The organism is Nocardia sp. NPDC004654, assembly GCF_040609595.1.
GTDB lineage: Bacteria > Actinomycetota > Actinomycetes > Mycobacteriales > Mycobacteriaceae > Nocardia.
In genome coordinates, this window is record NZ_JBEXKI010000012.1 from 56132 (window position 1) to 113802 (window position 57671).

Here is a 57671-nt window from a genome sequence, read left to right on the forward strand (position 1 = left end):
CGCCGCCGCGCCCTCGGTCCAGGTCATCCGCACGTCCCCACCCGGCCGCAGGTCGATTTCGGCGGTGTTGCCGAACCAGCTCGCCAGGCCCTCGGCGGTGGTGAGGGCCGCCCACACCTTCGCGGGCGGGTGGGTGAGCTCGATGGTCCGGACGATCTGATCAGGGAATCCCATAGCGCCTCCTATATAGCAACCAACTGGTTGCATCAGACTATAGCAACCAGATGGTTGCATCAAGGGGCGAAATTCCTACTGCGGTTCGCAGCATCTATCCAGCATTGGCAGGCGCCCGCCGAGCCGACCTGCCCGATCGAGAAGCCGCGGCGGAGACCGCGCCGACATCGAGGTGAAGTCGTCCCCCTCGGGCCGATCCAACAGGGAGTCGAGGACGAATCGCAGAACTCGGGATCAGCAGGCGTCGCTGGGTGCCGGACTACCGCACTGCCCTATCACGCCGAGCAAACCGCGGCGCGCGGGGCAGTGCGGCGGGGCACTGCACTTCGGCTCGGCGGTGCTAGATTTCTGCGAATGTGCTTCAGGGCAAGGCTGATCGGGGGTATCGGCCTTGCGGTCGTCGTCGGGATTTCCGTCGGCGGCTGCGCTTCCCCGAGGCAAACGAACTCCCTCGAGACCCTCTCGACCACTATCTCGACCCCGACCACGACCGATCCGGCCACCAACGGGTACGCGGAGGTCGGTCCCGGCCCCTACCGAGTTCTGGCTTCGCTGCAGGCCGTACCGGACCCTCAGACCGTCGCCATCGACTCCGGGGTGCGGCGAGCATATGTCCTCAGCAATGATGACGAGTCGCTGTACGTCATCGACACCGACACTCGGATGATCAGCGATACCATTCCGGTCGGCGTGAAATCGCCCGCTACCAATCGATGGCGATCGATCCTTGGACGCATCTGATCTATCTGGCCTCGCCCCGCACGTTGTCCGTCATCGACCCGACTACCCGGTCTGTCCGCGACAAGATCGAGGCGGGAGGCGACCACTTCGCGGTCACGATCGACCCCGAACGCCACGTCGTCTACGTCGCCAACCACTACCACCGGACCGTGACGGCCATCGATACCGGAACGAGCGCCATCGTCGCCACGATTCCGGTCGGCGACAACCCCCTGGCGTTGGCGGTCGACCCGAACACCCACCACCTCTGGGTCGTCAACGGGAACGACGTCACCGTCGTCGATACCGGCACCTACACCGTGACCGACACGATCACGGTCACCGACGACCCGCAGGGCATCGCCATCGTCCCTGGGACTCGCACGGCCTACGTGACCGATCTCGCGGCGCACTCCGTCACGCTCATCGACACCGAAAAGCGTTCCCTGTCAGGGACTGTCTCGCTGGGGCGTGACGTATCCGCGGCGATTGCGGTCGATCCGGCAGAGCACACCGTCTACGTCACCAATATGACGGACAGCGTCACCATGATCGACACCGAGAGCCGCCAGGTCACCGCGTCGCGCCGCGTGCGCCGGTCCGGTAGTTCCTCCATGGGTGGTATCGCCGTCGACCCGACGACCCATCACGTGTACATCCCGTTCGCCGAGCCCGGCCCGACTATCGAAGTCCTCGCGCCCGAGTAAGCGAAAACCGCAGCCACTCAGGCGAGTTGTTCGATGCGGGTGGCGAGTTCGGCGCCGGTCAACGGTTCGCGGGCGATGACGGCGATGGTGTCGTCGCCCGCGATGGTGCCGACGATGTACGGGAGGGCGGCGCGGTCCAAGGCGCTGGCGAGGTAGTGGGCGGCGCCGGGGGGTGTGCGTAGGACGGCGATGTTGCCGCTGGCGTCGGTGGAGACGAGCAGGTCGCCGAGGAGTTTGGAGAGGCGGTCGGTGCCGCCGGTGACGCCGCGGACGGGGCTGCCGTCCTCGGGGACGACGTAGACGCCCGCGCCGCCGTCGGCCGCGCGGAGTTTCACCGCACCCAGTTCGTCGAGGTCGCGTGAGAGGGTCGCCTGGGTGGCATCGATGCCTTCGGCGGCCAGCAGCGCGGCCAGTTCGGTCTGGCTGCGCACCGCGTGCGCGGAGAGCAGTTCGATGATGCGCGACTGTCTGCCCGCGCGGGTGCGGGCGATCGCGGGGCCCTTGCCGGGCACCGTCGCATCGATGCTCATGCCTGCGCCTCGCTGCCGCTCGGCTCCGGCATGCGCGATGCGCGCTGGCACATGATTCGCTCACTCCATTCGCTCATGCCGCCACTTCGCCGACGCTCGGTTCGGGCGTGCGAGGCGCGCTGACAGGTCGTTCGTTCGCTCATCGTCGCCTCCCCCGCACCCCGGCGGTGCGTCGCCCGGTCACGCCGCACCGCCGCGTCTGCCCAGCAACCACACCAGCAGCGCCTTCTGCGCGTGCAGCCGGTTCTCTGCCTCGTCCCAGACCACGCTGTGCGGTCCGTCGAGCACCTCGTCGGTGATCTCCTCACCGCGATGCGCCGGAAGGCAGTGCAGCACAACGGCATCGGGTTCGGCGTTGGCCAGCAGGGCGGCGTCGAGCCGGAACGGGCGGAACGGGCCGACCCGATCGAGCCCGTCGTTCTCCTGACCCATGGAGGTCCAGGTGTCGGTGACCAGCGCGTCGGCGCCCGCGGCGGCGGCCACCGGGTCGTCGGTCACGGTGATCGTCGCGCCGGTCTCGGCGGCCCGCTTGCGCGCGGCCTCGAGGATCCACGGCAGCGGCTCGAAACCCGTTGGGGCGGCGATGGTCACGTTCAACCCCGCGGTGACGCCGCCGAGCAGCAGCGAGTGCGACATGTTGTTCGCGCCGTCACCGAAGTAGGTGAGGTTGCGCCCGGTCAGGTCGCCCTTGCGCTCGCGGAGCGTGAGCAGGTCGGCGAGCACCTGGCAGGGATGGAACTCGTTGGACAGCGCGTTCACCACCGGGACCGTTGCCGCCGAAGCCATTTCGTCCAGGCGGACCTGCTCGAAGGTGCGCCAGACGATGGCGTCGACATAGCGGGAGAGCACCCGCCCGGTGTCGGCGAGGGTTTCCTCCCGCCCCAGCTGGGTGTCGCGGCCGTCGACCACCACCGCGTGCCCGCCGAGCTGGGCGATGCCCATCTCGAAGGAGAACCTGGTGCGGGTGGAGTTCTTCTCGAAGATCACGCCGACCCCGCGCGGCCCCTCCAGCGGGCGCTGCGCGAAGGGGTTCTTCTTGAGCGCCGCTGCCAGCGTGAGGATTTCGGCTTGTTCGGCGGGCGAGACGTCGTCGTCGCGCAGGAAATGCCGCAGATCGCTCATGCCTGCGCCTCGCTGGCGCTCGGCTCCGGCATGCGCGGGGCGCGCTGGCACATGATTCGCTCACTTCGTTCGCTCATTACCGGATCTCCTTCGCGTCCGCCGCCGCGCCGTCCAGGATCAGCGGCAGGTCGGCGACGAAATTGTCGGACTGGGTCTCGGTGAGCACCAAGGGCGGCGCCAGCCGGATGACATTGGGCTTCGGCGCGTTCACCAAGTAGCCCGCCTCCCTGGCCCGCGCCTCGACCTGCGCCGAAACATCTTGGGTCAGTACGATTCCCAGCAGCAGACCCGCACCGCGCACGTGATCGACCAGCGGGTGCTGGAGCAGTTCGATGCCGTCGCTGAGCCGCTTGCCGACCGATTCGACGTGGGCGAGCAGATCGGTCTCGTCGATGGTGCGCAGCACCGCGAGCGCGGCCGCGGCGCACACCGGGTTGCCGCCGAAGGTGGTGCCGTGCAGGCCTGGCGTGAGCAGCTCGGCCGCCCGGCCGTTGGCCAGCACCGCGCCGATCGGCATACCGCCGCCGAGGCCCTTGGCCAGCGTGATCACGTCGGGCACGATGCCGACGGCCTGGTGCGCGTAGAACTTTCCGGTGCGGCCGATGCCGGTCTGCACCTCGTCGAGCACCAGCAGCGCGCCGTGTCGCGCGGTGATCTCGCGCGCCTTGACCAGGTAGTCGATCGGCGGGACCACCACGCCGCTCTCCCCCATCATGGGTTCGAGGAACACCGCGGCGGTCTCGTCGTCGACCGCCGCCTCCAGCGCGGCCGCGTCGCCGTAGGGCACGTGCACCACGCCGGGCGGCATCGGCTCGAACGGCGCCCGCTTGGACGGCTGGCCGGTGAGCGCCAGCGCGCCCATGGTGCGGCCGTGGAACGCCTCCTCGCAGGCGACGATCTTGGTCCGCCCGGTCAGCCGCGCGATCTTGAACGCGGCCTCGTTGGCCTCGGTGCCGGAGTTGCAGAAGAACGCCTTGCCCTCACCGTCGCCGAAATGCGCGAGCAGCCGCTCGGCCAGTTCGATGACCGGTTCGCTGGCATACAGATTCGAGACGTGACCGAGGGTGCCCAGCTGCTGGGTGACCGCGGCGAGGATCGCCGGGTGGGCGTGGCCGAGGCTGTTGACCGCGATACCGCCGAGGAAATCGACGTAGCGCTTGCCGTCCGCGTCGTAGACCACCGCGCCCGCGCCGCGCACCAGCGCGACCTTCGGCGTGCCGTAGTTGTTCATCAACGCGGCGGACCACCGCTGCTGCAATTCGTCGACAGTACTCATGATTTCGTTCCGTTCGGTGCGCCGGTCCCGGCCGGGGCGGGCGTCACCATCGTTCCGATTCCTTCTCCGGTGAACAGCTCGAGCAGGACCGAGTGCGGGACCCGTCCGTCGATGACGTGCGCGGTCGGCACCCCGCCGAGCACGGCGCGCAGGCAGGCTTCCATCTTGGGCACCATGCCCGCGTCGAGGCTCGGCAGCAAGGCGGCCAGCTCGACGGCGTCGATGCGGCTGGTCAGCGAGGAGCGATCGGGCCAGTCGGTGTAGAGGCCCTCCACGTCGGTCAGCACGACCAGTTTCTCGGCGCCGATGCCCTCGGCGAGCGCGGCGGCGGCGGTGTCGGCGTTGATGTTGTGCACCACGCCGTCCGCGTCCGGCGCGATGGTGGAGACCACCGGGATGCGCCCGGCGCCGATCAGGTCGAGCACCGCGTCCGGGTTGACCTCGGTGACGTCGCCGACCAGGCCGATGTCGGTCGCCTCGCCGTCCACGTCGACGGTGCGCCGGGTCGCGGTGAACAGTTTGGCGTCCTCACCGGAGATGCCGACCGCGTAAGGCCCGTGCGCGTTGATCAGCCCGACCAGCTCGCGACCGACCTGACCGAACAGCACCATCCGCACCACGTCCATCACCTCGGGCGTGGTGACGCGGAAGCCGCCGCGGAATTCCCCTTGCAGGCCGAGCTTTTTCAGCATGGCGCTGATCTGCGGGCCACCACCGTGCACCACCACCGGGTGCACGCCGACGGTGCGCAGGAACGCCATATCGGCGGCGAAGGCCCGCTTGAGCTCGTCATCGATCATGGCGTTGCCGCCGTACTTCACCACGACGATCTTGTCGCGGAACTTCTGCATCCAGGGCAGTGCGTCGGCGAGGACGTGCGCCTTGTCCAGTGCCGAGAGTTCGTGGATCGCGGAACCGGTCATGAGCTGTAGGCCGAATTCTCTTCGACGTAACCGTGCGAGAGGTCGGTGGTGCGGACCATGGCCGTGCCGTCGCCGACGTTGAGCTCGATCAGCACCGCGATGTCCGCGCCGGACAGGTCGACCTGGCGGGCGCCGGGCGCTCCGACGCTGTCGACGCAGACCGGATTGCCGTTGAACGACACCGAGATTCGGTTCGGGTCGAGGGTGATCGGCGCGATGCCGACGGCGGCGAGCACCCGGCCCCAGTTCGGGTCGGAGCCGAACAGCGCGGTCTTGACCAGGCTGTCGCGGGCCACCGCGCGCGCCGCGATCAGCGCCTGTTCCTCGTCGACCGCGCCGGTGACGGTGATCGTCACCCGCTTGGTGACGCCCTCGGCGTCGGCCATCAGCTGGGCGGCCAGGTCGTCACAGACCGCGAGCACCGCGGCGTCGAGTTCGTCCTGCGACGGGCTGACCTCGCTGGCGCCGTTGGCGAGCAGCAGCACGGTGTCGTTGGTGGAGCAGGAACCGTCCACGTCGAGCCGGTCGAAGGTGAGCCGGGTGGCGTTGCGCAGCGCCTTGTCGAGCTGTTCGGCGCTCACCGCGGCGTCGGTGGTCAGCACGACGAGCATGGTGGCCAGCGAGGGGGCGAGCATGCCCGCGCCCTTGGCCATGCCGCCCACGTTCCACTTGTCGCGGTGGTGGAAGGCGGCTTCCTTGGGCACGGTGTCGGTGGTCATGATGGCGTAGGCCGCGTCCGCGCCGCCGGACATGCCGCCGCCCATCTCGTGCACGATCTCGGTGATCCCGGGAAGCACCTTGTCCATCGGGAGCCGGTCGCCGATCAAACCCGTTGAGCAGACGGCGATCTCACCGGCGCCGGTCTCGGTGCCCCAGTTGCTCAGCGCCTCGGCGAGCTTCTCGGCGGTCTGGTGGGTGTCCTGGAAGCCGCCGGGACCGGTGCAGGCGTTGGCGCCACCGGAATTGAGGATCACGGCGCGCAACCGGCCGGACTTCAGCACCTGCTGCGACCACAGCACCGGAGCGGCCTTGACCTGATTGCGGGTGAACACACCCGCGGCGGCGTATTCCGGGCCCTCGTTGAACACCAGCGCCAGGTCCGGTTTACCGCTGGCCTTGATGCCCGCCGCGATGCCCGCGGCGCGGTAGCCGAGCGGCGCTGTCACGCCCTGGGTGCGGACCAGCTTGCCGTTCGCGCTCTCAGCGGTTGTCGTCACGGTGCCACTCCTACGGTGGAAAGTCCTTCGGTCTCATCGAATCCGACGGCCAGGTTCATGGATTGGACCGCGGCGCCCGCGGTGCCCTTGGTCAGGTTGTCGATCGCGCCGATCACCACGAGCAGTCCGGCGTCGGCGTCCACCGCGACCTGCAGCGTGACGGCGTTGGAGCCGAGCACCGAACCGGTCTGCGGCAGCACGCCTTCCGGCAGCAGGTGCACGAAAGGCTCGTCGGCGTAGGCCTTTTCGTAGACGGCGCGGGCCTGCGCGGCGTCCACCGCGGTCGGCGCGGTGCAGGTGGCCAGGATGCCGCGCGGCATCGGCGCGAGCACGGGCGTGAACGACACCGCGACGTCGACGCCGCCCGCGGCCTTCAGGTTCTGCGCGATCTCCGGGGTGTGCCGGTGCGCGCCCGCGATGTTGTAGGCGCGGGCCGAGCCCATCACCTCCGAACCGAGCAGGCCGACGTCGGGCTTGCGGCCCGCGCCCGAGGTGCCGCTCACCGCGACCACTGTCACCTGCGGTTCGATGATTCCCGCGGCGACGGCGGGCGCCAGGGCCAGGCTGGCGACCGTCGGGTAGCAGCCGGGCACCGCGATCCGGGTCGCGCCGCGCAGCGCGTCCCGCCCGCCGGGCAGCTCGGGCAGACCGTAGGGCCAGCTGCCCGCGTGCGGGCTGCGGTAGTACTTCTCCCAGGCGTCGGCGTCGCGCAGCCGGTAATCCGCGCCGCAGTCGATGATCACGGTGGACTCGGGCAACGCCCGCGCGATTGCGGCGGACTGACCGTGCGGCAGGCCGAGGAAGACCACGTCGTGGCCTGCCAGCTCCTCGGCGGTGGTCGGAGCGAGCACTCGGTCGGCCAGCGGCAGCAGATGCGGCTGGTGTTCGCCGAGGGTGGTTCCAGCGTTCGAACCCGCGGTCAGCGCCCCGACCTCGAGGCGCCCGGCTCGGTAGCGTGGATGGCCGAGCAGCAGGCGCAGCACCTCGCCGCCCGCGTACCCGCTCGCACCGGCAACAGCAACCCGCAACGGGGGCGCATCCGAATCAGCCATGAAATGATTATGCACGATTATGCAATCCCATTCATGGACGGGGTGCGACGAGCGTTCGAACTCGCGATGCCGAGTTCCCCGCGGACGGGTTCGGCGGCGGGCAGACCGACACCCTCGCCACCGCGATGGACAGCACGAACGTCACCCACGGCACGTGGTTACCCACCGCGGGCGGAAATATCGATCCGATTCCGGAAACCCAGAAGATCGCCGAGCACGCCGGAGCCGATGGCCTTCCGCTCGGACTCGACCCATCGATGGCCGCTGGTGCGGTTGCGAGACGCCACCCGGTTGCTCGACCCGGGCGCGGTCGAGACCACGATACCGGCGGCCATCGGGTGGCAGCCCGATCAGCGGCTGGCCGCGGGCCGGATTCGCGGCCCTCCCTCGGGTATGAGGTGCGCCCGACGAGGCGTCGACACCGGCTACGCGAGGCGTCGACGACCTGTCGGCCATTTCCGGCGTGTCAGTTACTTGTGCGGCTGCGCATGGCGTCGATGGCCGCGGCGATTCCCTTCTTGTCGTAGCTGTTCGTGGGCAGGGTGGCTCCGTGGGCGTGACGGATGATGCCGTCGGGGTCGATGAGGACGGTGCCGGACTGCTGCATCGAACCGAGGACTTTGCGGGTCAGGCCGACCGAGTCGTGCGGAGTTCCCGCCGAGCCGTAGAGGACCTGGAACGGGATGCCGTGGTCGGCCTTCCACGTCGCGCCCGCGTCGCGACCCTCGGGCACCACGATGAGGACGCGGACGTCGGCGGCGGCGAATTCGTCCCGGCGCGCGGCGAGATCTCGCACATGCCGGTTGCAGATCGGGCAGGACGTCGACCGCATGAAATACAGCAGTGCGCTGTGTGCGCCACGGAGGTCGGACAGACGCCAAGCCTGCCCGGCGGTGTCTTCGAGCGCCAGTTCCGGCGCGGGGGATCCGGAGGTGAGCATGGTGGGATTCCCTTCAGAGGTCATGGATGGTGGCTGAGGCTGTGCCGGATCGCGGCGCGGGCGCGGTGCAGCTGCGACTTCATCGCCGCGACGCTCAGGCCGAGCGAGTCCGCCGTCGTCCGTCCGGGGTAACCGAGCACATCGCGCATGATCAGAACCCTGCGCTGGAGGTCCGGCAACCCGGCGATCGCCTGGGCGAGTTCGTCGGCGTCGAGCCTGCGCAGGACTTCGTCCTCGGCGGAGACGACGACGTCGGTGGCGGCGACCGCGTTCCGCGGTCCGAGGTCGACCAGGTATCGCGCGCGGCGCAGGCATTCGTTGCGAACGATGCGGAACATCCACGAGGCGAGGGCCGTCGTGGCGCGCAGCGTCCCGATCTTGCGATACAGGGTGATCAGTGCCTCTTGCGCGGCCTCTTCGGCGTCGTCGGAGGACGCGCACAAGTGGTGCGCGAAGCGCCGCACGTGCGGATGGGCCCCGTACACGATCGCGGAGATCGCTTCCCGATCGCCGCGCTTGGCCGCTGCCACCAGCTGTTCACCGGCCCACCCGCGTTCCACTCCGGCCACCTCCCCGGCCGTCCGACGCGGTGGCCGGGCATTGCGCTGTTCTTCGTCTCGGTTCGATCGTCACAACCATAAGAGCGTCCCCACCCAAGAAAGGATTCGAACGCCGGGTCGGCGTGCGAGGGATACCGTCGGCGCTATGGACAAGGTGACGACATTCCACGATCTGCACCACCGCGAGGTGCCGCTGGTGCTGCCGAACGCCTGGGACTTCGGTTCGGCCGCCGTCCTGGCCGCCGAAGGGTTCCCGGCGATCGGCACGACCAGCCTCGGCGTCGCGGCCGCCGCGGGAGTACCCGACGGGACGGGCGTCACCAGAGACGAGACCCTGGCACTGGCGCGGCGGCTCGCGCGGCTCGCCGTGCCGGTGACGGTGGACATCGAGGGCGGCTTCAGCGACGAACCGGGCGAGGTCGCGGAGTTCGTCGGCGAACTCGACGCGCTCGGCATCGCGGGCGTCAACATCGAGGACGGGCGGGCGGACACCGAGCTGGCCGACCCCGAGCATCAGGCCGCGCTGATCGCGGCGATCAAGGAGCGCACGCCCACGATGTTCGTCAACGCGCGGGTCGACACGCACTGGCTCGGCATCGATCCCGAATCCACCCTGGCGCGCGCCGACCGCTACGCGCGGGCGGGCGCCGACGGGCTCTTCGTCCCCGGGCTCACCGAGCCGGATGCCATCCGGCGGGTGGTCGAGTCCGTGCCGCTTCCCGTCAACGTCCTCTACTCCGTCGGCGGCCCCACGGTCGCCGAGCTGGCGGAGCTCGGCGTGCGGCGGATCAGCACCGGCTCCCTGCTCTACCGGGCCGCGCTGGCGGCGGCCGTGGATGTGGCGTCCGCGGTGCGCGCCGGGCGACCGGTCGCGGCGGGCATTCCCAGCTATCGCGATATTCAGGCGAATTCGCTGCCGTGAGGTATCGATCGAGATATACCGACCGGCCGAGGAACCTCGCGCCGCACCACCGACAACCCATCGTGACGCCGACGACCGATCGCGCCCAAATCGTCAGTAACGCAACGACATTCGGGACGCGGAAGCACTGCCCGCTCGCGAAATACCCTTCGCCTCACGCGATTCGGGTGGATCCGATTCACCGAATACGTGGGATCGCGGACATTGGTCGCCTATCACACGGCGATCACGCCGACCGGTAACGACGGCAAGCGCGATTTTCTTATGCGCGGGTATACAAAATTGTGACCCATGCCCCCTTCGGAAATCGCGACGCCGGAGAAGCGATGCGTTCGGGGTCACACAGGGATCTACCTGGCATTTTGTTGCGACCGAGCCGCGCGATCGCGACCCCGATACGAGCCCGAAACCTCGCAAATCGTTGCACAGAACGAGACCGTTACCACATTTATTCAGTGATCCGAGCCACATTTTCGTTTAGAAATCACACCGTCGCGATTCCGCATTTCGCGGGTCTCAACTGCGCGGATGCCGAGATGTACGACCGAGCGTTCTGGTAACTCTCGCGTTATTGCCACGTGATCCGCCGAGATTTGTTCGTTATCGTCGGTGACGGCCCGATCGAACGCGACGGGCTCGAGCTCGAACCGCCGAACACCGGCAACCCTGTCCCGCGGTTCGAGAACCCCCGACATCCACTGGGGACAGGGACTCGACCGATCTTTGGTCGAGCCGGCGGGCGCAGCAAGGAATACCACATGTCTCAGACCCGTAACTTCAGCACCCGTGCCGCCGCCACCGTTGCCACCCTCGGCGCCCTCGTTGCCGTCCCGTTCGGTCTGGCCACGGCCACCGCTTCCGCCTCCGGCCACAACTGGGACGCTGTCGCCCAGTGCGAGAGCGGCGGCAACTGGTCCACCGACACCGGTAACGGCTTCTCCGGTGGCCTGCAGTTCACGGACAGCACCTGGGCCGCCAACGGTGGCACCGGCGATCCGTCGAACGCGAGCCGCGAGGAGCAGATCCGCGTCGCCGAGAACGTGCTCGACACCCAGGGTGCGGGCGCCTGGCCGGTCTGCGGCGCCTACCTCTGAGCGTAGCGCCGCTCGCTGAGCGACCTTCCGACGACCCTGTCACCCGCGGGTGACAGGGTCGTCGCGTTATTTGCGCACCACGCGCTCGCCCTCGCCCGGCTTCCAGATCGTGATGGCGAGCTGATCGTCGGCGACCTCCACACACGAGGCCCCCGTCAGGTCGGCGACATAGAAGTGGTCGAACTCCTGGCCGCGGATATCGAAGCCGCTTTCGTCGAACAGATCCTGCGCGAACCGCGCGTGCAGTTCGCGGTCCGGCAGGTCGGTGACGGCGCCGAACAGTTTCGCGTCGCCGTCGCCGACCATAGTGTCGACGGTCGCGGTGTGCAGGCAGAACCTCGGGTCGCGGCCGAGATCCTTGAACTTCGTCGTGCCCGGCATGCCGACGATGACCAGCATGCCCTCGAAGATCCTCGGCTCTACCGGGCTGATCCGCGGCGAACCGTCGGCGCGGAGCGTGGCCAGCATGCACAGGTTGCCGGTCGCCTTGTGGCGGCGGCGGAAGACGGTCGAGATCTTCGGCGCTTCTTCGGTGAACTCCGTCCAGAAAGTCATGGCGGGGACGCTACGCCCAAAACCTGACAGAGCGCGTCAAGGTTTCTCGCTAATCTTCGGGACATGCGAGCGAGTCGACTGGTGCAGCTGCTGTTGCTGCTGCAGACCAGGGGGCGGATCTCCGCGCCCGAGCTGGCGGCCGAACTGGAGGTGTCCGTCCGCACGGTGTACCGCGACGTCGAGGCGCTCTCCGCGGCGGGCGTCCCCGTGTACAGCGAGCCGGGTCGCGGCGGCGGCGTCCGGCTGGTCGACGGCTACCGGACCAGGCTGACCGGCCTCACCTCGGAGGAAGCCGACGCGGTGCTGCTGGCCGGTCTGCCCGACGCCGCGGCCGACCTCGGGCTCGGCACCGTGCTGGCCACCGCGCAGCTGAAGGTCCTCGCGGCGCTGCCGCCGGAACTACGCGGCCGGGCGACCCGGATCGCCGACCGGGTGCACATCGACGCGCCCGGCTGGTTCCACCGCCCCGAGGAGACGCCGACCCTGGCCGTCATCGCCGACGCACTCTGGCACGACCGCAGACTGGACGTCCGCTACGGACGCAAGGACCACGAGGTGCGGCGGCTGCTCGACCCGCTCGGGCTGGTGTCGAAGGCGGGCACCTGGTATCTCGTGGCACGCCACGGCAGCGACATCCGCTCCTATCGGGTGAGCCGGATCCTCGATGCCGCACCGACCGGCGAGTTCTTCGACCGGCCGGACGACTTCGAGCTCGCCGCGCACTGGGCGGCGGCGCAGCACGACTTCGCGCGGTCGATGCTCCGGGTCCGGGCGCGCTGCCGGATCGACGCGAAACACGTGCGCCTGCTCCGGCTCGGCTTCGAACCCGCCGCAGTCGCCGAGGCGCTGGCCTCGATGGGCGAACCGGACGCGGCTGGCTGGGTGGTCGTCACCCTGGCGGCGGAATCGTATCCGGTACTCGCGCACGGGATTCTGCCGCTCGGCGAGTACGCCGAGATCCTCGATCCGCCGGAACTGCGGGCGCAGCTCGCGCGGACCGCGGCGGCGATGGCGCGGAGATATGGGGCCGCCCCACTCAGCCCAGAGCCGACCGACCCGGCGCCACCCAAGGCAGCGCGGTCCGACGCGAGACCAGGTGAGCCGGCGCCGTTCGACGCCAGCCCGACCTGACGCCAGTGTGCCCGCAACTCTCGAAGAGAGCTGCGGACACGTCTCGCACGCACGGCCACGGAGATAGCACGCGGTCCTCCGCAAGGGCATCGACACGGTGCCGGATCGAGCCAGCGCCGACAGACCCGGCACCACCCGACCAAGCGCCGCCCCGACCAAGCGCCGCCCGACCCGGCACCATCCGCCGCGGCACCACATGACGCAGCGGCATCCGACGAAGCGACGACCGACGCGGCGCCAAGTCACCCAGCGGCACCACCAAGCGCCGACCGACGCGGCGTCGTCCGACTCGAGCCGAGCTGACACGAGCGTGCCCGCAGGCTTCGGACGCCTGCGGGCACGCGGGTTCGGGTCAGCGCAGGGTGCGGAAGAAGGCGCGGACGTCCTCGGTCAGCAGGTCCGGGGCTTCCATGGCGGCGAAGTGGCCGCCGCGGTCGAATTCGGTCCAGCGGACGAGGTTGTGCTCCTCCTCGGCGATCTTGCGGATGGACAGGTCGCCAGGGAAGATCGCCGCGGCCGTCGGGACGCCGGAGTTCTTCGCCCCGCCGCCCCACGCCTCACCCTCGCCGTAGAGCCGGATCGAGGAGGCGAAGGTGCCGGTGAACCAGTACAGGCTGACGTTGGTGAGCAAGGCGTCGCGGTCGACCGCGTCCTCGGGCAGCTCGATGGCCGGGTTGGTCCAGCGCTGGAACATGTCCACGATCCAGGACAGCATGCCCGCGGGCGAATCGTGCATACCGATGGCGAGGGTCTGCGGGCGTCCCGCCTGGACCATGGCGTAGCCGAAGCGGGTGAAGCTCTCCTCGCCGGTCAGCTTCTCGAGCTTCGCCTGGTCCTCGGGGCTGTACCCGGAGGACCCGCCACCCCACGAGTTGCCGCCCGGCGACTGGCCGCCGCCCTCGCCCGTCTCCCAGGACTGCGCGCCGCTCTCCGCCCCCGAGGACTCATCGCCGCCCGCGCTCGTCGCACCGGCCCACGACTGGTCGCCGTCCGCGCCCCAGGACTCACCGTCTTCACCGCCCCACGAATCCGCGCCCCACGAGGGGATCGTGATCGGCCCGTTGACGTGGATGCCGACGACGTGGTCGGTCGCGATGCGTCCCAGTTCGGTCGAGACGAAGTACCCGGCGTCACCGCCCTGCGCGCCGTAGCGGTCGTAGCCGAGGCGCGCCATCAGCTTCGCGACCACCTGTGCGTAGTGCTCGGTGGATCCTTCGCCCACCTTCGGCCCGACGCTGGAGAAGGCGAAACCGGGCAGCGACGGGACGACCAGGTGGAACGCGTCGGCCGGGTCGCCGCCGTGCGCGCGCGGATCGCTGAGCGGACCGAGGACATCGAGGAATTCGACGAATGTGGCGGGCCAGCCGTGACTGAGCACCAGCGGAAGCGCGTCCGGCTCGGGCGAGCGCACATGCAGGAAGTGCACCTGCTCACCGTCGATCTCGGTGACGAACTGCGGCAGCTCGTTGAGCCTCGCCTCCGCGGCGCGCCAGTCGTAACCGGTGCGCCAGTACTCGGCCAGCGACTTCAGGTAGGACACCGGCATGCCCTTGTCCCAGCCGACTCCGGGCAGCTCGTCGGGCCAGAGGGTGTCGGCGAGGCGTGCGTGCAGTCGGTCGATCTGCGCCTGCGGGATCTCGATGCGGAAGGGGCGAATGTCTTGTTCGGTCGTCATGCGAACGACGGTAGAAGCGGCTTAGGACAGTTCCGTTCCTAAGGATCTGGCATTCTCGACACCATGTTGGAGACCTCGGCGCGCCTGCTGAAACTGCTCGCGCTGCTCCAGACGCACCGCGACTGGACCGGCGCGGAACTCGCCGAGCGGCTCGCCGTCACCGGCCGGACGATCCGCCGCGACGTGGACCGGCTGCGCGAACTCGGCTATCCGGTGCACGCCACCCGGGGCACGGCGGGCTATCGGCTGGGCGCGGGCGCCGCGCTGCCGCCGCTGCTGCTCGACGACGAGGAGGCCATCGCCGTCGCGGTCGGGTTGCGCGGCGCGTCCGACGGCACGGTCGCGGGCATCGAGGAGGCCGCGCTGCGGGCGCTGACCAAGCTGGAGCAGGTGCTGCCGCCGCGGCTGCGCCACCGCGTGCGCACCTTGCGCGCGGCCACGGTCCGGGTCGGCGCGCCCGCGGCGACGGTGGAGCCGGACACCCTGATGGCGATCGCCGACGCCTGTCAGCGCCGGGAGCGCCTGCGCTTAGACTACCGGGCGCACGACGGGGCGACGGCGACGCGGGACGTGGAGCCCCACAGTCTCGTGCACTTCAGTCGCCACTGGTATCTGGTCGCCTGGGACGTGGCGCGCGCCGACTGGCGCACCTTCCGGGTGGATCGGCTGACCCCGCGGGTCCCCACCGGCCCGCGCTTCACACCGCGTGAGATACCGGAAGGCGATGCGGCGGCCTATCTTTCGATGCGATTGTCGTCGCGCGCCTGGCCCTTCCGCGCGACCGTGCTGCTGCACGCTTCGGCCGAGGTCGCCGGTCCGCAAGTCTGGCCGGGCATGGGCGTCGTCGAGGCCGTGGACGAGCAGAACTGCCGCATGCACATCGGCGCGGACACCCCGGAAGCGCTGACCTGGATGATCACCTCCGTCGACCTCGACTTCACGTTGCTCGATGGCCCGCCCGAGTTGGTCGCCGCCCTGCGCGCCCAGGCGGCGCGATGCACGGCAGCGCTGCGTGACTTTCCCGACTGATAACGAGCGCTGCGCTGCCTACTGCGGACGTCTCGACGCGGGGCAGTCAGAAGAAGGTGTGGACCAGGTCGATCACGCGAGGGTGTTCGGCGTCCGCGTCGTCGACGACCGGGATCAACCGCCATTTGTCGAATGCCGTGCACGGGTGGGAAAGACCGAGCCGGACCACCGAGCCGACGGGCAGATCCTCGGCCGCGGCGCCGGGCAGGCGAACGAAGGCGTGCTGATCGTTGAGTGCGTCCACCGTCGCGCCGGGCGGCAGCGGAGACCCCGAAACGAGTTGCGGGACAGGAAGTCCCAGGTCGTAGGGCAGGTCGCGCTTGCCCGCGTCGAGCAACGCGAGCTCCGGCTCCGGCCGGGAGAGGGTGCGGGCCCAGCCGTGCATCGCCGCGCGCAGCGGCCGATCCGTCCGATCGGCCGTGAGCGGGGAGATGCCCGCGTAGAAGCCGTCGTCGTGGATCAGGTAGGCGCCCGAACGCAACACCACCGTAGTCGGAACCCCTTGCGCGCCCTGCTCGTCCGCGAGACCGGCCAAATGCTCGACGACCAGGTCTTGATAGGCGCTGCCGCCCGCGGTGACGATCGCGCGGTCGGGATAGCGGCCGCCGTTTACGAATTCGCGGTGCAACCGGGCGAGCTCGTCGAGATAGCCGTCGACCGCGGCGAGGCCGTCCGCGCCACGGTCGTGGGCAAGCGCGGCCTCGTAGCCGCCGACACCGGCCAGCGTCAGGCGGCGCGAACGCCGGACCGCGTCGGCGATCGCGTGCGCGTCCTCGACTCGGCGGACTCCCGTGCGTCCGTGTGGGCCACCGAGCTCGACGACGACCGCGATGCGGACATCGGGCGCGTCCGCCAGGGCCTCGTCCATCAGCGCGACGGCGGCGACGTCGTCCACCCAGCAATAGAACTCGAACTCGGCGTCGCGGGCCAATTCCGTTGCCACCCAGCGCAACCCGACCGGATCGAGCAGGGCATTGGCCAGCACGATCCGCGACACGCCGAACGCGCGGGCCAGCTGCACCTGCCAGACGGTGGCCAGCGTGATGCCCCAGCAACCGCCGGCCAGCTGCTCGGACCACAGCTGCGGCGCCATGGTCGTCTTGCCGTGCGGAGCCAGGCGCACGCCCGCCGCGCGAGCCCAGTCACCCATGATCGCCAGGTTGGCCGTCATCGCGGCACGGTCCAGGGTCAGCATCGGCGTCTCGAACTCGTCCAGGGACGGCTCGGTCGCCAGGAACTCGTGGACGGTGCGCCCCCACGCCTGCGGCGGCAGCCCCTTGTGCTCGGGACCCAGCACCCGATCGTGGAGTGCGGCAACGGCTTTCCCATCGATCGCCACGGTGCTCCTTTCCGCGGACCCGCACCTCGAGCGTACCGCCGTAGGCGGCAAGCGGTCCCGGGACCGGCACCGCACCCCAGCCGTGACGCAGTAGGCAGGCCCAGCCGATCAAAACACCGCTCAGCGCGTCGTAGCGACCAACACAACATGCCGGGTCAAAAATGATCGGCATGTTGCCGACAATCCGGGAGTGGCTCGACGATCCTGACCCCAGCGGAGGTGAGGCTGGAACGATGGATCCGTGCCGCCTCGCGCGGCAGGACCCTGACCCCGCAGGAACGAGAGACCCTCGAGCGAATCCGCCCGCCGCAGGAGTATCCGGTCACGTTGGCGATCGCCCCCTATGAGGGTTCCATAGCGATGCTGCCGGTCGCGCAGCTCTACGCGCGCGATGTGCCCGATCTGCACACGCCTGAAGGCGCAGACCTGCTCCAGGTCTTGTGGTGCCCCTTCGACCACTCGACGGGCATGCCCAAGACCGCGCTGTTCTGGCGGCCGGCCGCCACAGTCACCGACATCCTCACCACGCCCCCCGAACCGCCCGCGGTGCAGTTCGACGGCTACCTGCTCGAGCCGTGCCTGCTCAACCCTGAGCAGGTCACCGAATACCCCGACCACAGGGAGCTGAGCAAGGAACTCCGGGAGCAGATCGGAGACTGGAGCGTGTGGCAGGCAGCCGAGACGGGCGTGGACAGCGCCTACGCGTCGTACCCGCTGGAGTTCTACGCCAACGAGTTGTCCGTCGCACCCGGCTGGAGAGTCGGCGGCTGGCCTGGCTGGGGAGCCGCCGACCCCAGCCCCCTACTCTGCCCTACCTGCAACAGCGATATGCATGCCCTGCTGACCATCGCCACGTCCGAAGCCGGCAGCAGAGACAGCAGCTGGCTCCCACGCGAGGAATCGGCGTATGAACCCTCCATCGGCTTCAAGCCCACTGCAGTCGAAATAGGTAGCGGCTACGACCAGCATCTCTACGTCTGCCAGACGGCGCCGGAGCACGCCCACACCGAGCTGATGGCCTAGCCGTTGGGTCGGGTCGGGTCCGAGGAGCGAACAACGGACACATGCGTGTTCATGAATGCAGGTTGAGGCGAGCGTTGGCATGCGACACCCTCGTAGTGCCGTCGCTGGACCGGCTCGGCCGTTCCCTCCAAGACCTGATCTCGATCGTGGCCGGACTGCGCAAGCGCGGTATCGGATTCCGGTCCCTGCAAGCGGCCCTCATCCGCGAGAAAAGTCACGCGAGCAGTTACCGCAGACCGGTTTCTCGTTCTGTCTGGGTTTCAGGTGTCCAGCATTCCTACAGGACTATTCATAGGGCTTACGCATAACTGCTGTGTGGCGTGGTCTAGGCTGCGGTCTGCTCGACGGATCTGTCTCACCGCCTGCCGACACCGAAAGGCACACATAGTGGTTCGTGGAAGACTTTTCGCTTCGATACTCGCGTCGACCGTCGCTGTACTGGTCAATGTGGCCGGACCGGCCAGCGCAACGACCAGCATATGGATCGGGAGAGCGTTCACAGACGCACACGGCGACGACAGCTGGTGGGTCGTCGCCGAGATCACCTACGTCTGCGAACCCGGCCAGGCCAACGCCCTGTGGGTCAAGGTCGAGTCCGAACGGTTCGAAAGCCCGGAAGGCCAACCCGTCCGTATGAAAGACGAGGCTCTGGGTCAGGTGACCTGTGACGGCGAATCTCGGCAGACGAAGGTCAGGGTGCCATTGGGCTACGACTACGGCGAGGGCCCGAATCTCGCAGATGCTCACGACGGCGACGGCAATGAACTCATGACGTATTACTACGATGACCGTGCGGTCGAGATCACCGCCGCGTTCGCCTACCTGCCGCCTGACGCCGAGGACATGAGCCAGGTCGAGATCCATAAGGACACCACCGAGCACCGGACCCTGACTCTGACTGGGGAGTAGTCCTCGGCCCGCCCCGGTCCGCACCGGACCGGACCGCAGCGTGCGATCCTGGAACGTGAGAACCGGCCAGCTACCGCTGGCCGGTTCTCGTTGTGTTCGAGAGCCTCAGGCGTTGAGCTTCCAGAACCAGGGTGCGTCTTCGTGCCAGAGTGCGTCGAGCGGTCGCCCGCTGTCCACCAGGATGTCGTCGCCCCGGCGGCTCACGTCACCCGACCCCTGGCTGCACACCCGCAACCACATCGCCATGTCCGCCCTCGCCGTGCGCCAGCGTGACCGCCGCAAAGCCCTCGGACAGATCGTGCGCATCATCGTCGCCGCACCCGGCACCCTGGCCGGGATCGCCCCCGAAGGCAACATCGGCCGCGCCGCCGTCGGCCTGCGCCAAACCATGCCCACCCCACCCGACCTCGGGGCGCTGCCGCACCCGGCAGCGGCATAACCCCACCGATCCACGCTTGCCCCGGATAACGGGCTGTTATCCAGGGCAAAGAGATTGCCCGGGTAAAGTCTGCCGAACGCGCAGTATGCGGAGCATGATCGCGCGCTCCGCCGACTGTGCTGACTGATTCGGACAGCACGACCAGCGGCGTTGCAGGGCGTTCGGCGTGACCCGATGTGCTGCTTCGTCGGTGGTGCGAGATCGCAATGGCTCAGTCTGTCTGCAGGACGAAAAACAGGAAGCCCAAAAAACTTTCGCCGATGACTTCACGGAACACCTCCGGAAACACATCGCGGGCCGCAGGCACAGGCGGCGGCTCACTGATGACACTGATGCGAAAACCCGACGCGGTGAAAGCATCGGTCATCGCGTGCAGCGGCCGGTCCCAGAAATGCAACCGGGCGGACTGCCCGCCCAAGGTCCACTCTTCGGTCCGCTCGCGGGTCTGGAAATAGTCGGTCTTCTTCCCAGCCGAGCGTTCGGTGACCCAGATGGCGAAAGGATGCTCGACCGAGACGATGAGCCGACCGCCGGGCTTCAGGACGCGTCGCAACTCGGTCAGTGTCGGTCCCCAGTCCTGCAGGTAGTGCAGCACCAGGGATGCAACGACGTCGTCGAACGCGTCGTCGGGAAACGGGAGTGGATTCGCGAGGTCGGCGATTCGCAGGTCCGCGTCGGTGCCCAGTCGGCGTCGAGCCACCTCCAGCATTCCGGCACTCGCGTCGATGCCGGTTACCATGGCACCCCGATCGCGCAGTTCAGCGAATAGAGCACCTGATCCGCACCCGGCGTCGAGGATCCGCCGACCGCTCACGTCCCCGGCGAGCTCCAGCACCGCGGGCCGCTCGTAGTAAGCGTTCAGCAGGCTGGTCTCGTTCTCTGCGGTATACCCCTCGGCAATGCTGTCGTAGTTGTACGCCTGGGCGGGATCGGCAGGAAGCGCGGTGCCTTCCGGAACGGGAGTCATGCGGCCCATCCTGGCACGCCCGCACGCGCAGGCGCTGTAATGCCTTGTCAGGCAACCATTCTGACTACTCGACCATCGTCCACTATCGGGGATGTCGATCCGTACCGGGCTGAGGGCCCGAGTGACGACCCGCAGGTCATCATCGACTGACATTCTCATGCGGTTTGCTGCTGACACGTAGCGCCGTTTCCCCAGCTCGCGCCACTGACATTCTCATGTGGCCTCGCAACCCCGCTGGTTCGGTCGGCCCGGGAGCACCCACATGGCGATTCCGGACTATTGCGTCGGACGAAAATCGGTAGGCTGCCGATGACGAGAACGGCTACGAGTCGGCAGAGAGCACTCCCGGCGAGACAGGCCCTGCCCTCGTTCGAGGTGAGCGCCGACCGTACCGACGAACCCGGCGGCGCCCTGCCTGATGGCGGTGGTCCAGCGGTTTCCGTCGTGGCGGGACAACAGCACTGCGCCGGCCGCGGCCAGCAAGCGCGAGCGCACCTTTCACCCCGCCGTCGCGCGCGGTCGGCGACCGGCACCCGCGCGAGTGATCGACGTTCCCGCGCGCGCTCGACCGATCGCGATCGGTGGCACGGAATCCGGACCTGGGCCGCACCTTCGGCGGGCGCACGAGGAGGCGCCGGTCGAGGTCGGCGCTCCTGCTACGCCGCGAAACAGGCTTTCGCCGTAGTCCTTTCGCGGGCCGTCTACCCCGAATTGCGCAGTGCGGTGGCCAGGCCGTTCATCGTCAGCAGGATTCCGCGTTTGACCAACTCCGAGTCGTCGCCCGCGCGCAGTCTGCGCAACAGCTCCACCTGCATCTGGTTGAGCGGCTCCAGGTACGGGAAGCGGTTGTGGATGGACTCCGCCAGCGACGGGTTGTCCGCCAGCAGTTGCTCGTGGCCGGTGATGGCGGCGTGCATGCGCAGGGTCCTGGCGTGCTCCTCGCGGATCATCCCGAAGATGTGCTCGCGCAACGCCGCGTCGTCGACCAATTCCGCGTAGCGCGCGGCGATGTCGAGATCGCTCTTGGCCATCACCTGCGCCAGGTTGGACAGCACCGTGCGGAAGAACGGCCAGCGTCGGTACAGATCCGACAGTGTCGCAAGCCGTTCCGGATCGCCGCCGACCCACTCCTCCAGCGCGGCCCCGGTGCCGTACCAGCCGGGCAGCATCACCCTGGCCTGGCTCCAGGACATCACCCAGGGGATGGCGCGCAGGTCGGCCACCGAGCTGGTGGGTTTGCGGGAGGCGGGCCTGCTGCCGATGTTCAGGTCGCCGACCTCCGAGACCGGCGTCGACTGCCGGAAGTATTCGACGAATCCGGGCGTCTCGTGCACCAGCCGCGCGTACGCGGCACGCGCCCGCGCCGCGAGATCGTCCATCAGCTCGTAGGACGGCTCGGCGTCGGCTCCGAGTCCCTCGACGTCCAGCAGCGTCGACTCCAGGGTGCCCGCGATGAGCGACTCCAGATTGCGATGGGCCGCACCGGGTTCGGCGTACTTGGCGGCGATCACCTCGCCCTGCTCGGTGAGCCGCAGCGATCCGTGCACCGCGCCCGCGGGCTGGGCGAGAATGGCGTCGTAGCTGCGGCCGCCGCCGCGGCCGACCGTGCCGCCGCGACCGTGGAAGAGCCGCAACCGAATTCCCGCCTTGCGGGCGACGTCCACCAGGTCCAGCTCCGCGCGGTACAGCGCCCAGTTCGCGGCCAGATACCCGCCGTCCTTGTTGGAATCGGAGTAGCCGAGCATGACCTCCTGTCGCATTCCCTTGGCGGCCACCAGCTCTCGGTACACCGGCACCTCGAGGGCCGCGGCGAGCGTGTCCGCGCCCGCCCGCAGGTCCTCGATGGTCTCGAACAGCGGGACGATGTTCACCGAGCAGTGCGGCGGGCCGTCCGGCTCGCCGGGATCGAGCAGGCCGCCCTCCTTCAGCAGCAGCGCCGCCTCCAGCATGTCGCTGACCGAGGTGCACATGCTGATGATGTAGTTCGGCACGGCCTCCGCGCCGAAGGTGTCGACCACGTCCTTGGCGGCCCGCACGATGGCGACCTCGCCCGCGGCCAGGTCGCTCAGTCGGGCGTGCGGGCCGAGCAGCGGCCGCCGGGTGCGCAGTTCGGCGGCGAGCAGGTCGACCCGTTCGTGCTCCGGCAAGCTCGGGTAGTCGGCGTGCACGCCCGCCCAGGCGAGCAGTTCGGCGACGACCTGTTCGTGCACCTCCGAGTTCTGCCGCATGTCCAGGCCTTGGAGGTGGAAGCCGAAGGTCTCGACGGCGTGGCGCAGGGCCGCGAGCCGGTCGTCGGCGAGCAGCCCGTCGCCGGTGGCCCGCATCGAGACATCGATGGCGTCCAGGTCGTCCAGCAGAGCGCGCGGTGTGGGGTACGGCGCGGCGTCGGCGTCCGTGATCCCGTCGGCGGGCGGCGCACCGAGCGCGGCGGTCGCCGTGACCGTCAGGCGGGCCCGAATGGCGTGCAGCGCACGGCGATACGGTTCGTCGGCGTGCGGGGCCGGATCCGGATAACCCGCCTCGGCGAGCGCGGCCACCTCCGGTGTCACCTGGACCAGGCGCGCGGACTGCGCCAGCGTCTTCTCCAGTTCGACCAGGTCGCGCAGGTAGCGGCCGAACGCCACCGCCGAGGCCTGCGCGGCCGCGTGCCGGACGACGTCCGCGGTGACGTAGGGATTGCCGTCCCGGTCGCCGCCGATCCAGGAGCCGGGCCGCAGGATCGGGCGGGTCAGCAGGTCGGCGCCGGGCCAGCGGGAGCGCAGCGCGGCGCGCACCTCGGCGTTGATCGCGGGGATCACGTCGAGCAGGGTCAGCTCGTAGTAGCGCAGACCGACGGCGATCTCGTCCTGAATTCGCAAGCGCGCCAACCGGATCAGGGCCGTGCGCCACAGCGAGAGCACCTGACGGCGGATGCGCAGCTCCAGGTCGGCGCGCTCCGGTTCGGTCTCGGCGTAGCGCTGGCGGCGGCGCATCAGCTCGGTGATCTTGGTCTGGCTGTCGAAGACGGTGCGGCGGCGGGTCTCGGTGGGGTGCGCGGTGATCACCGGCGAGACCAGCGCGTCGGTGAGCAGGTCGGCGACCTCCGCGCCGTTCAGCGCGGCGGCGTCCAGCTTGCGGTAGGTGGCGGCCAGCGAGGAGTCCTGCGGCGGCTCCCCCGCGCCGGTGTGCACGGCGCGGCGGCGATCGCGCTGGATGTCCTCGGCCAGGTTGGCCAGCAGCACGAAATAGGTGAAGGCGCGGATCAGCGGTAGCGCCACGGCGATGTCGACGCCGTGCAGCATCTCCGCGACGGCGCTGCGCCCGACCTCCTCGCGCCGCACCCGGAACGCCTCGATACGGACCCGCTCGATCAGGTCGAAGACCTCGGGGCCCTCGTGATCACGGATGGTGTCGCCGAGCACGCCACCCAGAAACCGGATGTCGTCGCGCAGCGGCCGGGTCGCGTCCTGTTCGGTCTCGATCCGCGGTTCGGTCATGAAATCGACCCTACTGCCGGGAACGGCAGGACCGCCGTACGAGCACGCGCGAATCACACTCACCCGCACGGCCCCCCATGGCGTCCGAAGAGGCGCGACACAGCGAGATCGCGCCGGTAGCGTAGACGGCACGACGGTGCCGAACCGAGGGATTCACATGGCCGACCAGCCCCAGAGCGACACTCCCGCCCGGCTCAGCTTCACCGGCCGGTTCACCCACTTCGGCTCCACCAGGATGAACGCGATCAGCAGGCTTCAAGGCCGCCTGCACAGCAGGCTCTACGCCAGATTCGGCGGCACCCGGTTCGGCAAGTGGCTGGGGCGGCCGGTCTTCCAGCTGACCGTGCCGGGACGCAAAACCGGCCAACCGCGGTCCGTCGTGCTGATGTACGTCCCGGATTGCGACGATCTGCTGGTCAGCGGCTCGTTCGGCGGCCATCCGAAGCCGCCGAGCTGGTGGCGCAATCTGGTCGCGGCGGGAGGCGGCGAGGCGCGGGTCGGTCACGAGTCCTGGCCGGTGACCGCGCGGGTGGTCACCGACGAGGACGAGTACGCGGCGCGCTGGCGGGTGCTGGTGGCCCACGTTCCGGATTTCGCCACCTACCAGGCGCTGAGTTCACGACGGATGCCGATCGCGGTGCTCAGTCGCACCGAGTGACCGGGCGCTACCGCTCGCGCTGTGCCCGAGCAGTGGCGGTGACCGGATGGGGTGTCCCGGCCTTTGTGGGCGCGGCGCTGGAAGGCACTGGCCGCGTCCGTCCGCCCAGGCGATCGGCAATCCGATTCACCGACCGCCGGGTCCGTGGACCGGCTATAAAGCGCGGATCACTCGTGCAGGGTTGCCCGCGGCGAAGACCGCGTCCGGGAGGTCGCGGGTCACCACGCTGCCCGCACCGACCACCGTGTTCGCGCCGACCGTGACGCCGGGGCAGACGATGACGCCGCCGCCGAACCACACGTTGTCGCCGATCGCGATCGGGGCCGCCGACTCCCAGCGCTGCCGCCGCGCCTCGTGGTCGGTCATCGGATGCAGGGCGGTGAGCAGCTGACAGCGCGGGCCGATGGAGACGTCGTCGCCGATGGTGATGGGCGCGCAGTCGAGCAGGATGGCGTCGTAGTTGAGGAAGCTGTTGGCGCCGATCTCGATGAGATAGCCGTAGTCGCACTGGAACCGGGGCATGATCCAGGACCCCTCCCCCAGCTTGCCGAGCAACTCGCGCAGCACCTGCTCGCGCCGCGCGGTCTCGTCCGGGGCGGTCCTGTTGAACTCGTCGCACAGCGACTGCGCGCGCCGCCGCTCCGCGACCAGCTCCGGATCGCTGTCCTTGTACAACTCCCCGCGCAGCATCCGCTGCTTGTGCTCGCCCACGCGGACCACGCTAGCCGAGCAGCGCGCGCGGCCGTCTCAGCCGACCTCGCGCGCCGTAAGACTCGGCGTCGAGAGGCGGTGCACCAATACCTGCTCCAGCAGTCCGACAAGCACCTCCTTGACCGAATCGCGCTGGCGCGCATCGCATTCCAGGATCGGAATCCAGTCGTCGAGCCCCAGTGCCTCGCGCACCTCGTCGAGCTCGAAGCGCGGGCCGCGCTCGAATCGGTTCACCACCACGACGAACGGGGTGTGGTGCTCCTCGAAGTAGTCCAGCACCGGATAGCAGTCCTCGACGCGGTCGGTGTCCACCACGATCACCGCGCCGAGGGCGCCGTCCACCAGGTCGTCCCAGAGGAAGACGAAGCGGTCCTGGCCCGGCGTGCCGAACAGGTACAGGATGAGCGAGCTGTCCAGCGTGATGCGTCCGAAGTCGAGTGCGACGGTGGTCTGTGTCTTGTCCGCGTGGCCGGGATCATCGATGCCTACTGCCACCTCGGTCATGGCGGCCTCGGTGACCAACGGCTCGATCTCGGAGATAGCCCCGATGAAGGTGGTCTTCCCGACGCCGAAACCGCCGCTGACGACGATCTTCACCGACGAAGGCATCGCCGGGTCGGCGGGAGGAACCCGCAAGTCAGAGTGCCCGTACAAGATCCCTGATCCTCTCGATGGCTGCGGTGGAGAGTTCCGGGGCATCGCGGACGGCGACCTGGCCTGCGGTCACGAGATCGCTGACGATCACCTTCGCGACGCCCACCGGCACCCGCAGCGCGGTGCCGATCTCGGCGATGGAATGCGGATGCTGACACAGCACCACCACGGTGCGCTGTTCGAAGCGCAGCGGGGCCGAGAGCGCGGCGGGCGGCGCCTGCACCAGGGTTTCGATGCGCAAACCGTCCAGCAGCGGGGTGGTGCGCCCCGCGGTGACGACGAACGGACGCACGAAAGCGTCCGCGTCGGAGGTCGGTTCGGCCGGACGGGTGGGTGCGGGACGGTTCGGATCGAACCACCCGAAGGACTGGGTCACCGGGATCATCCGCGGGTCCGGCAGCCGCGGCCGGTCTGGATCTCTCATCTGCGCAACGTCTCTCGCAGCTGGGAGATCAGGGCCGGATCGAGCAGGGCGCCCGCGCGTTCGGCGAGCACCGCCATCTCGTAGCCGACCAGTCCGACGTCGCAGCCGCCCTCGGCGATCACGCCGAGGCAGCTGCCGTCGCCGAGCGCGGAGACCAGCAGAAAACCGCGCTTCATCTCGATCATGATCAATTTCAGGCCGTCGAATTCGTAACTGCGCGAGGCGCTCTTGGCCAGGCTGGCCAGACCTGACACCATGGCGGCCAGCCGGTCTGCCCCGGTGCGGTCCAAGCCCTCCGACATCGCGATGAGCAGGCCATCGGAGGAGACCGCGACGGTGTCGCGGACACCGTCGGTGTTGCGGACGAAATTGCCGAGCAGCCAGTTGAAAGTGTGCGGGTCGGCGGTCTGTTGCAGGTGTGTGGTCACGGGCTCCCCTTCACGGTGGTCATTGCTCTACGGTGGTCTGGGCCAGATTTGCTGTGCGCGTGGCGTTGTCGGCCGGGTTCGCGGCGGGAACGCCGCGCTGATGTCCGGTGCGGAACGCCGACAACATGCCGCGCACCTCGTCCGGCGATCGCTCGACGGCCGGTGCGGCGGGCGGGCGGGGCGCGGACGGGCGCTGCGCCGCGATCGTTTCGGCGGAGCGAGTGCGCTTGGTGCGCTTGACGAGTCCGTTGCGGGTGCGCTGCACCGCGGGTGGCGCATCGCCGGGGGCGGCGCGGAACCACGGGGATTCGCCGACGTCGGCGGCGTGCGTGGACCTGGCAGCAGTACCGGATTCTCGGCCGTTCCTAGCGGACGTGCCGCGGGCATGGTGATCGCCCCTTGACCCCGACTCACGTCCCGCGGCTGCGGCGTGACGTGCGTGCGACCCGAGGGACGGACCCGAACGGAACTCGCCTGCCGCGTCGATGGTTTCGATCGACGCCAGCGGTGTGTGCGATGCGGGTGTCGCAGCTCGGCGTCCGTCGTCGGTCCCGCCGACGCCGTGCACGCGGAATTCCAGTGTCGTACGGGACGACTCGGTGGGTGCGCCGGACGCGGCCTGTCGCGGGCCGGAAGCCGGATGAACACCCGATGCCGCGTGCGCGTCGGCCGAACCGGATTTGCCTGTGGCGCTGTCGGATTCGACAGTAAGCCCGATCGCATCCCGTTCCGGTCGAGAAGCACTGTCCCGTGCGAACGCCGCGCCGTCGCGGCTGCCGCTGTCCGGCGTCGCGTGCTTGTTCCGCTGTCCGCCGAGAAGTTCCGTGGGCAACAGCAGCCGGGCCACGATGCCACTGACGGGCGCGACCGTCAGTTCGACGTCGATGCCGAGCCTTCGGGCCAGCCTGCCCACCACGTAGTGGCCGAGGTAGCGCGTCGGGGCGACCAGGAAGTCGCGGTCGCCGCGCAGGCGGGCATTGGCCTCGGCCAGCTGGTCGGGGGGCAGGCCGACGCCGTGGTCGACGACCGCGAGCAGGTAGCCGCCGGGCAGTTTCCTGCCGTAGATCTCGACCTCCAGATCCGGTGGGGAGAAGGCGAGTCCGTTCTCGATCAGCTCGGCGAGCATGTGTGCCAGCTCGCTGACGATCGCGCCCGTGATGGAGACGTCGTCGATGCGGCGCAGCACGACCCGGCGGTAGTCGTCGACCTCGGACAGGCCCGCGCGGATCACATCGGTGAGCGCGATCGGTTCGGCCCAGCGCCGCGGGCTGCCCTCGCCGACCAGCACCAGCAGGCTCTCGGCGTTGCGGCGCATGCGGGTGGCGAGATGATCGAGTTCGAACAGATTCGACAGCGCCTTCGGATCGAGCTCCTCGCGCTCGAATTCGCTGATCAACCCGAGCTGACGGCGCACCAGATTCTGGTTGCGGCGGGCCAGGTTCGCCATCGACTCCGTGCTGTTGCGGCGCAGCAGCGCCTGTTCCGAGGAGAGGTCGTAGGCGGTGGCCTGCACCCGGTCCAAAGCAGCGGCGACGGCGGCGATCTCGGCCGCGGCGCCGGGCGGCGTCCGCACCGGCTGCGGACGCGGCGGCTGGGTGTCCCCACCGGCGTGCCAGGCGGCGATCACCTCGGGCAGCCGCCGCCCCGCCACGTCGTCGGCCTCGGCGGCGAGCGCGGCCAGCGGACGGACGATGGCGCGCACGCCCGCCACCACCAGGGCGATCTCGATCGCGATCGCGAGCAGCGCGGCGATCAGGAACCCGGCCAAGGTCAGCGCCGCTCCCTGACGCAGGTCGTTCGCGCGCTGCCGCACCCCGTCGCCGACCGCTTGCTGCACGGCGCGCTGCTCATCGATGACGGCCGTCATCTGCGCCCACCAGCCGCTCGGATCCACCGGCCGGACCAACGGGCCCGCACTGGAATCAATGGCGACGCGCTCGGATTCGGCCGCCCGCGTCGCGTCCTCGCCGCGCATCGCGGTGTCGAGCAGATCCCGCTGCGCGACGGTGGCGTCGCGCGCGAATGCCGCGAGCCCTGCCGATTTGGCGGCCCGGATGTCGAGGAACTGGACGTATTCGCCGGGCTCGAAACCGTCTGCGGCGAACACCCCGTTGAGGAAGCCGCGCTCGCGCGCCGTCTGCTCCTTCGCCTCGCCGAGCGAGTACAGCGCGAGCAGACCGTGCCGCACCTCGGCGTCGCGGGCCTGGTCGAGGCCGAGTCGCGGACGGTTCAGCGCGTCGATGGCGTCGGTGTAGAACTGGAACGCGGCCGCCCGGCCGATCCGGCCCGCGTCGACCTGGGCGCGGACCGCGGGCAACCCGGCGAGCTGGCCGACCGCAGCCCGGACCTCGCCGGAACCCGCTGCCGCGCCGGATAATTCGGCTTCGAGCGCGCGCAGCGCGCGGTCGGTCGCGGCGCGCTGGTCCGTTACGGACTGCCGCAGCCGGACGTCACCGCCGAGCAGGCCATTGCTCAGACCGCGCTCACGCTGCGCCTCGTGCAGCAGGTCCTGCACCACCAAGGTGAGCGAGACCGCGGCCACCGTGTCGCCGCTGCGCTGGTACGACTGGATCTCCCTGGCGAGGGTGATGCCGAGCAGCGCGAGCACCAGGGTCAGTGAGACGGCCAGAATTCTCGCCAATCGGCCCCGAATGGTGCGTGGCCGAACTATTCTTCCGACACCGGCCGGTTCCGGAGTGGCGGCCGAAGCCGTCACCGCGCCGCTTGCCTGCGGCCTCGAACGCACACGCACCACCCCGCTCCTCGCGAACTGCGACCGCGACGGTTCGAGATCGAACCCGCGGAATCAGGAGCAAGCTGTCACAGGCCGCAGGCGGTGTCAACGCGAAAATCAGGCAAATCGGACATGAGCAGTCATTCTAAACACGCTGGTAATCCAGTATTTTCGCGGTTTCGATCCGCTCACACCGCGCCGAACGCGACGGTGACCGAGGCGCGGGTGAAGCGCACCACATCAGCGGCTTCGAATGTCATACCGACAGCGTCGAATACCGAGCCATCGCCTTCGAGTACCCGCGACGGCACCTTCGAAACCGCGCGGGCGTCATCGAAAACCGCACCGACGCTGTCGAACACCGCTTCAGCGGCTCAGAAGCCGAGTCCTCAGCCGCGCGCGTCGGCCAGAATCCCCAACACCGCGTCCGAGGTGTAGAACGGTGCGAGCCGCTCGCGAATCAACTTGGCCAGCACGCCGTTTCGCTTCGCGCCCTCGATCACCGCCGGACCGTAGCGCAGGATCTCGGTGGCGATGTCGTCGCCGGAAAGGCCCAGCTCCGGCAGCATGGCGGCGAGCGTGTAGTCGCCGTACTTGGCGTAGAACACCTCGACGCACTCCGCGACGAGCAGGCCGAAGTACTCCTTCTCGCGGGTGGTCACGGCGACCTCGTAGCAGAGCAGCACGAGCTCGTTGAGATCCTTCTGGGTCAGGTACTCGCGCAAGCCGCTGACCGGCTCGTCAGCGTGGAGATCCCAGAACTCCATGGCGGCCGAGTGCACGGGTGCGTCGCGCAGCATCTCGCGGATCGCGTTGTTGGTGCGCTTCAGCGCGAACATCGCGCCCTTGCCGGCGAGATCACCGACGAACGTGCCGTCGGCGGCCTTCTTGGCGCGGTTGGCGGCCGACTGCCCCAGCGACATCAGCGAGGAGACGCCCGGGATCTTCTCGGCGCGCTCCCGGTTGGCCTGCATGAAGTCGTTGATCAGCTTGTCGACGAACTTCGAGGCCACGGTGGCGACCAGCGGGCTCTCGGTGAGCCGGTCCAGGATGCGCTCCTGGGCTTGGTGCATGCCGAGGATCTTCTCCAGCAACGCCTCGACCGGTTCCCGCTCGACCACCTCGCCGAGGGTGTAGTCGTGGTTGGCGGCGATGTTGTCGTAGATCGAGTCCGCGAACACCCCGACCATGTCGGCCAGCACGGGACTGCCGCCGATCAGGTCGACGACCGTCGCGACCGTCTGCTTCGCCTGGTCGAGCTCCACGACTTCACGGAACAGGAGCGTGTCGGCGACACCGAGCACCGCCTCGACATCGCGGGCGACGACCTCGGCGAAACGGTCGCCGGTCACCTCGGCAAGCAGGAAATCCACCTGGGCATCCAGCAGCCGTTCGGCGATCTCACGCGGCTCGCTCATCGAAAATTCCACCCATTCGTTCTCGGTCCGGCACGGTCGGACCAGCGCGGGTCAGCCCGCGTCGTTGTCGCGCAGCGATTTCCGTATCTGGTCCAGACGTTCCCGCGCGGCCTTCTCGCGCGCGGCGAATCGTTCGTCGGCGCTGCGGCCCGCAGGGGTCTGCCGGTCGAGCTCACCCATCCCCTGCGCAGTGCCGAAGCGCTGCTCGACCTTATCGCGAACCGACTCGAAAGTAGGCACCCCGGACGGCGAATATCCGCCGGTCTCGGATGGTGCGGTGATACCGGTCGGTTGAACCGGTACCGCCGGTACCGGGAAACCGCCTCCGACCTGCCCGGATGCCGAGGCGTCCGCGACGCCGCCATGCACGGAAGCGTCGGACGTGGCAGGACTCACATCGGATCCGGAGCCCGCATGAGTCGCTCCGATCAGCTCGTCCAGCGCCGCGCGCACGGCCCAGAACGTCGAGCGCCCCTCCACCGCGGCGCGCAAGGTCGCCGCCAGTTCCGCGTCCGGCAGGGCGGTGAGCCGCGCGAGGATTTCTCTCGTATCACTCATAACGCCAGGCTACGCACCGGAACAGACCACCCGCCCCGTTCTAATCGGCGAGGATCTCCGTCGCCCAGGCACGCAAGGTGGCGGGCCATTCGGCGCCGAGCAGCGCGATGAGATCGTTGTGCCCGCCGCCCGGCACCACCACGAGCCGCTTCGGTTCGGGCGCGGCGGCGTACAACCGCTCGGCATTGCGCAGCGGTAGCAGTTCGTCTTGGTCGCCGTGCATGATCAGCACCGGCGCGGTGAGCCCGGCGATCCGCCGCAGGTTCGGATAGGCGTCGGGGATCAACGGGCGGGGCAGGAACGGGTAGATCGACCCGGCCGCGTCGCGGATGCCGGTGAAGGTCGACATCAGCACCAACCCGGCGGGCGGGTGCGCCTCGGACAGCTCGAGCAGCACACCACCGCCCAGCGACTTGCCCAGGTAGAGCACCCGGTTCGGGTCCACCTCCGGCCGGGCGAGCAGCGCGGTGCGCGCCGCACGCGCGTCGAGGTAGGTGCCGTGCTCGCTGGGTCGTCCGGTGCTGCGGCCGTAGCCGCGGTAGTCGAAGGCGAGCACGTCGAAGCCCGCGGCGACCAGCAGCGCGAAGATCGCGACCCGGTCGCCGAGATTGCCCGCGTTGCCGTGCGCGAAGAGGACGTGCCCGATCGGCCGCGGCGCGGGCAGCCACCAGGCGTGCAGGGTCTCGCCGTCGTCGGTGCGCAGCGACAGGTCGGTGTAGTCGAGGCCGACCGCGGCGGGCGTCTGCAGGACCTGCCGCTCCGGCAGGTAGGTCAGCGCGTTGAGGATCCGAGCCGCGGGGTGTCGCATGCAGACGTTCTTACCCCGCCGAGCCTTGGTGAGTCGTCCCGACCCGCCCGACGGCGACACGACCGTCCTGTGTCCGTATCGGTCTTCGGATGTGCGGGACTACGGCGGCGACAGCCCGCGCCCCGGCTGGCCGACGGTGTCGCTGATACCTCGCGCCGACTCGGCCGCCGGGGTCAGTCGACGACCACGTCGACGCCGCGCCAGAACGCCACCCGGTCGCGCACCATCTCGGCGTCCGGCTTGGGTGCCGGATAGAACCAGGCGGCGTCGGGGTTGCGCTCGCCGTCGACGGTCACCGTGTAGTAGGACGCGGTGCCCTTCCACGGGCAGATCGTGTGATGCTCGCTGGGCTCGAAGTATTCGCGGCGCACGGCGTCCGCGGGGAAATAGTGATTGCCCTCCACCACCACGGTGTCGTCGCTCTCGGCGAGCACCGTCTCGCGCCATACCGCTCGTACGGTCATCGGAACTCCCGATCGTCGGAGGAAAGTTGCCACTCGCCACGCTACTACCGGATGGCAGACCCCCGCCGCTCGGAAACGACGAGACCCGTACGGCTTTGTGGCCGTACGGGTCTCGCTACGGACCATGCCTACCCGCGCAGGACCGCGCCCACCGCCTCGGCGGCCGACGCGACCGCGGCGTCGCGGGCGGCGCTCGCCTCGTCCTCGGTCAGCGTGCGATCCGCGGCGCGGAAGCGCAGGGCGTAGGTGAGGGACTTGCGACCCTCGCCCGCTTGCGCGCCCTCGTACACGTCGAACAGGGCGATGTCCTCCAGCAGCTCGCCGCCGCCGGTGCGCAGCGCGGCCTCGACCGAGCCCGCGGGCACCGACTTCTCGACGCTCACCGACACGTCCTGCAGCACCGCCGGGAACGGCGACACCACCGGAACCGGACGGGACTCGCGCAGCGGCAGCGCGTCCAGGTTCAGCTCGAGCGCGCAGGTCCGCGGCGGCAGGCCGGAGCGTTCCAGCACGGCCGGGTGCAGCTCACCGGCGTGGCCGACGACCTCGCCGTCCACCACCAGCTCAGCGCAGCGGCCGGGATGCCAGGGCAGGTGCGCGCCCGCGCGACGCTCGATGGTCACGCCCGCCGCGTCCGCGATGGCGTCGGCCAGAGCGAACGCGTCGGCGGCCTCGGCTTGCCGTCCCGGACCCCACGGTCCGCGCGGCTCGCGGCGGCCGGTCAGCACGGCGCCGACGTGCACCGGCTGGGCGGGCAGCGAGTCGATCAGCTCGGCGATCTGCTCGTCGGTCGGACGACGATCCACCGCGAGCGCCTCGACGGCCCTGGTGTTCGGACCCGGCAGCACCACCTGCGCGATGCCGTAGATCGTCAGGTCGCGGGCGCCGCGGGAGATATTGCGCGCGGCGACCTCGAACAGACCGGGCAGCAGCGTGGTGGCCAGTTCGGCGCGCTCCACGTCGAGCGGGTTGAGCACCCGGGTGGTGGTGCGGCGCGGGTCGTCGGCGTCCAGGCCCCAGGTGTCGAACACGCCCGAGGGCAGGAACATCGGCGGCGGCACCTCGACGCCACCGGCGAAGGCCAGCGCCCGGCTGACCGCGCGGCGACGGCGCTGCGCGGCGGTGAGTCCGCGCCCGGCCGGGGCGGTCGGCAGCACCGACGGGATCTGCTCCAGACCCTCGAGCCGGAGCACCTCTTCCACCAGGTCGGCGGGCTGGGCCAGGTCGGGCCGCCAGCTCGGCGGGGTGACCACGAGCTGACCGTGCCCGGTCTCCTCGTTCACCGACACCTCGACGGTGCAGCCGATCTGGGCGAGGCGGCGCGCGGACGTGCCGGTCGGGTAGGTGACGCCCGCGACGCGGTCGGCCAGGTCGATGTCGATGCGGATCGGCTCCGCGGGCGGCGTCGGGACTCGCACGTCGGTGAGCGCCGACTCGATGGTGCCGCCCGCGATCTCGGCGAGCAGCGTGGCGGCCCGGTCCAGCGCGACGACGTTGATCTCCGGGTCGACCACGCGCTCGTAGCGCTTGCCCGCCTCGGACACCAGCTTGTGCCTGCGCGCGGTGCGGTAGACGAGCAGCGGGTTCCAGGTGGCCGCTTCGAGCACCACGTCGGTGGTCTGCGGACCGACCTCGGTGCTCGCGCCGCCCATGACGCCGGCCAGCGAGACCACACCGGAATCGTCGGCGATCACCACGTCCTCGGCGTCGAGCACGCGCTCGACTTCATCGAGGGTGCGCAGCGACTCGCCCTTGTGCGCGGTGCGGACCACCAGGCCGCCGGTGAGCTCGGCGGCGTCGAACGCGTGCAGCGGCTGACCCAGCTCGAGCATGACGTAGTTGGTCACGTCGACCGCGGGGGAGATCGGGCGCACGCCCGACAGCAGCAGCCGTCGCTGCAGCCACCACGGACTGACCGCGTTCGGGTCGATGCCGGTGACCCGGCGCACCGCGAACCGGGTGCACTTCGAGGACGGCTCCAGCTTCACCGGCCAGGCGTCGGCCTCGTCGTCGGGCAGCGTGCGCACCGCCGGGTCGGCGAACTCGAGATCGAAGCCGCAGGCCAGCTCGCGAGCCAGGCCGCGCGCCGAGAAGCAGTAGCCGCGGTCGGGGGTGATGTTCAGCTCGATGACGGTGTCGTTCAGGCCGAGCAGCTCGTTGGCGTCCGTGCCCGGCTCGGCGGTGCCCGGCTCGAGCACCAGGATGCCGGAGTGGTCCTTGCCGATGCCCAGCTCGGCGACCGAGCAGATCATGCCGTGGGAGACGTGGCCGTAGGTCTTGCGCGAGGCGATCTTGAAGCCACCGGGCAGCTCGCCGCCGGGCAGGACCACCACGACGAGATCACCGACGGCGAAATTCCGTGCGCCGCAGACGATCTCTTGCAGCTCGGGGTTACCGACGTCGACCTTGCAGAAGCGGATCGGCTTCTTGAACTCGGTCAGCTCGGTGATCTCGGCGACACGGCCGACGACCAGCGGCTTGTCGATGTCACCGGTCACCCGCTGGAGCTTGTCGACCTCTTCGACTTCCAGACCCACGCGGACGAACCCGGCATCCAGTTCCTCCGGCGTCACCGACCACTCGGGCGTGGTGCGCTGGATGATCTCGGTCAGCCAGGACTGCGCTACTCGCACTTGAGGTTTCGCTCTCTCGATCGAAGGGAGTTCGGGAATCGGGCCGGTTCTACGACCGGATGCCGAAGGGCAGGGTGAACCGCACGTCGCCCTCGACGATGTCGCGCATGTCCGGGATGCCGTTGCGGAACTGCAGGGTGCGCTCCAGGCCCATGCCGAACGCGAACCCGCTGTACACCTCGGGATCGATCCCGCTGGCGATCAGCACCTTCGGGTTCACCATGCCGCAGCCGCCCCACTCGACCCAGCCCGCGCCGCCCTTCTTGTCCGGGAACCAGACGTCCACCTCGGCGGACGGCTCGGTGAACGGGAAGTAGTTCGGGCGCATCCTCGTGCGCGTCTCCGGGCCGAACAGGGCGCGGGCGAACGCGTCCAGGGTGCCGCGCAGATGCGCCATGGTCAGGCCCTTGTCCACCGCGAGGCCTTCGACCTGGGAGAACACCGGCGTGTGGGTGGCGTCCAGCTCGTCGGTGCGGAAGGTACGGCCCGGGCACACCACGTAGATCGGCAGGTCGCGCTCGAGCATCGAACGCACCTGCACCGGGGAGGTGTGGGTGCGCAGCACCTGGCGCGAACCCTCCGGCGCGATATGGAAGGTGTCCTGCATGGTGCGAGCAGGGTGGTCGGGCAGGAAGTTGAGCGCGTCGAAGTTGAAGTGCTCGGTCTCCACCTCGGGACCCTCGGCGACCTCCCAGCCCATCGCGACGAACACGTCGGCGATCTGCTCGGAGATGACCGTGATCGGATGGCGGGCACCGTCCGGGAGACGGCGGGCGGGCAGGGTGACGTCGATGGTCTCGGCCACCAGCACGGCCGCGTCGCGCTCGGCGAGCAGCACCGCGCGGCGCGACTCGAACGCCTCGGAAACCCGCGCCCGCGCCACGTTCACCCGCTTGCCCGCGTCGGCCTTCTCCGACTTGGGCAGACCGCCGAGCGCGCGCTGCGCGAGGGCGAGCGGCGCCTTGCCGCCGAGATGCTCGGTCTTGGCCACCGCGAGAGCGTCCAGGTCGGCGGCCGCCGCGAACGCCTTCTCGGCCTCGGCCGCCGCCGCGGCCAGCGCCTCCTCGGTCAGCGCGGTGACTTGCCCCTCGGCGTTCTGCTCGACTCCCGTGTTGTCGTCGGCCACGATCGTTCGTCTCTCCCCTGGGGATCGGTTCGCGGGTCCGGCTTATTGCCTACCCACATTGCTGCTGGTGGAATCCTATTGGATCGGCTGTGCCCGAATCACGCGGATTACCCGCTACCGGCCCGGCGACTGTGCTAGAGCCGCCGATCGGATCCGTGGCAGCGGGCATCCGCGCAGGTATCCGCCTCGCTCGGCGTGAGCGATGGCAGTGGAGACGTGATCGCCCGTCTCCTCGCCACGGCCTGCTATCCGACCGGTCACCAGAGCGGTTCGTACACCGCCTCGCCGTCCAGATCGGGGGCGACCGGCAGGAAATCCGGAACCGTCCGCGCGGCGCTGGCCCGCATCTTGGCGACCGCCTCTTCGACGCCGGGCGCGGCGATGCCGAGCCGGTCGAGCAGTTCCGCGCGCACCTCGAGGAACTCCGGCCGGTCGACGGCGAACTCCTCCTCCAGCTCGGCCACCGGACGGCCCGCGCCGAGATCGCGCCAGTACGGGTAGGTCGCGATCAGGGTGACCGCCTCGACCAGATCGGCGGCGAGCAGGACCGCGCCGCCCTCGGAGTCGGCGTACAGCACCGGGCGCTCCGTGCCCGGCGCGCCACACAGGAAGAACGTGCCGCCCGCACCGTCACCGGCGATCGGCGTGAGCGGCGTTCCGTTCGGCAGCCGCAGGTCCTCGACAGGCTGGCGGCGCCTGATATCGAAATCGCTCGGCCAGGCCAGCAGCCCGGCCAGTTCGGGATCGCCCTCGATCCGGCGCAGCAGTTCGTCCCCGGCGCTCATGATCGAACCCTAGAACGCCTCGGCGTGTCGCACACGAGAACCGCCGAAGGCGCGCCTACCGGTAGCGGACTCGGGAATTCGCGTACAGGCAGATGGCGGCGGCGGTCGCGAGGTTGAGGCTCTCGGCGCGGCCGCGGATGGGGATGCGGATCCGGTGGTCGGCGCGGGCGGCGACGGCGGGCGCGAGGCCGTGCGCCTCGTTGCCGAACAGCCAGGCGACGCGGCCGGTGAACAGTTCGTCGGCGTCGTCGAGGTCGACCTCGCCGTCGGCGGCGGTGGCCAGGATCGTGATTCCGGCGGCGGTCAGGGCGTCCAGCGTTTCGGCGACGTCACGGTGCCGGGCGATCGGGACGTGGAACAGACTGCCCGCGCTGGCGCGCACGCACTTGCCGTTGTGCGGGTCGACGGCGTCACCGGCCAGCACGACCGCGTCGGCGCCGACCGAATCCACCACCCGGATGAGCGTGCCCGCGTTGCCCGGCTCGGCGATCTCGACCGGCACCGCCAGCATGCGCGGCTCGGCGGCGAGCACCTCGTCGAGCCGGACGTCGACCAGATCGCACACGGCGACCAGGCCGGGCGCAGTCACGGTCTCCCCCAGATGTTCGGCCGCGCGCTCGCTCACCAACGTGGCCCGGACCCCGTCGGCGACCGCGCCCGCGATCAGCGCGTGGTCGCGTTCGGCCGCCGTCGGCGAATAGAACAGCTCACGCACCCGGCCGGTCTGCAGTGCCGCGGTGACCGAGTTCGCGCCCTCGGCGAGGAACAGCCCGGTCTTGCGGCGCTGTGGCGCGCGGTGCAGCTTGACAGCGGAAACGACCCGCGGATTGCGCTCGGAGAGCGCGTCCGCGGGTCGTTCCGAAAGGTGTCCCTTGGTCAACAGGGTCGGCCGGATCAGGCGGCCGGGGCGTTGACGTCCTGCGGGAGGGCGGCCTTGGCGACAGCGACCAGACCGGCGAAGGCCTCGGCGTCGGAGACGGCGAGCTCGGCCAGGATCTTGCGGTCCACCTCGACACCGGCGGCCTTCAGGCCCTGGATGAACCGGTTGTAGGTGATGTCGTTGATGCGCGCCGCGGCGTTGATGCGGGCGATCCACAGCTTGCGGAAGTCACCCTTGCGCGCCCGGCGGTCCCGGTAGGCGTAGGTGAGCGAGTGCAGCTGCTGTTCCTTGGCCTTGCGGTAAAGCCGCGAGCGCTGGCCCCGGTAGCCCTTGGAGGCCTCGAGGATGGAACGGCGCTTCTTCTGAGCGTTGACGGCCCTCTTGACGCGTGCCACTGGTCAGTCCTTGATCGAATAGGGGGCGCGTGCGGCGCCCGGGAGGTTGGTCAGGGGTGGCGTCCGGAATCTCCGGTCGCGGTGCTGCCCGAAGGGGATCAGATACCCAGCAGCTTCTTCACGCGACGGACGTCGGCAGCCGCGACGACCTCCGTGCCGTCCAGACGACGAGTCCGGCGGGTGGGCTTGTGCTCGAACAGGTGGCGACGGTTCGCCTGCTGGCGCAGCAGCTTGCCTTTACCGGACACCTTGAATCGCTTCGAGGCGCCGCTGTGGCTCTTCATCTTCGGCATGGATTCCTCTATCTGGTCGTCCCGGCGGTCGTCACCCGACCGCCGGTGTCTGTTCGTATAACTGCGGGCGTGGCCTACTCGGCCTGCTCCGCGGCCGGGGTCTCACCGGCGGGCGCGGCGCTCGCGGCAGGCCGTCCGGCCGATTCCTGCTGCGCCTTCACGCGGGTCTTCGCTCCCTTGTGGGGTGCGAGGACCATGGTCATGTTCCGGCCGTCCTGCTTGGCCGAGGTCTCCACGAAACCCAGGTCCGCGACGTCGGAGGCCAGCCGTTGCAGCAACCGGAACCCGAGTTCGGGCCGGGACTGCTCGCGACCCCGGAACATGATCGTCACCTTGACCTTGGACCCGGCTTCGAGGAAGCGAACGACATTGCGCTTCTTGGTCTCGTAGTCGTGGTCGTCGATCTTGGGCCGGAGCTTCTGCTCCTTGATCACGGTCTGCTGCTGGTTCTTCCGAGACTCCCGCGCCTTCTGCGCCGTCTCGTACTTGAACTTGCCGTAGTCCATGATCTTGCAAACCGGCGGACGGGCATCCGGAGCCACCTCGACCAGGTCGAGATCGGCCTCGAGGGCGACGCGTAGCGCATCTTCAACACGCACGATCCCAACCTGCTCGCCGCCAGGTCCGATGAGTCGAACCTCGGGAACGCGGATGCGATCGTTGATGCGGGTCTCAGTGCTGATGGGGCCTCCTAGGTCAAGCGGTGTCGTCAGACGACCGCAGGCAATAACTGCAACCCCTTGTTCAACACAAAAGCCCCGGTGCGGTATTTCACCGCAACGGGGCCCGAGTCGACCGATCACCGATGCCAGGCATCGACTCTTGCGCGCGAGAAGGCTCTCCGCGCAAGAAACCCACCACTTCGGGCGGGTGACCGGACCGTTTGACCTATACGATTGCTCGTCGGCAACGGTGGGAGTCGGGCTCCACTTATCAGCCCCGGGTCGTGCGGCGCCTGGCAACACGGTTCGGGGCGGTCGTCAGCGGAAAGTCTAGCATTGCCGTCCGCTATCGCCGAATCGGCTCGAAAACGCGTTGCGCGGCCCCAGCGGCGGTGCCACGCTCCCCCGGTGCCCGTCTCCTTCACCGACTTGCTGCGCTGGCAGTTCGACCTGACTTGGTCGCTGGCGAGCTACCACTTCGACGCCCTGACACCCGATGACTTGCGGTGGGAACCCGGCCCGCTCGTCTGGACCGTACACCGCGGCGCGGACGGCAATTGGCGACCGGACTGGGCCGATACCGAACCCGACCCGATCCCCGTGCCCACCATCGCCTGGCTCACCTGGCACATCGACTGGTGGTGGAGCACCGCGCTGGCCCACCTCGAGGGCCGCGTCCCGCCGCCGCGCGAGCAGGTGTACTGGGCGGGCGACGCGGTGCGGGCGCGGCTCGACGAACTCCGCGCCGCATGGTCCGCGGCGCTGGACGCCGCGGATCCGAACGCGCCCGCCGCGTATCCGTGGCCCGCCGACGCCGGGCTCACTGTGACGCACCTCGCTGCCTGGGTGAACGCCGAGCTGATGAAGAACATCGCGGAGCTCGGCCAGCTCCGACTGCTCCGGGCGGCCTCGCTAGCCTGAGGGCATGACTGACGACCTCGACTCCGTGCGCGAATTGGCCGACATCCCCGCCGTCGAGGTGATCAGCCGCGCCGCCGTGATGCTGATGAGTTCGGCCGCGGAGAAGCTCGGACTCGCCGATCCGGACCCGGAAAGCAGCCCGCACCGCGATCTGGACGAGGCCCGCCGCGTCATCACGGCGCTCGCCGGCCTGGTCACCGCCTCGGTCGAATACCTCGGGCCGCACGCCGGACCGATCCGCGAAGGCCTGCAGTCCCTGCAGCGGGCATTCCGCGAGGCCTCCGCCCACCCGGACGAGCCGGGCAAGGGCCCGGGCGAGAAGTACACCGGCCCGGTCTACTGAGCCGGTTTCCCGTCCCGTCCGCCGCGACCGCCCACGCGGGCGGCGGTCGATGCGGCATGCTGGCAGCATGGCGACACCGATCTTGCTCGTTCCCGGATTCTGGCTCGGCGCGTGGGCGTGGGACGAGGTGGCCGAAGACCTGCGCGGGCGCGGTTTCGACGTGCGGGCGCTGACGCTGCCCGGGCTCGACCCCGACGACGACGACCGGCTCGCGGCCACCATCGAGGAGCAGGCGGGGGCCATCCTGGCGGCCATCGACCCCGCGGATTCCGCTGTGCTGGTGTCGCATTCGGGCGGCGCCGCGCCGGGTTACCTGGCCACCGATGTCGCGCCGGAGCGTTTTCAGCACGCGGTGTACGTCGACTGCGCGCCGGTGCCGGACGGTTTCGTGCTCAACGATTCGCTCGGCGCGGCGCGCGAGTTCCCGCTACCGAGCTGGGAGCAGTTGGCGGAAGAGGGTGACAGCCTCGTCGGGCTGAACCAGGAGCAACTGGCGCGCTTCCGGGAGCGCGCGGTGTCGGAACCGGCGAGCATCGCGGGCGCGCCACTGCGGCTGAGCGATTCGCCCGCGCGCCTCGCCGTGCCGACGACGGTGGTGTGCACCAGCATCACCGCGGAGCTGGTGCGGCAGCTGAGCACGAGCGGCGAGGCGCCGGTGTTCAGCGAGATCGCGCGATTCGACGCGACGCTGATCGACCTGCCGACCGGACACTGGCCCATGTGGTCGAAGCCGATGGAGCTGGCGCAGATCATCGCCACGGCCGCGTCGGAGTCGGCGAAGAACTGAGGGCCGCGCGGCCGAGACGGGGCGGGCCGACACGACCGGCCCCGCCCGGCGCGTTCACTGCCCCGGGGTGACCGAGATCGACGAGCCGGTGGCGATCATGTTGGCGAGGGCCTGGAGAAGGCTGGTCAGACCGGCGCTTCCGCTGTCCATGGGGATTCCTTTCGCTGTGCGGCGCGCTCAGGCGCCCGGGTTGTAGTTGATGGACGATCCACTGCTCAGGAACGTGAGGATCTGCGCGACGAGCGCGGCGATGTCGACGCCTTCCATGGGCGTATTCCTTTCTCTCCCACCGGTTCTCGGGCGCGCAAGCGCCACGAATCGGTGCACTCACCGTGACTGTCCCGGACGCGCCCGGACACGGTGAGCCGATCTTACACACGGCTGTTTCACTTTTTCCGGCGTTTTCGGGACCCAATGCGCGGGCACTCCCGCGCGCGCATCGGGTGCGCCGCCCCGACGTTCGAACCACCCGTGCGCGACGCCCGGCCTGCTGGCCCGACCCGGTCGAACTACCCACCGTCGACCAACTCGCCGAAACGACGAGTGGCCGCGTCCTGGAGACGCGGCCACTCGATCGACGCAGCTCGGTCGATCAGCTCTGCTGTTCGATCAACGCAGCGCGGCGGCCTTCCTTGCCAGCCGCTTCGCCGCCGCGGTCTCCGACGGCGCCTTCTTGGCCGCCGCCTTCTCGGCCGGAGCCTTCGCCGCCTTGGTCGGCTTCGAAGCCGTCGGCTCCGCCGGAACCGCCTTGGCCGCCGCCTTCTTCACGGCCTTCTTCGCCGGGGCACGCTTGGCCGGAGCCGTCGCGGCGGGCTGAGCGAGCACCTCCTTGAGGAACTGGCCCGTGTAGCTGTTCGGCACGTCCGCGACGTCCTCCGGAACGCCCTCGGCCACCACGGTGCCGCCGCCGGAGCCGCCCTCGGGACCCATGTCGACCACCCAGTCGGAGGTCTTGATGACGTCCAGGTTGTGCTCGATGACGATGACGGTGTTGCCCTTGTCGACCAGACCGTTGATGACGGCGAGCAGCTTGCGGATGTCCTCGAAGTGCAGACCGGTGGTCGGCTCGTCGAGGATGTAGACCGTGCGGCCGGTGGAACGCTTCTGCAACTCCGCCGCCAGCTTCACGCGCTGCGCCTCGCCGCCGGACAGCGTCGGCGCGCTCTGGCCGAGGCGCACGTAGCCGAGGCCGACGTCCACCAGGGTCTTGAGGTAGCGGTGGATCGAGGTGACCGGCTCGAAGAACTCGGCGGCCTCCTCGATGGACATGTCCAGCACCTCGGCGATGGTCTTGCCCTTGTAGTGCACCTCGAGGGTCTCCCGGTTGTAGCGCGCGCCGTGGCAGACCTCGCACGGCACGTACACGTCCGGCAGGAAGTTCATCTCGATCTTCAGCGTGCCGTCGCCGGAGCACGCCTCGCAGCGGCCGCCCTTGACGTTGAACGAGAACCGGCCGGGCTGGTAGCCGCGCACCTTCGCCTCGGTGGTCGCCGCGAACAGGGTCCTGATCTTGTCGAACACGCCGGTGTAGGTGGCCGGGTTGGAGCGCGGCGTCCGGCCGATCGGGGACTGATCGACCTGCACCAGCTTGTCCAGGTGATCCAGGCCGTTGACCCTGGTGTGCCTGCCCGGCACCTGGCGGGCGCCGTTGAGCTTGTTCGCCAGCACGGTGGCCAGGATGTCGTTGACCAGCGTCGACTTGCCCGAGCCCGAGACGCCGGTCACCGAGGTGAGCACGCCGAGCGGGAAGGAGACGTCGATGCCCTTCAGGTTGTGCTCGGTGGCGCCGACCACGGTGAGCTTGCGCTTCTTGTCCACCGGTCGGCGCACCATCGGCACCTCGATGCGCTCGCGGCCCGAAAGGTACGCGCCGGTCAGCGAATTCGGGTCGGTGAGCAGTTCCTGGTACGGGCCGCTGTGCACCACTCGGCCGCCGTGCTCGCCCGCCAGCGGGCCGATGTCGACCACCCAGTCCGAGGCGCGGATGGTGTCTTCGTCGTGTTCGACCACGATCAGCGTGTTGCCGAGATTCTTGAGCCGCGTGAGGGTTTCGATGAGTCGCCGGTTGTCGCGCTGGTGCAGGCCGATGGACGGCTCGTCCAGCACGTACAGCACGCCGACCAGGCCGGAGCCGATCTGGGTGGCCAGCCGGATGCGCTGCGCCTCACCGCCGGACAGGGTCGCGGCGGCACGGGACAGCGTCAGGTACTCCAGGCCGACGTCGAGCAAGAAGCCCAGGCGCGCCTGAACCTCCTTGAGCACCTGCCCGGCGATCGCGGCCTCGCGCTCCCCCAGCGTCAGCGAGTTGAGGAACTTCGAGCAGTCGCCGATCGACAGGTCGCTGACGTCGGCGATGGACTTGCGCTCCTCGGCCGCGGCGATGGTGACGGCCAGGATCTCCGGGCGCAGCCGCGCGCCGTTGCAGACGGGGCACGGGATATCGCGCATGTACCCCTCGTAGTGCTCCTTCATCTGCTCGGAGTCGGTGTTCTCCATGCGCCGCTGGAGGAACGGCATGACGCCCTCGAAGTCGGCGTAGTAGGAGCGCTTGCGTCCGTAGCGGTTGGTGTAGGAGACGTGCACCTGGTCGGCGCTGCCCTCGAGCACGGCCTTGCGCGCCTTGACCGGCAGCTCCCGCCACGGGGTGTCCATGGAGAAGCCGATGGCCTCGGCGAGGCCCGACAGCAGCCGGGTGAAGTACTCCGCGGTCTGCCCGCGCGACCACGGCGCGATGGCGCCCGCGGCGAGGCTGAGCTCGGGATCGGGAACCACCAGGTCCGGGTCGACCTCCTTGCGGATGCCGAGGCCGGTGCAGTCCGGGCAGGCGCCGTAGGGCGAGTTGAACGAGAACGACCTCGGCTCGAGATCCTCGATGTCGAGCGGGTGGCCGTTGGGGCAGGCGAGACGCTCGGAGAAGCGGCGCTCCCGGTCGTGGGCGTGCTCGTCGCGGTCGACGAAGTCCAGCACCACGATGCCGTCGGCAAGGCGCAGCGCGGTCTCGATGGAATCGGTCAGGCGCTGCTTGGAGGTCGGCTTGACGGTGAGCCGGTCCACGACGACCTCGACGTCGTGCTTCTCCTGCTTCTTCAGCTTCGGCGGATCGGTGAGCGGATACACCACGCCGTCGACCCGCACCCGGGAGTAGCCCTGGGTGTTGAGCTGGTCGAACAGGTCGACGAACTCGCCCTTGCGTGTCCGCACCACCGGCGCGAGCACCTGGAACTTGGTGCCCTCCTCCATGGCGAGCACCTGGTCGACGATCTGCTGCGGGGTCTGCTTGGCGATCAGCTCGCCGCAGACCGGGCAGTGCGGAGTGCCCGCCCGCGCGTAGAGCAGACGCAGGTAGTCGTAGACCTCGGTGATGGTGCCCACGGTCGAGCGCGGGTTGCGGTTGGTGGACTTCTGATCGATGGACACCGCGGGCGACAGACCCTCGATGAAGTCGACGTCGGGCTTGTCCATCTGCCCGAGGAACTGCCTGGCGTAGGCCGACAGCGATTCGACGTACCGGCGCTGGCCCTCGGCGAAGATGGTGTCGAAGGCGAGGCTGGACTTGCCGGAGCCGGACAATCCGGTGAACACGATCAGGCTGTCGCGGGGCAGATCGAGGTCGACCCCCTTCAGGTTGTGCTCCCGGGCTCCGCGCACGGTGAGGCGTTCCGCCACCAGGTGTGTCCCTTCTCGATCGTGTGTTGACGTGCAGACATACCCCCGTTGGCCACTCTAGGCCGGGGCACCGACAAGTTTCGTCCGAGCGGCCGCCGAGCTGCTCGGACACCGCACGCGCAGGGCCGTCAGCCCGCCCGTCGCGTGCCCTCCGACCGCCCGATGACCTGCCATCCGTGCGCGTCCACCGTGACGGTCAACACCTCCGGCCCGATCCGCAGCCCGCTGATCCGCAGTGGCAGATACCGCTCGGGCACGGCGGGCGCCACCTCCGCCGCGCCCGCACCCGGCTCCAGCCGGACCAGGCTGCGCAGGAACAGCAGCGGCGCGGCCGCGGCCCAGGCCTGCGGCGAGCACGAGGTCGGGTACGGCACCGGCGCGTCGAACTCGGCGCGGTCGAAACCGCAGAACAGTTCGGGCAGCCGGTAGCCGAACCGGACCGAGGCGTCGAGCACCGCGTCGATCACCCGGGTGGCGTGCTCGGTGAGTCCGTAGCGCATCAGCCCGGCCGCGCAGACCGCGTTGTCGTGCGGCCACACCGATCCGTTGTGGTAACTGACGGGGTTGTAGGCGCCCATGTCGCTGGACAGGGTTCGGATGCCCCAGCCGGTGAACATGTCGGGGGCGAGCAACCGGTCCGCGACCAGCGCCGCCTTGTCCTCGTCCACGATACCGGTCCACAGGCAGTGGCCGATGTTCGAGGTCAGCGCGTCGATCGGCCGTTTGTCGCGGTCCAGGCCGACGGCGTACCAGCCGCGTTCGGGCAGCCAGAACTTCGCGTTGAACTCGGCCTTGAGCCGGGCGGCCGCGGCGCGCAACCGGGCGGCGGTGTCTCGGTCGCCGAGGTCGGCGGCCAGCTCGGCCCTCGCCAGGTACGCCGCGTAGACGTAGCCCTGCACCTCGGCGAGCGCGATGGGCGGTTCGGGCAGCGTTCCGTCGGCGAAGTTGATCCCGTCCCAGGAGTCCTTCCAGCCCTGGTTGTCCAGACCGTGGTCGGCTTCCCGCCGGTATTCGACGAAACCGTCCCCGTCGGCGTCGCCGTAGCGCTGGATCCACTCGATGGCGCGGTCGGCGTGCGGCAGCAGCTCGTCGCGGGTGGCGGCGTCGAGTCCCCAGCGGTGCAGCTCGCCGAGCACCATGACGAAAAGCGGTGTGGCGTCGACTGTTCCGTAATACACCCGGTCCCCGCCGAGCAGTTTCGTCGCGGCCCGGCCGAAGCGGATCTCGTGCGGGATACGGCCGGGTTGCTCCTCGGTCGCGGTGTGCTCGCGGACGCCCTGGAGACCGGCCAGGCTCTGCAAGGTGCCGATGGCCAGCCTGCGATCCACCGGCAGCACCATCCACGAGGTGAGCAGCGAGTCCCGTCCGAACAACGCCATGAACCACGGCGCGCCCGCCGCGACCACCGCGCGCTCGGGACTGGCGGGATCGAAGATGCGCAGGGCGCCGAGATCGGCGACGGCGCGGCGCAGCACGGCGGCCAGCGTCGGGTCGCCGGTCCGCACCCGCGGCGAGTTCTCGTACCAGGCGCGCAGCCGCCGGGCGGGCGCGCTGTGCGCGATCGAGCTGCCGCACATGTGCCGGGGCGTGACCACTGCCGAGCCGAGCAACGGCTGATACTGGACGCACGTCGACCAGGACCCGCGCGCGGGCAGCCGGACCGACCAGCGCAGCCGTCTGCCGTCGAACGTCGCGTCCACTGCCCGAACCGCCACCGCGACGCCGAGCGCGGGCGCCGCGATTTCGAGACCGCCGTCGTCCACCCGGTCCTCGGTGTCGGGGCCCGCGCCGACGCGACCTTCCTTGACCTCGAACAGATCCGCGAAATCGGCGTCCACCTCGAGCGAGATCGCGCAGTCGATGGGCTCGCCGGAGAGGTTGCGCACGGTGAGGTCCTCGCGCATGCCGTCGCCGACGTGCCGTCCGACGATCACCAGCGCGGTGCTGTCGGCGCGGCCCGGCGGCGGCGCGGTGCGCGCGAGCAGCGTGGCGCTGTAGGGGTCGGCGTACTGCACGCTCAACGGTTGCGGCGCTTGGCCGTCCACGGTCAAGCGCCAGCGCGAGAGCACCCTGGTGTCGCGGACGAACAGGCCCTGCGCCCGGCGCGGCTCGATACCGCCGCCGGATTCGCTGAGGCAGAACGTGGATCCCTCGACGAGCGTGACCGCGCCCGCCGTCCCGTGTTGCGCGGGTCCGCTGCCCCACGGGTCCATGACGTCACCCGTCCTTGCGCCGGGGATCGGCCGGAGCGCTCGGGGCGTTCCGCGGTGTCGCTGAATCGGTCATCGTTCGACAACTTCCACGCGTGCGGTCCAGAAATCCAGCATACTCGGAACATCAATACGCCCAGGGCAATTCGACCCGTTCCGTTCGCCAGATATTCGCTGGGACGGGATTCCCGAGATCGGCCCCGGGGCGGGATCCATGCGTAAGGAGGGGCCGCGGTGATCAAGGTGTTCCTGGTCGACGATCACGAGATCGTCCGGCGAGGGCTGACCGATCTGCTGGAGAGCGATCCCGAGCTCGCGGTGATCGGCGAGGCGGGCGATGTCGCGCAGGCCATGGCGGGCATCCGCGTGGCCCAGCCCGATGTCGCGGTGCTCGACGTGCGGCTGCCCGACGGCAACGGCATCGAACTGTGCCGCGATCTGCTCGCCGAAATCGACGGCCTGCGTTGCCTGATCCTCACCTCTTATACCGACGAGCACGCCATGCTGGACGCGATCCTCGCGGGCGCTTCGGGTTACGTGGTCAAGAACATCAAGGGCATGGAACTGGCCGAGGCCATCAAGGCCGTCGGCGCGGGCCGCTCGCTGCTGGACAACCGGGCGGCGACGGCGCTGAAGGCTCGGCTGCGCGACAGCGTCGAGGCCGACGGACCGCTGGCCGGACTCACCGAACAAGAGCGCAAGCTGCTCGCATTGCTCGGCGAGGGTCTGACGAACCGGCAGATCGCCGCGCGGATGTTTCTCGCCGAGAAGACGGTCAAGAACTACGTGTCGCGACTGCTGGCCAAACTGGGCATGGAGCGGCGCACCCAAGCCGCGGTGCTGGCTTCGCGCCTGCGGGAGGCGTGAGCGGCTTCGCGCCATGTCCGAAGGAGCGGCGCTGCCCCTGCGGACGATGCTGCGGTTCAGTCCTTTTCGGCGGGCGCGACGATCGTCAGGTCACCGTCGTAGCGGCGGTAGAGCAGGTGACCGCGGCGGGTCTCCACGTCGGTGAAGAACAGGAACGGCAGGCCCGCCCCGCACAACCTGGTCGCCGCCTCGGACTCGCTGAGCAGCGGGCTCGGCTCCGAATGCACCGTCATCGGTAGCGAATTCGCGCTCAGCAGCCGGATCCGCTCGAGCGGGGTGATCGTGGTCCACTGGCGGACGAGTCGCACGCCGAACGGGTCCGACCAGTGCACGATGGCGTCCTCACCGGTCTCGGCGTCGGTGAACAGGTACGCGTCGTAGTCCATCGCGTCCATCACCGCGGTCGCCTCGGCGGGCGTTCCGGTGAGCAGCGCGCACTCCTTGCGGCGGATGATCGGCCGCTCCTCGGTGACCTTGGCCAGCGGCGGCCGCGCCGGATCCGGCCACGCCCGAGACTGATTGGCGACCAGCCTGCTGAGCTGACGGTCCAACCGCTCGACGGCGAAGGTCACGGCGAACCCGCGCGGCCCGGTGACCTGCACCCGGGTCGGTGTGTCGGGCAGCCGCACGTTGGCCTGCACCACCGTCGGTTCGTCCGAATCCGGTGGGGCGGTGACGCGCACGCGCGCGGGCACGTCCAAGTGGTGGCGGCGCAGCACCCGTCCGATGGCGCGCACGGCACGCGTCACGTCGGCGGGCGGCACTGCGCCGCGGGTGGTGACCGCGAGCTCCGGATCCGCGGCGCTGGACCAATGTTCCGAGGAGTACAACGATTGCAACGAATTCATAGGACACCTCTACTCTCAATTCACCCAGTGCCGCTATCCCACCTCTGCAACGTCGCCGCGAACAGGGCCGAAAGTCCCCGATCCGCGAATTACACTGGCTGAAGCGCTGTTCACGCGCCCACCCGAACAGGAACCGATATGACCGAAGACAGCGGTAACGGCCTGTACTCGGTACGCGACACGCTCTCGCAACTGCGCCTGCGCGAATTGCTCAGCGAGGTGAAGGAGCGTGTCGAGCTGATCATCGACTCGCGCGACCGGATGGACGGTCTCGTCGAGGCGATGCTCACCGTCACCTCCGGCCTCGACCTGGACGACACGCTGCGCGCGATCGTCCGCACCGCGACCAGCCTGGTCGACGCACGATACGGCGCGCTCGCGGTGCGCGGGCACGACAGGCAGGTCGTCCAATTCATCGATGAGGGTATGGACGAGGTGGTCCGGCAACGCATCGGCCGGCTGCCCGCCGGACACGGAGTGCTCGGCGTGGTGTTCAATCGCCCGAAACCGCTACGGCTGGACGACCTCACCGAACATGTCGAGTCCGTGGGCTTCCCGCCGGGACATCCGCCCATGCACACCTTCCTGGGCGTGCCGGTGCGCATCCGCGACGAGGTGTTCGGCAGCCTCTACCTCACCGAAAAGGCGGGCGGGCAACGGTTCACCGAGGACGACGACGTGCTGGTGCAGGCGCTGGCCGCCGCGGCGGGCATCGCCGTCGACAACGCGCGCCTCTATGAATCGGCCCGCACCAGGCAGGCCTGGATCGAGGCCACTCGCGATATCGCCACCGAATTCCTCGCGGGCACCGAATCCGAGCGTGTCCTCGCGCACGTGGTGGATCACGCGCGCACGCTGACCGGTTCGGACCGCTGCTTCCTCGCCGGACTCGACGAGCACGGAACAACAGACGAGATAGACGAACTCGTGCTCACCCAGTGGTCGGGCCCCGGCGCCGGGCACGAGGGCTGGCTCGCCTCGACCGAGGGCACGGCGCTGGGCGAGGCGTTCACCCGGCGCACGCCGCTGCGCTTCGACGACGCGGCGCGCATCGATCTCGGGGTGCCGCTGGCCGACGTGGGGCCCGCGCTGATCCTGCCGCTGTGCACGCCGGACGCCACGCTCGGCGTGCTCGTCGCGGTGCGCCCGGTCGGATCCGCGCCCTACGCCGACGAACTCGTCGAACTCACCGCCGCGTTCACCGACCAGGCCGCGCTGGCCATGCAGCTTGCCGATACCCAGCGGCGGATGCGCGAGCTCGACATCCTCGCCGACCGCGACCGCATCGCCCGCGACCTGCACGATCACGTGATCCAGCGACTGTTCGCGATCGGCCTCACCTTGCAGGGGTCGCTGCCGAAGGCGGTGATTCCCGAAGTGCGCCAACGGTTGTCGACCTCGATCAACGAGTTGCAGGAGGTCGTCCAGGAGATCCGCACGTCGATCTTCGATCTGCACAGCGACGGGCACAGCGCGGGATTGCAGCAGCGCATCGAGCGCGCGGTGCGCCAGCAGACGGCCGACACCACACTCAAGGCCACCGTCCAGGTGACCGGTCCGCTCTCCGTGCTGGAGGCCGAACTCGCCGACCACGCCGAGGCGGTGGTGCGCGAGGCGGTGAGCAACGCGGTGCGGCACTCGGGCGCCGACATGATCGCGGTGGAGATCAGCGTGGCCGACGATCTGACGATCGTGGTCACCGACAACGGTTGGGGCGTGCCGAATCACGTCATCCGCAGTGGGCTGCGGAATCTGGAGCAGCGGGCCGAGAAGTCCGACGGCAGCTTCACGGTGAGTCCGGCGGGCAAGTCCGGCGACGGGTCGAGTCTGCCGGGGACGCGACTACATTGGTCGGTGCCGCTGCCCGCGGATTGACGCCCGGCCCGAGCAGCGACTCACCGGCGTCGACGGCCGACGTAGCAGCGCGGCGGCAGCACCGACTTCGACCGTCCCGCAACAGCTCTGCGCCGAGCGGCCTCAGACTCCCGGCGGCCCGAGCACCAGCATCGAATTGTGCCCGCCCATACCCAGCGACGACTTCAGGGTGAGACCGCCCTCGAACGGCGTCGGTCCGTCCAGCAGCCGTGGGTGCGCCGGGGCCACGATCGGCGGAGCGGGCAGCACCCCGCGCTCGTAGGCCATGGCCGCGACGGCCACTTCCACACCCGCCGCGGCGCCCTGACTGTGCCCGGTGAGCGGTTTGAGCCCGTACACGTGCGGGCGATCGTCGAACACCCGCGCGAGGAGATCGCGCTCGGCGAGTTCGCACTGCCGCGTCCCGGTTCCGTGCGCGTTGAAATACGCGATATCGCCCGCTGTCACCCCGGCTTGGGCAAGCGCGCGGTGGGCGCAATCGATGATCTGCGCGTGCTCCGGCTCCACCGACACCACGTGGTAGCCGTCGTTGGTCATGCCGCCGCCGAGCACCGCCGCGTAGGGCCGCTCGACCTCGCGGGTCAGCACGAACGCCACCGACGCCTCGGCGAAACCGAAGCCGCGGCTGCCCTCTTGGAACGGGCGGCACGCCTCGAGCGGTTCGGCGTCGGTGATCGCGGCGCCGAGGCGGACGAAATGCTCTGCCATGTCCGGCGTCGCGGACATGTCGGTGGCCACGCAGAGCACGTCGTCGGCGATGCCGCTGTCGAGCCAGAGTTTCGCCGTGATCAGCGCGACGTTGGCCGAACTGCACGCCGCCGACACGTTCATCGAGGGACCGCGGAAGCCGAACTCCTGCATCAGCACCGAGATCGGGGTGGACGGCAGCAGCCGCAGGTAGTCGCGGGAGCGGCGATGGCCCTCGTCGACCTGGTAGAAGTCGCGCCAGTTCACCACGTCGCCGAGCACGATCGCGTGCAGCAGACCCACCGTGCGCCCCGGCCGCCAGCCGCGTTCGCGGGCGTCGGCGACCGCCTCCCGGGCGGATTCGTGCATGGCGCGGCCGTAGCGGCTGGTGCTCACCGCCTGGTCGCCGCCGTCGGGCACCAGGGTGACCCAGGCGTGCTCGTCGCGGCCCGGCCCGTACCCGGGTTGTAGCTGTGCCGCGGATTTACCGCTGAGCAGTCCCTGCCACAGGGACTCACGCCCCCATCCGTATCCGGTCACCGCACCGACCCCGGCGATGGACATATGATCTTGGTACCGCACTCTGTGTTCCGGATTGACGCCCGGCATGGCAACGCTCCTTCGCCGGATCCCCGGGCCGGACAACTCTCGGTCGGCTCTGTTCTCGAGGAACCGGAGTCTGTAATGATCACCGGTAGGGCACGACGAGGTGCCCGAACCGTGATCGAAGCAAGTGCGTCGACGCTGTGACCGCGCGCGCGTCGACACCAGAATAATCCCATGTTCCAATGGCCATAGGTCGGTCGACGATCGGGGGTTTGCGAGTGGGTGAGGAGACGACGGGCGGCGTCGTCGACGCCGAACAACTGGCGCAGCGCTACCGGTCATTGATCGAGCACACGCCGGACGGTATCTGCGTGCACGAGAACGGCATCATCGTCTACGTCAACCAGGCCACCGTCCGGCTGCTCGCCGCGCACAGCGCCGACGAAATCGTCGGCCAGCCGCTCACCCGTTTCGTCCACCCCGACTCGATCCCGGCCATGCGCGAACGCATCGAACTGCTCACCAGCAAGGGCACCGCCTCGGTGCCCACCGAGATGCTGTTGCTGCGCACCACCGGCGAGACGGTGCCGGTCGAGACGGTCTCGGTGCTCACGCCCTGGCACGATCACTTCGCCTACCAGGTGGTCATCCACGATCTGACCGCGCAACGCGCCGCCGAGGACGCCCAGCGCCGCGCCGAACAGCACTTCACCACCGTGGTCTCCCAGCTGGAGGAGGGCGTGGTCGTCATCGATCGGGGCGGGCGCATCGAGTCGGCGAACCCCGCGGCGCACCGCATCTTCGGCGGCGACGAGCGGCACGGCGACATCGTCGGGCGCACCATCGACGAGCTGCCGATGGTGCTGCTCGACGCCAACGCCCAGCCGCTGCCGCCGAGCAGGCATCCGATGGCGCGCACCCTGGCCACCGGCGAGACGATCACCGGCTACATCTTCGGGGTCGACCGCAGGGACGGGCAGCGGCGCTGGCTCTCGGGCAGCAGCAGGCTGCTCAACCCCGGCGACCCGGACTCCCCCGCGGTCTCCTCCTTCGCCGACATCACCGAATTCCGCGCCAGCCGACGGCAATTGGAGTACCAGGCGACGCACGACTCGCTGACCGGCCTGGCCAACCGCTCGCTGATCCTGTCGCAGCTGGCCAACGCGCTGGCCACCAGCGAGGACCTGCCGTACTCGACGGTGCTGTTCATCGACCTGGACGGATTCAAGGCGATCAACGACACCCTCGGCCACGCCATCGGCGACACCGTGCTGCAGATCGTCGCGCAACGGCTGCAGCGCGCCCTGCGCGCCGACGACCTGGTCGGGCGGCTCGGCGGCGACGAGTTCCTCGTGCTGCTCTCCGGCCGCGCCCGGCGGGTCGACCTGAACGTGCTCGTCGACCGGTTGCGCTCCACCATGTCCGAGCCGATCATCGCGCGCGGGCACCGTATCGCGGTGGACGCCTCGGTCGGCGTCACCGAACTCATCCCCGGCGACCGCCGCACCCCCGAGGCCGTGTTGCACGACGCCGATCTCGCCATGTACCAGGCCAAGCCGCCCGGCCAGCGCGACAGCGGTGTCGGCAAGGGCCGCACCAACAACACGCACGCGTCCTGAAAGTCACCGCATGATCGTCGAACACGCCCTGCTGCCGGTCCGGCCAGAACTGACCGCCGCCTTCGAAGCTGCCTTCGCCGAGGCGCGGCCGCTCATCGCGAGCATGCCCGGCTTTCGCTCGCTGACGCTCTCGCACTGCGTCGAGGCGCCGGGCACCTACCTGCTGCTGGTGGAGTGGGAGCGGCTGAGCGACCACGTGGACGGATTCCGGCGGTCGCCGGAGTACCAGCAGTGGAAGTCGCTGCTGCACCACTTCTACGAACCGTTCCCGGTGGTCCAGCACTTCGAGCCGGTACGCATCGAGCCGATTTCGGCGCCTCCACCTGCGGTTACGGCGAGTGCGCCGAACGCGCAGTAGACTCGACAACTCTGTTTTCCGACGTGCGCGCGGGATCGACGCGCCCGTTCGCCCCTTCGCGGTGACAAGGAGTCCAGTTTGCCCGACCGCCTCGCCCACGACCGTGCCGTCACCGACGGCGCGGTCGAGCGGCCCCGCGAAATCGACAAAGAGCAGGCGTACCTATCGGTGCTCTACGAGCGGCTCGACGGGATGCGCGCGTACGCCAAGAACAGGCTGCGCACCGTGCTGCTGGAGACCGGTGGCACCCCGCAGGCGCGCAGCGAGCGCGAGTCGTTCACCCAGCTGTACTCCGAGGATCTGGCCAAGTACGACGCCGCCGAGCACGGCCTGTGTTTCGGCCGTATCGACCTGAACGGTGACGAACCGCGCTACATCGGGCGCCTCGGCATCCTCGACGAGAAGGACGACTACGCCACCCTCCTGCTGGACTGGCGCGCGCCGCTGGCCCGCCCGTTCTACCTGGCCACCACCGCGACGCCGGACGGCGTGACCCGGCGCCGCCACATCCGCACCCGCAACCGGCGGGTCACCGCGGTCAACGACGAATACCTGGACCTCGCTGCCGCCGAGCAGGCGGGCACGGTCGATTCCGACGGCGGCGTCGGCAGCGAGAGCGCGCTGCTGGCTGCGCTCAACGCGGCCCGGACGGGCCACATGAACGACATCGTCGAGACCATCCAGAGCGAGCAGGACGCGATCATCCGTTCCGAGCACAAGAGCGTGCTCGTGGTCCAGGGCGGACCGGGGACCGGCAAGACCGCGGTGGCGCTGCACCGCGCGGCCTACCTGCTCTACACCTATCGCCAGCAGCTGGCCAAGAGCGGCGTGCTGATCATCGGACCGAACGCGACCTTCCTCGACTACATCGGCCAGGTGCTGCCCTCGCTCGGTGAGACCGGCGTGCTGCTGTCCACCATCGGCGATCTCTACCCCGGTGTGAAGGCGACCCGCGAGGATTCGCTGCGCGCCGGTCAGATCAAGGGCGCGCTGAGCATTCTCGAAGTGCTCAAGCAGGCCGTCCGCGACCGGCAGGAGGTTCCCGCCGAACCGATCCGGCTGAGCTTCGACGGCTATCCGGTGACGCTGGACAAGAAGATCGCGACCAAAGCGCGCGGCCGGGCCCGGTCCTCGCGCCGCCCGCACAACCTGGCCCGGCCGATCTTCGCGAGTTCGGTGATCGACGCGCTCACCGATCAGCTGGCCCAGACCATGGGCGCCGAGCTCTCCGGCGGCCCGAGCTTGCTCAGCCGCACCGATCTCGCCGAGATCCGCGACGAGATGAAGTCCGATCCCGGCGTGCAGGCGGCCATCGCGCGGCTCTGGCCGATCCTGTCGCCGCAGGACGTGCTCGCCGATCTCCTGGCCGACCCGGCGCGGCTGGACCGCGCGGCGGCGAGCCTGAGTCCGGAGGACCGCGCGGAACTGGTTCGCCCCGACGACGGCGAGTTCAGCGCCGCCGACGCGCCCCTGCTCGACGAACTCGCCGAGTTGCTCGGCGTGGACGACACCGAGGAGCGGGAGCGGGCCCGCCGCCGCTGGCGCGCGCAGCTGGCCGAGGCGCAGGACGCGCTGGACATCCTCACCGGCTCGGCGCCGCAGGATCTCGAGGACGAACTCGACCCCGAGATCCTGATGGCCTACGACCTGATCGACGCGAGCCAGCTGGCCGAGCGCCAGGACGTGCGCGCCAGGCAGACCACCGCCGAACGCGCCGCGGGCGACCGCACCTGGACCTACGGGCACGTCATCGTGGACGAGGCGCAGGAGCTCTCGGAGATGGCGTGGCGAATGGTGATGCGGCGCATCCCGAACCGCTGGGTCACCGTGGTCGGCGACGTGGCGCAGACCGGCGACCCGGCGGGCGCCTCGTCCTGGCAGCGGATGCTGGAACCCTATGTGGCGCAACGCTGGAAGCGCACCGAGCTGACGGTGAACTACCGCACCCCCGCCGAGATCATGGCGGTCGCCGCCGAGGTGCTCGCGGTGATCGACCCGGAGGCCACAGCGCCGCGTTCGGTCCGTGAGACCGGCAATCCGCCGCGGGCGCACCGGGTCGACGCGGCCGAATTGTCCAGCGCGCTAGGCCGTTTGGTGGCCGCCGAGCAGGGGCCGGGCACCACAGCGGTGATCGCGCCGCACCCGCTGGTCGCCGAGCTGGCCGATCTGGCCGGGGAGTCGGTGCGGGTGTTGACGGTGCACGACGTCAAGGGCCTGGAGTTCGACGCGGTGTTCCTGGTGCAGCCCGCGCGCATTCTCACGGAATCGCCGCGCGGGATGAACGACCTGTACGTGGCGCTGACCCGCGCCACCCAGCGGCTCACGGTGGTGCACAGCGAGGATCTGCCGGAGGTTCTGTCGGCGCTGGATTCCGAGTAGCCGCCGAACGCGCGAAAGCTCCGCATCGCACCCGAACGGGCGATACGGAGCTTTCGCGGGAAGCTGTCAGCGAACGGTGTGCACGATCAGGACGTCCGTGCGGGACTTGCGCGCCACGTCGGACGGCACCGAGCCGAGCAGGCGGCCCGCCAGCGTGTTCAGGCCGCGGTTACCGACGACCAGCAGGTCCGCCTGGGTCTCCTTGATCAGGTTGAGCAGCGACTCCACCGGCTCACCGACAATGGCGCGCTCGACGATCTCCTTGGCGCCCGCGGCCGTCGCCTTGTCCCTGGCGGTGCGCAGGATCTCGTTGGTCGGGGCGGAACCGCGCACCTGGTAGGCCTCGTCCTTGAGCACGTCCGCCGCGGCGGCGACGTCACGGTCGTCGGTCGGATAGTAGGCGCAGGCCACGATCAGGGTGGAGCCGGCATCGCCAGCCAGTGCCGCAGCCTTCTCGACGGCCTTGTACGACGACTCCGATCCATCGGTACCGACGACAATGGTCCGGTAGGCGGTCATTTCTCCTCCAACTGTGCGGGTCGGGTGCCGACGTCCAGCGTCCCGGCAGAGTCGGGCACCAGCGCGGCGACTGCGCTCGACCATAGCCGCTATCCGGGCGGAAACAGCAGAAATCGCAACACATCACACTCGCCCATGCCCGGCTTTTCGCTCCGGCGTTCGAGCACCGAATGCGGTGGAGCCTTGGCGACCTGCGTGGATTCAATTTCTCGCGGATAATCCTGTGATTCTTCACAACCGCCATGAACGTTCTTGCGCGCCTGGGATATTCATCACAGGATACCGTCGCGCGGCGTGCGTCACACCGCCGCGCGGCGCCTCGGCGCCTACCCCGCCGAGCTCTTGACCAGTCGTGTTGAGTCTCGCCGCGGCGGCTCGCCCGCACATCGTCGCCTCCGCGACCCTCCGAATATTCGCTTATCGGCGGGATTCACCGGCCGTCGCGCCGACCAAATCGGACGCCGTGCGCAGCGAATGCCGCGCGTACTCCAGCGGCGCCATTCCGATCTCCGCGGTGAACTCACGAGAGAAATGCGCCTGATCGAAATAGCCGAGTTCGACAGCGAGCGCGGCCAAATCCCCGACCCAGCCCTTGGCGAGCAGATCCGCGCCATCCTGCAGCCGATAGCGGCGAA

At 69.5% G+C, this 57671-nt stretch carries 54 protein-coding genes and 1 pseudogene (2 of these 55 running past the window's edge); 18 read left to right on the forward strand and 37 right to left on the reverse strand.

Features of this window, described 5'->3' with window-relative positions; all coding sequences use genetic code 11:
* Nucleotides 1–174 carry the start of an SRPBCC domain-containing protein gene (locus ABZV58_RS32495; protein ID WP_355004021.1) on the reverse strand. Its footprint begins 258 nt before the window's first position, so the window shows 174 of its 432 coding nt (coding positions 1–174); it begins with the start codon at nt 172–174; its stop codon lies beyond the left edge, outside the window.
* A 713-nt stretch (nt 175–887) separates the two neighbouring features.
* Here ABZV58_RS32495 and ABZV58_RS32500 point away from each other — a divergent pair.
* A complete protein-coding gene (locus tag ABZV58_RS32500) occupies nt 888–1601 on the forward strand; it encodes a YncE family protein (RefSeq protein WP_355004022.1) in 714 nt (237 codons plus the stop codon).
* 17 nt (nt 1602–1618) lie between these two features.
* On the opposite strand, the gene ABZV58_RS32505 is transcribed toward ABZV58_RS32500, so the two are convergent.
* From ABZV58_RS32505 to ABZV58_RS32540, 8 genes are all read right to left on the reverse strand, one after another.
* On the reverse strand, nt 1619–2131 hold the full coding sequence (locus ABZV58_RS32505; protein WP_355004023.1) for an arginine repressor: 513 nt from the start codon (nt 2129–2131) through the stop codon (nt 1619–1621).
* Nucleotides 2132–2311: 180 nt separating this feature from the next.
* Complete coding sequence (gene argF / locus ABZV58_RS32510; RefSeq protein WP_355004024.1) at nt 2312–3253, reverse strand: ornithine carbamoyltransferase; 942 nt, start codon at nt 3251–3253, stop codon at nt 2312–2314.
* Nucleotides 3254–3329: 76 nt separating this feature from the next.
* The gene (locus tag ABZV58_RS32515; RefSeq protein WP_355004025.1) at nt 3330–4529 is read right to left on the reverse strand and encodes an acetylornithine transaminase; all 1200 of its coding nucleotides are present in this window, start codon (nt 4527–4529) and stop codon (nt 3330–3332) included.
* Entirely contained in the window at nt 4526–5452 is a 927-nt protein-coding gene (gene argB / locus ABZV58_RS32520) for an acetylglutamate kinase (protein ID WP_355004026.1), read from the reverse strand. Before argB ends, ABZV58_RS32515 begins: the two co-directional genes overlap by 4 nt.
* A complete protein-coding gene (argJ, locus tag ABZV58_RS32525; protein ID WP_355004027.1) occupies nt 5449–6669 on the reverse strand; it encodes a bifunctional glutamate N-acetyltransferase/amino-acid acetyltransferase ArgJ in 1221 nt (406 codons plus the stop codon). The genes argB and argJ overlap by 4 nt, the downstream gene beginning before the upstream one ends.
* Nucleotides 6666–7721, reverse strand: coding sequence for an N-acetyl-gamma-glutamyl-phosphate reductase (gene argC / locus ABZV58_RS32530; RefSeq protein WP_355004028.1), 1056 nt, complete (start codon nt 7719–7721; stop codon nt 6666–6668). The genes argJ and argC overlap by 4 nt, the downstream gene beginning before the upstream one ends.
* A gap of 466 nt (nt 7722–8187) precedes the next feature.
* The gene (locus ABZV58_RS32535) at nt 8188–8685 is read right to left on the reverse strand and encodes a peroxiredoxin family protein (protein WP_355004029.1); all 498 of its coding nucleotides are present in this window, start codon (nt 8683–8685) and stop codon (nt 8188–8190) included.
* Entirely contained in the window at nt 8682–9221 is a 540-nt protein-coding gene (locus ABZV58_RS32540; protein ID WP_355004030.1) for an RNA polymerase sigma factor, read from the reverse strand. The genes ABZV58_RS32535 and ABZV58_RS32540 overlap by 4 nt, the downstream gene beginning before the upstream one ends.
* Nucleotides 9222–9366: 145 nt before the next feature.
* Between ABZV58_RS32540 and ABZV58_RS32545 the strand changes: the two genes are divergently transcribed.
* Together ABZV58_RS32545 and ABZV58_RS32550 are read left to right on the forward strand one after the other, a co-directional pair.
* Complete coding sequence (locus ABZV58_RS32545) at nt 9367–10143, forward strand: isocitrate lyase/phosphoenolpyruvate mutase family protein (protein ID WP_355004031.1); 777 nt, start codon at nt 9367–9369, stop codon at nt 10141–10143.
* 758 nt (nt 10144–10901) lie between these two features.
* Nucleotides 10902–11237 carry a transglycosylase family protein gene (locus ABZV58_RS32550; protein ID WP_355004032.1) on the forward strand — a complete coding sequence of 112 codons (336 nt, stop codon included), beginning with the start codon at nt 10902–10904 and terminating at the stop codon, nt 11235–11237.
* 66 nt (nt 11238–11303) lie between these two features.
* Here ABZV58_RS32550 and ABZV58_RS32555 read toward each other — a convergent pair whose 3' ends face one another.
* On the reverse strand, nt 11304–11792 hold the full coding sequence (locus tag ABZV58_RS32555; RefSeq protein ID WP_355004033.1) for a pyridoxamine 5'-phosphate oxidase family protein: 489 nt from the start codon (nt 11790–11792) through the stop codon (nt 11304–11306).
* A gap of 63 nt (nt 11793–11855) precedes the next feature.
* Here ABZV58_RS32555 and ABZV58_RS32560 point away from each other — a divergent pair, with 63 nt between their 5' ends.
* On the forward strand, nt 11856–12923 hold the full coding sequence (locus ABZV58_RS32560; protein ID WP_355004034.1) for a YafY family protein: 1068 nt from the start codon (nt 11856–11858) through the stop codon (nt 12921–12923).
* Between the two features lie 352 nt (nt 12924–13275).
* Here the strand turns inward: ABZV58_RS32560 and ABZV58_RS32565 are convergent, their stop codons facing one another.
* Complete coding sequence (locus ABZV58_RS32565; RefSeq protein ID WP_355004035.1) at nt 13276–14598, reverse strand: epoxide hydrolase; 1323 nt, start codon at nt 14596–14598, stop codon at nt 13276–13278.
* Nucleotides 14599–14661: 63 nt separating this feature from the next.
* On the opposite strand from ABZV58_RS32565, the gene ABZV58_RS32570 reads away from it, so the two are divergent.
* Nucleotides 14662–15627, forward strand: a complete 966-nt coding sequence (locus ABZV58_RS32570) for a WYL domain-containing protein (protein WP_355004036.1) — start codon at nt 14662–14664, stop codon at nt 15625–15627.
* 46 nt (nt 15628–15673) lie between these two features.
* Here the strand turns inward: ABZV58_RS32570 and ABZV58_RS32575 are convergent, their stop codons facing one another.
* Entirely contained in the window at nt 15674–16966 is a 1293-nt protein-coding gene (locus ABZV58_RS32575; RefSeq protein WP_355004037.1) for an amino acid deaminase, read from the reverse strand.
* Nucleotides 16967–17185: 219 nt separating this feature from the next.
* Here ABZV58_RS32575 and ABZV58_RS32580 point away from each other — a divergent pair, with 219 nt between their 5' ends.
* The 4 genes and pseudogenes from ABZV58_RS32580 to ABZV58_RS32595 all read left to right on the forward strand — a co-directional run bounded on the left by ABZV58_RS32580 (nt 17186) and on the right by ABZV58_RS32595 (nt 19337).
* Nucleotides 17186–17989 (forward strand): hypothetical protein, encoded by an 804-nt coding sequence (locus tag ABZV58_RS32580; RefSeq protein WP_355004038.1) that lies wholly within the window; start codon nt 17186–17188, stop codon nt 17987–17989.
* A gap of 71 nt (nt 17990–18060) precedes the next feature.
* A pseudogene (locus tag ABZV58_RS32585) lies at nt 18061–18189 on the forward strand (recombinase family protein); the annotation flags it as partial.
* 247 nt (nt 18190–18436) lie between these two features.
* Complete coding sequence (locus ABZV58_RS32590) at nt 18437–18898, forward strand: hypothetical protein (RefSeq protein ID WP_355004039.1); 462 nt, start codon at nt 18437–18439, stop codon at nt 18896–18898.
* Nucleotides 18899–19079: 181 nt separating this feature from the next.
* The gene (locus ABZV58_RS32595) at nt 19080–19337 is read left to right on the forward strand and encodes a DUF3703 domain-containing protein (protein WP_355004162.1); all 258 of its coding nucleotides are present in this window, start codon (nt 19080–19082) and stop codon (nt 19335–19337) included.
* Nucleotides 19338–19548: 211 nt separating this feature from the next.
* On the opposite strand, the gene ABZV58_RS32600 is transcribed toward ABZV58_RS32595, so the two are convergent.
* The gene (locus ABZV58_RS32600) at nt 19549–20304 is read right to left on the reverse strand and encodes a class I SAM-dependent methyltransferase (RefSeq protein WP_355004040.1); all 756 of its coding nucleotides are present in this window, start codon (nt 20302–20304) and stop codon (nt 19549–19551) included.
* 701 nt (nt 20305–21005) lie between these two features.
* Nucleotides 21006–23780 carry a phosphoenolpyruvate carboxylase gene (gene ppc, locus ABZV58_RS32605; protein ID WP_355004041.1) on the reverse strand — a complete coding sequence of 925 codons (2775 nt, stop codon included), beginning with the start codon at nt 23778–23780 and terminating at the stop codon, nt 21006–21008.
* 157 nt (nt 23781–23937) lie between these two features.
* On the opposite strand from ppc, the gene ABZV58_RS32610 reads away from it, so the two are divergent.
* Nucleotides 23938–24438 carry a nitroreductase/quinone reductase family protein gene (locus ABZV58_RS32610; protein WP_355004042.1) on the forward strand — a complete coding sequence of 167 codons (501 nt, stop codon included), beginning with the start codon at nt 23938–23940 and terminating at the stop codon, nt 24436–24438.
* 153 nt (nt 24439–24591) lie between these two features.
* On the opposite strand, the gene ABZV58_RS32615 is transcribed toward ABZV58_RS32610, so the two are convergent.
* From ABZV58_RS32615 to infC, 17 genes are all read right to left on the reverse strand, one after another.
* Nucleotides 24592–25149, reverse strand: a complete 558-nt coding sequence (locus ABZV58_RS32615; RefSeq protein ID WP_355004043.1) for a sugar O-acetyltransferase — start codon at nt 25147–25149, stop codon at nt 24592–24594.
* A gap of 36 nt (nt 25150–25185) precedes the next feature.
* Nucleotides 25186–25758, reverse strand: coding sequence for an ATP/GTP-binding protein (locus ABZV58_RS32620; protein ID WP_355004163.1), 573 nt, complete (start codon nt 25756–25758; stop codon nt 25186–25188).
* A gap of 28 nt (nt 25759–25786) precedes the next feature.
* The gene (locus ABZV58_RS32625; protein ID WP_355004044.1) at nt 25787–26227 is read right to left on the reverse strand and encodes a DUF742 domain-containing protein; all 441 of its coding nucleotides are present in this window, start codon (nt 26225–26227) and stop codon (nt 25787–25789) included.
* Nucleotides 26224–26655, reverse strand: coding sequence for a roadblock/LC7 domain-containing protein (locus tag ABZV58_RS32630; RefSeq protein WP_355004045.1), 432 nt, complete (start codon nt 26653–26655; stop codon nt 26224–26226). The genes ABZV58_RS32625 and ABZV58_RS32630 overlap by 4 nt, the downstream gene beginning before the upstream one ends.
* Nucleotides 26656–26674: 19 nt before the next feature.
* Nucleotides 26675–29296, reverse strand: coding sequence for an ATP-binding protein (locus ABZV58_RS32635; RefSeq protein ID WP_355004046.1), 2622 nt, complete (start codon nt 29294–29296; stop codon nt 26675–26677).
* Between the two features lie 281 nt (nt 29297–29577).
* Entirely contained in the window at nt 29578–29751 is a 174-nt protein-coding gene (locus ABZV58_RS32640; RefSeq protein ID WP_355004047.1) for a hypothetical protein, read from the reverse strand.
* Nucleotides 29752–29778: 27 nt separating this feature from the next.
* On the reverse strand, nt 29779–30807 hold the full coding sequence (locus ABZV58_RS32645) for a hypothetical protein (RefSeq protein WP_355004048.1): 1029 nt from the start codon (nt 30805–30807) through the stop codon (nt 29779–29781).
* Between the two features lie 51 nt (nt 30808–30858).
* Nucleotides 30859–31365, reverse strand: a complete 507-nt coding sequence (locus ABZV58_RS32650) for a hypothetical protein (protein ID WP_355004049.1) — start codon at nt 31363–31365, stop codon at nt 30859–30861.
* Between the two features lie 40 nt (nt 31366–31405).
* Entirely contained in the window at nt 31406–32173 is a 768-nt protein-coding gene (locus tag ABZV58_RS32655) for an alpha/beta hydrolase (RefSeq protein ID WP_355004050.1), read from the reverse strand.
* Nucleotides 32174–32346: 173 nt separating this feature from the next.
* Complete coding sequence (locus ABZV58_RS32660) at nt 32347–32637, reverse strand: DUF427 domain-containing protein (RefSeq protein WP_355004051.1); 291 nt, start codon at nt 32635–32637, stop codon at nt 32347–32349.
* A 128-nt stretch (nt 32638–32765) separates the two neighbouring features.
* Nucleotides 32766–35270: a phenylalanine--tRNA ligase subunit beta gene (gene pheT / locus ABZV58_RS32665; protein WP_355004052.1), complete on the reverse strand. Its 2505-nt coding sequence runs from the start codon at nt 35268–35270 to the stop codon at nt 32766–32768.
* A 49-nt stretch (nt 35271–35319) separates the two neighbouring features.
* Entirely contained in the window at nt 35320–36396 is a 1077-nt protein-coding gene (gene pheS, locus ABZV58_RS32670; RefSeq protein ID WP_067793129.1) for a phenylalanine--tRNA ligase subunit alpha, read from the reverse strand.
* A 257-nt stretch (nt 36397–36653) separates the two neighbouring features.
* Nucleotides 36654–37181, reverse strand: a complete 528-nt coding sequence (locus tag ABZV58_RS32675; RefSeq protein ID WP_355004053.1) for a hypothetical protein — start codon at nt 37179–37181, stop codon at nt 36654–36656.
* A gap of 55 nt (nt 37182–37236) precedes the next feature.
* The gene (locus ABZV58_RS32680; RefSeq protein WP_355004054.1) at nt 37237–38061 is read right to left on the reverse strand and encodes an RNA methyltransferase; all 825 of its coding nucleotides are present in this window, start codon (nt 38059–38061) and stop codon (nt 37237–37239) included.
* Between the two features lie 14 nt (nt 38062–38075).
* Entirely contained in the window at nt 38076–38456 is a 381-nt protein-coding gene (gene rplT, locus ABZV58_RS32685; protein WP_039797323.1) for a 50S ribosomal protein L20, read from the reverse strand.
* 98 nt (nt 38457–38554) lie between these two features.
* Nucleotides 38555–38749: a 50S ribosomal protein L35 gene (rpmI, locus tag ABZV58_RS32690; protein WP_040706116.1), complete on the reverse strand. Its 195-nt coding sequence runs from the start codon at nt 38747–38749 to the stop codon at nt 38555–38557.
* A gap of 74 nt (nt 38750–38823) precedes the next feature.
* Nucleotides 38824–39477: a translation initiation factor IF-3 gene (infC, locus tag ABZV58_RS32695; protein WP_084501921.1), complete on the reverse strand. Its 654-nt coding sequence runs from the start codon at nt 39475–39477 to the stop codon at nt 38824–38826.
* Between the two features lie 342 nt (nt 39478–39819).
* Here infC and ABZV58_RS32700 point away from each other — a divergent pair, with 342 nt between their 5' ends.
* The 3 genes from ABZV58_RS32700 to ABZV58_RS32710 all read left to right on the forward strand — a co-directional run bounded on the left by ABZV58_RS32700 (nt 39820) and on the right by ABZV58_RS32710 (nt 41462).
* Complete coding sequence (locus ABZV58_RS32700) at nt 39820–40332, forward strand: DinB family protein (protein ID WP_355004055.1); 513 nt, start codon at nt 39820–39822, stop codon at nt 40330–40332.
* Between the two features lie 4 nt (nt 40333–40336).
* On the forward strand, nt 40337–40675 hold the full coding sequence (locus ABZV58_RS32705) for a DUF1844 domain-containing protein (RefSeq protein WP_355004056.1): 339 nt from the start codon (nt 40337–40339) through the stop codon (nt 40673–40675).
* A gap of 67 nt (nt 40676–40742) precedes the next feature.
* Entirely contained in the window at nt 40743–41462 is a 720-nt protein-coding gene (locus ABZV58_RS32710) for an alpha/beta hydrolase (RefSeq protein WP_355004057.1), read from the forward strand.
* A gap of 609 nt (nt 41463–42071) precedes the next feature.
* Here ABZV58_RS32710 and uvrA read toward each other — a convergent pair.
* The gene (uvrA, locus tag ABZV58_RS32715; protein WP_355004058.1) at nt 42072–45128 is read right to left on the reverse strand and encodes an excinuclease ABC subunit UvrA; all 3057 of its coding nucleotides are present in this window, start codon (nt 45126–45128) and stop codon (nt 42072–42074) included.
* A gap of 128 nt (nt 45129–45256) precedes the next feature.
* Nucleotides 45257–47341 (reverse strand): glycogen debranching N-terminal domain-containing protein, encoded by a 2085-nt coding sequence (locus tag ABZV58_RS32720; protein ID WP_355004059.1) that lies wholly within the window; start codon nt 47339–47341, stop codon nt 45257–45259.
* A gap of 231 nt (nt 47342–47572) precedes the next feature.
* On the opposite strand from ABZV58_RS32720, the gene ABZV58_RS32725 reads away from it, so the two are divergent.
* Nucleotides 47573–48205 carry a response regulator transcription factor gene (locus tag ABZV58_RS32725; RefSeq protein ID WP_355004060.1) on the forward strand — a complete coding sequence of 211 codons (633 nt, stop codon included), beginning with the start codon at nt 47573–47575 and terminating at the stop codon, nt 48203–48205.
* A 56-nt stretch (nt 48206–48261) separates the two neighbouring features.
* On the opposite strand, the gene ABZV58_RS32730 is transcribed toward ABZV58_RS32725, so the two are convergent.
* On the reverse strand, nt 48262–49053 hold the full coding sequence (locus tag ABZV58_RS32730) for a sigma 54 modulation/S30EA ribosomal C-terminal domain-containing protein (protein WP_355004061.1): 792 nt from the start codon (nt 49051–49053) through the stop codon (nt 48262–48264).
* A gap of 138 nt (nt 49054–49191) precedes the next feature.
* Between ABZV58_RS32730 and ABZV58_RS32735 the strand changes: the two genes are divergently transcribed.
* Nucleotides 49192–50928, forward strand: a complete 1737-nt coding sequence (locus ABZV58_RS32735) for a GAF domain-containing sensor histidine kinase (protein ID WP_355004062.1) — start codon at nt 49192–49194, stop codon at nt 50926–50928.
* A 102-nt stretch (nt 50929–51030) separates the two neighbouring features.
* On the opposite strand, the gene ABZV58_RS32740 is transcribed toward ABZV58_RS32735, so the two are convergent.
* Nucleotides 51031–52179 carry a beta-ketoacyl synthase N-terminal-like domain-containing protein gene (locus tag ABZV58_RS32740; RefSeq protein WP_355004063.1) on the reverse strand — a complete coding sequence of 383 codons (1149 nt, stop codon included), beginning with the start codon at nt 52177–52179 and terminating at the stop codon, nt 51031–51033.
* Between the two features lie 260 nt (nt 52180–52439).
* Between ABZV58_RS32740 and ABZV58_RS32745 the strand changes: the two genes are divergently transcribed.
* The 3 genes from ABZV58_RS32745 to ABZV58_RS32755 all read left to right on the forward strand — a co-directional run bounded on the left by ABZV58_RS32745 (nt 52440) and on the right by ABZV58_RS32755 (nt 56517).
* Complete coding sequence (locus ABZV58_RS32745; protein ID WP_355004064.1) at nt 52440–53780, forward strand: diguanylate cyclase; 1341 nt, start codon at nt 52440–52442, stop codon at nt 53778–53780.
* Between the two features lie 10 nt (nt 53781–53790).
* Nucleotides 53791–54138: an antibiotic biosynthesis monooxygenase gene (locus ABZV58_RS32750; RefSeq protein ID WP_355004065.1), complete on the forward strand. Its 348-nt coding sequence runs from the start codon at nt 53791–53793 to the stop codon at nt 54136–54138.
* Between the two features lie 78 nt (nt 54139–54216).
* Nucleotides 54217–56517, forward strand: coding sequence for an ATP-binding domain-containing protein (locus ABZV58_RS32755; RefSeq protein ID WP_355004066.1), 2301 nt, complete (start codon nt 54217–54219; stop codon nt 56515–56517).
* 66 nt (nt 56518–56583) lie between these two features.
* On the opposite strand, the gene ABZV58_RS32760 is transcribed toward ABZV58_RS32755, so the two are convergent.
* Together ABZV58_RS32760 and ABZV58_RS32765 are read right to left on the reverse strand one after the other, a co-directional pair.
* A complete protein-coding gene (locus ABZV58_RS32760) occupies nt 56584–57036 on the reverse strand; it encodes a universal stress protein (protein WP_141812754.1) in 453 nt (150 codons plus the stop codon).
* A gap of 417 nt (nt 57037–57453) precedes the next feature.
* Nucleotides 57454–57671, reverse strand: the end of a protein-coding gene (locus ABZV58_RS32765; protein ID WP_355004067.1) for a helix-turn-helix transcriptional regulator. The gene runs 652 nt beyond the window's last position; 218 of the gene's 870 nt are visible here — the last part of the coding sequence; the start codon falls outside the window, past its right edge — the gene reads right to left on this strand; it ends in the stop codon at nt 57454–57456.

Coding starts and splice junctions, on each gene's coding strand:
- ABZV58_RS32620 (WP_355004163.1), bottom strand. CDS start 25,758: ATGCCTTCGTCGGTGAAGATCGTCGTCAGCGGCGGTTTCGGCGTCGGG.
- ABZV58_RS32550 (WP_355004032.1), top strand. CDS start 10,902: ATGTCTCAGACCCGTAACTTCAGCACCCGTGCCGCCGCCACCGTTGCC.
- ABZV58_RS32750 (WP_355004065.1), top strand. CDS start 53,791: ATGATCGTCGAACACGCCCTGCTGCCGGTCCGGCCAGAACTGACCGCC.
- ABZV58_RS32710 (WP_355004057.1), top strand. CDS start 40,743: ATGGCGACACCGATCTTGCTCGTTCCCGGATTCTGGCTCGGCGCGTGG.
- ABZV58_RS32760 (WP_141812754.1), bottom strand. CDS start 57,036: ATGACCGCCTACCGGACCATTGTCGTCGGTACCGATGGATCGGAGTCG.
- ABZV58_RS32545 (WP_355004031.1), top strand. CDS start 9,367: ATGGACAAGGTGACGACATTCCACGATCTGCACCACCGCGAGGTGCCG.
- rpmI (WP_040706116.1), bottom strand. CDS start 38,749: ATGCCGAAGATGAAGAGCCACAGCGGCGCCTCGAAGCGATTCAAGGTG.
- ABZV58_RS32565 (WP_355004035.1), bottom strand. CDS start 14,598: ATGACGACCGAACAAGACATTCGCCCCTTCCGCATCGAGATCCCGCAG.
- ABZV58_RS32555 (WP_355004033.1), bottom strand. CDS start 11,792: ATGACTTTCTGGACGGAGTTCACCGAAGAAGCGCCGAAGATCTCGACC.
- ABZV58_RS32650 (WP_355004049.1), bottom strand. CDS start 31,365: ATGAGTGATACGAGAGAAATCCTCGCGCGGCTCACCGCCCTGCCGGAC.
- ABZV58_RS32625 (WP_355004044.1), bottom strand. CDS start 26,227: ATGAGAGATCCAGACCGGCCGCGGCTGCCGGACCCGCGGATGATCCCG.
- ABZV58_RS32705 (WP_355004056.1), top strand. CDS start 40,337: ATGACTGACGACCTCGACTCCGTGCGCGAATTGGCCGACATCCCCGCC.
- ABZV58_RS32515 (WP_355004025.1), bottom strand. CDS start 4,529: ATGAGTACTGTCGACGAATTGCAGCAGCGGTGGTCCGCCGCGTTGATG.
- argC (WP_355004028.1), bottom strand. CDS start 7,721: ATGGCTGATTCGGATGCGCCCCCGTTGCGGGTTGCTGTTGCCGGTGCG.
- ABZV58_RS32610 (WP_355004042.1), top strand. CDS start 23,938: ATGGCCGACCAGCCCCAGAGCGACACTCCCGCCCGGCTCAGCTTCACC.
- ABZV58_RS32595 (WP_355004162.1), top strand. CDS start 19,080: ATGTCGTCGCCCCGGCGGCTCACGTCACCCGACCCCTGGCTGCACACC.
- argF (WP_355004024.1), bottom strand. CDS start 3,253: ATGAGCGATCTGCGGCATTTCCTGCGCGACGACGACGTCTCGCCCGCC.
- ABZV58_RS32660 (WP_355004051.1), bottom strand. CDS start 32,637: ATGACCGTACGAGCGGTATGGCGCGAGACGGTGCTCGCCGAGAGCGAC.
- ABZV58_RS32645 (WP_355004048.1), bottom strand. CDS start 30,807: ATGAGCGAGCCGCGTGAGATCGCCGAACGGCTGCTGGATGCCCAGGTG.
- ABZV58_RS32735 (WP_355004062.1), top strand. CDS start 49,192: ATGACCGAAGACAGCGGTAACGGCCTGTACTCGGTACGCGACACGCTC.
- ABZV58_RS32560 (WP_355004034.1), top strand. CDS start 11,856: ATGCGAGCGAGTCGACTGGTGCAGCTGCTGTTGCTGCTGCAGACCAGG.
- ABZV58_RS32500 (WP_355004022.1), top strand. CDS start 888: ATGGCGATCGATCCTTGGACGCATCTGATCTATCTGGCCTCGCCCCGC.
- ABZV58_RS32570 (WP_355004036.1), top strand. CDS start 14,662: ATGTTGGAGACCTCGGCGCGCCTGCTGAAACTGCTCGCGCTGCTCCAG.
- ABZV58_RS32505 (WP_355004023.1), bottom strand. CDS start 2,131: ATGAGCATCGATGCGACGGTGCCCGGCAAGGGCCCCGCGATCGCCCGC.
- ABZV58_RS32600 (WP_355004040.1), bottom strand. CDS start 20,304: ATGACTCCCGTTCCGGAAGGCACCGCGCTTCCTGCCGATCCCGCCCAG.
- ABZV58_RS32740 (WP_355004063.1), bottom strand. CDS start 52,179: ATGTCCATCGCCGGGGTCGGTGCGGTGACCGGATACGGATGGGGGCGT.
- argB (WP_355004026.1), bottom strand. CDS start 5,452: ATGACCGGTTCCGCGATCCACGAACTCTCGGCACTGGACAAGGCGCAC.
- ABZV58_RS32655 (WP_355004050.1), bottom strand. CDS start 32,173: ATGCGACACCCCGCGGCTCGGATCCTCAACGCGCTGACCTACCTGCCG.
- ABZV58_RS32720 (WP_355004059.1), bottom strand. CDS start 47,341: ATGGACCCGTGGGGCAGCGGACCCGCGCAACACGGGACGGCGGGCGCG.
- ppc (WP_355004041.1), bottom strand. CDS start 23,780: ATGACCGAACCGCGGATCGAGACCGAACAGGACGCGACCCGGCCGCTG.
- ABZV58_RS32675 (WP_355004053.1), bottom strand. CDS start 37,181: ATGAGCGCCGGGGACGAACTGCTGCGCCGGATCGAGGGCGATCCCGAA.
- ABZV58_RS32535 (WP_355004029.1), bottom strand. CDS start 8,685: ATGACCTCTGAAGGGAATCCCACCATGCTCACCTCCGGATCCCCCGCG.
- ABZV58_RS32730 (WP_355004061.1), bottom strand. CDS start 49,053: ATGAATTCGTTGCAATCGTTGTACTCCTCGGAACATTGGTCCAGCGCC.